The sequence below is a fragment of the Bacillus luti genome, from assembly GCF_001884105.1.
In the GTDB taxonomy this organism is placed as follows: domain Bacteria; phylum Bacillota; class Bacilli; order Bacillales; family Bacillaceae_G; genus Bacillus_A; species Bacillus_A luti.
This window is the reverse complement of the sequence record NZ_MACI01000047.1, coordinates 1-57671: the sequence shown is the minus strand read 5'-3', so window position 1 is coordinate 57671 and position 57671 is coordinate 1. Positions and strand designations below refer to the sequence as shown.

At 36.7% G+C, this 57671-nt stretch carries 54 protein-coding genes, 2 pseudogenes and 1 other annotated feature; of the genes and pseudogenes, 32 read left to right on the top strand and 24 right to left on the bottom strand.

From position 1 onward, the window contains the following. Positions 1-211 precede the first annotated feature (211 nt). Positions 212-2059 carry an asparagine synthase (glutamine-hydrolyzing) gene (asnB, locus tag BAQ48_RS10950; RefSeq protein ID WP_071711092.1) on the top strand — a complete coding sequence of 616 codons (1848 nt, stop codon included), beginning with the start codon at positions 212-214 and terminating at the stop codon, positions 2057-2059. A 38-nt stretch (positions 2060-2097) separates the two neighbouring features. Here asnB and BAQ48_RS10945 read toward each other — a convergent pair whose 3' ends face one another. Then, the gene (locus BAQ48_RS10945; RefSeq protein ID WP_071711091.1) at positions 2098-4656 is read right to left on the bottom strand and encodes an Ig-like domain-containing protein; all 2559 of its coding nucleotides are present in this window, start codon (positions 4654-4656) and stop codon (positions 2098-2100) included. Between the two features lie 320 nt (positions 4657-4976). Between BAQ48_RS10945 and hemH the strand changes: the two genes are divergently transcribed. Further along, on the top strand, positions 4977-5936 hold the full coding sequence (gene hemH, locus BAQ48_RS10940; protein ID WP_071711090.1) for a ferrochelatase: 960 nt from the start codon (positions 4977-4979) through the stop codon (positions 5934-5936). A 59-nt stretch (positions 5937-5995) separates the two neighbouring features. Beyond that, complete coding sequence (gene katB / locus BAQ48_RS10935; RefSeq protein WP_071711089.1) at positions 5996-7462, top strand: catalase KatB; 1467 nt, start codon at positions 5996-5998, stop codon at positions 7460-7462. Positions 7463-7607: 145 nt separating this feature from the next. Here the strand turns inward: katB and BAQ48_RS10930 are convergent, their stop codons facing one another. Together BAQ48_RS10930 and BAQ48_RS10925 are read right to left on the bottom strand one after the other, a co-directional pair. After that, positions 7608-8636: an endonuclease/exonuclease/phosphatase family protein gene (locus BAQ48_RS10930; protein WP_207544837.1), complete on the bottom strand. Its 1029-nt coding sequence runs from the start codon at positions 8634-8636 to the stop codon at positions 7608-7610. A gap of 426 nt (positions 8637-9062) precedes the next feature. Beyond that, complete coding sequence (locus BAQ48_RS10925) at positions 9063-10295, bottom strand: ammonium transporter (RefSeq protein WP_071711088.1); 1233 nt, start codon at positions 10293-10295, stop codon at positions 9063-9065. Positions 10296-10514: 219 nt separating this feature from the next. Between BAQ48_RS10925 and BAQ48_RS10915 the strand changes: the two genes are divergently transcribed. Continuing rightward, complete coding sequence (locus tag BAQ48_RS10915) at positions 10515-11810, top strand: alpha-amylase family glycosyl hydrolase (RefSeq protein WP_242660456.1); 1296 nt, start codon at positions 10515-10517, stop codon at positions 11808-11810. Positions 11811-11861: 51 nt separating this feature from the next. Continuing rightward, a complete protein-coding gene (locus tag BAQ48_RS10910; protein ID WP_001170025.1) occupies positions 11862-12089 on the top strand; it encodes a hypothetical protein in 228 nt (75 codons plus the stop codon). Positions 12090-12124: 35 nt separating this feature from the next. On the opposite strand, the gene BAQ48_RS10905 is transcribed toward BAQ48_RS10910, so the two are convergent. Continuing rightward, complete coding sequence (locus BAQ48_RS10905; RefSeq protein WP_001040146.1) at positions 12125-12616, bottom strand: YajQ family cyclic di-GMP-binding protein; 492 nt, start codon at positions 12614-12616, stop codon at positions 12125-12127. Positions 12617-12861: 245 nt separating this feature from the next. Here BAQ48_RS10905 and BAQ48_RS10900 point away from each other — a divergent pair, with 245 nt between their 5' ends. Next, a complete protein-coding gene (locus BAQ48_RS10900) occupies positions 12862-13716 on the top strand; it encodes a CvfB family protein (RefSeq protein WP_071711085.1) in 855 nt (284 codons plus the stop codon). A gap of 51 nt (positions 13717-13767) precedes the next feature. Here BAQ48_RS10900 and prsA read toward each other — a convergent pair whose 3' ends face one another. Together prsA and BAQ48_RS10890 are read right to left on the bottom strand one after the other, a co-directional pair. Next, on the bottom strand, positions 13768-14625 hold the full coding sequence (gene prsA / locus BAQ48_RS10895) for a peptidylprolyl isomerase PrsA (protein WP_071711084.1): 858 nt from the start codon (positions 14623-14625) through the stop codon (positions 13768-13770). A gap of 129 nt (positions 14626-14754) precedes the next feature. Further along, positions 14755-14886 (bottom strand): DUF3941 domain-containing protein, encoded by a 132-nt coding sequence (locus tag BAQ48_RS10890; protein ID WP_001120848.1) that lies wholly within the window; start codon positions 14884-14886, stop codon positions 14755-14757. A 100-nt stretch (positions 14887-14986) separates the two neighbouring features. Here BAQ48_RS10890 and BAQ48_RS10885 point away from each other — a divergent pair, with 100 nt between their 5' ends. Further along, the gene (locus BAQ48_RS10885; protein ID WP_071711083.1) at positions 14987-15844 is read left to right on the top strand and encodes a YitT family protein; all 858 of its coding nucleotides are present in this window, start codon (positions 14987-14989) and stop codon (positions 15842-15844) included. A gap of 25 nt (positions 15845-15869) precedes the next feature. Here BAQ48_RS10885 and BAQ48_RS10880 read toward each other — a convergent pair whose 3' ends face one another. From BAQ48_RS10880 to BAQ48_RS10870, 3 genes are all read right to left on the bottom strand, one after another. Further along, a complete protein-coding gene (locus tag BAQ48_RS10880) occupies positions 15870-16067 on the bottom strand; it encodes a DUF3813 domain-containing protein (protein WP_071711082.1) in 198 nt (65 codons plus the stop codon). Next, positions 16068-16208, bottom strand: coding sequence for a hypothetical protein (locus BAQ48_RS10875; protein ID WP_000516818.1), 141 nt, complete (start codon positions 16206-16208; stop codon positions 16068-16070). 105 nt (positions 16209-16313) lie between these two features. Beyond that, positions 16314-17123, bottom strand: a complete 810-nt coding sequence (locus BAQ48_RS10870; protein ID WP_001041234.1) for a Cof-type HAD-IIB family hydrolase — start codon at positions 17121-17123, stop codon at positions 16314-16316. 495 nt (positions 17124-17618) lie between these two features. Between BAQ48_RS10870 and BAQ48_RS10865 the strand changes: the two genes are divergently transcribed. Together BAQ48_RS10865 and clpB are read left to right on the top strand one after the other, a co-directional pair. Next, positions 17619-17798, top strand: coding sequence for a YjzC family protein (locus tag BAQ48_RS10865; RefSeq protein WP_000531421.1), 180 nt, complete (start codon positions 17619-17621; stop codon positions 17796-17798). 210 nt (positions 17799-18008) lie between these two features. Then, the gene (gene clpB / locus BAQ48_RS10860) at positions 18009-20609 is read left to right on the top strand and encodes an ATP-dependent chaperone ClpB (protein ID WP_071711081.1); all 2601 of its coding nucleotides are present in this window, start codon (positions 18009-18011) and stop codon (positions 20607-20609) included. Between the two features lie 37 nt (positions 20610-20646). On the opposite strand, the gene BAQ48_RS10855 is transcribed toward clpB, so the two are convergent. Beyond that, positions 20647-20829, bottom strand: a complete 183-nt coding sequence (locus tag BAQ48_RS10855) for a YjzD family protein (protein WP_001211116.1) — start codon at positions 20827-20829, stop codon at positions 20647-20649. A gap of 156 nt (positions 20830-20985) precedes the next feature. On the opposite strand from BAQ48_RS10855, the gene BAQ48_RS10850 reads away from it, so the two are divergent. From BAQ48_RS10850 to BAQ48_RS10820, 7 genes are all read left to right on the top strand, one after another. Beyond that, positions 20986-21720 (top strand): lipase family protein, encoded by a 735-nt coding sequence (locus BAQ48_RS10850; protein WP_071711080.1) that lies wholly within the window; start codon positions 20986-20988, stop codon positions 21718-21720. 29 nt (positions 21721-21749) lie between these two features. After that, positions 21750-22622: an NAD-dependent epimerase/dehydratase family protein gene (locus BAQ48_RS10845; RefSeq protein ID WP_071711079.1), complete on the top strand. Its 873-nt coding sequence runs from the start codon at positions 21750-21752 to the stop codon at positions 22620-22622. A gap of 54 nt (positions 22623-22676) precedes the next feature. Further along, the gene (locus BAQ48_RS10840; protein WP_001003337.1) at positions 22677-22853 is read left to right on the top strand and encodes a ComZ family protein; all 177 of its coding nucleotides are present in this window, start codon (positions 22677-22679) and stop codon (positions 22851-22853) included. A 238-nt stretch (positions 22854-23091) separates the two neighbouring features. Then, positions 23092-24024 carry a beta-ketoacyl-ACP synthase III gene (gene fabH, locus BAQ48_RS10835; RefSeq protein WP_071711078.1) on the top strand — a complete coding sequence of 311 codons (933 nt, stop codon included), beginning with the start codon at positions 23092-23094 and terminating at the stop codon, positions 24022-24024. 31 nt (positions 24025-24055) lie between these two features. Then, the gene (gene fabF, locus BAQ48_RS10830) at positions 24056-25294 is read left to right on the top strand and encodes a beta-ketoacyl-ACP synthase II (RefSeq protein ID WP_000412657.1); all 1239 of its coding nucleotides are present in this window, start codon (positions 24056-24058) and stop codon (positions 25292-25294) included. Positions 25295-25400: 106 nt separating this feature from the next. Beyond that, positions 25401-26189: a DUF2268 domain-containing putative Zn-dependent protease gene (locus BAQ48_RS10825; protein ID WP_071711077.1), complete on the top strand. Its 789-nt coding sequence runs from the start codon at positions 25401-25403 to the stop codon at positions 26187-26189. Between the two features lie 143 nt (positions 26190-26332). Further along, the gene (locus tag BAQ48_RS10820; protein WP_000966131.1) at positions 26333-27079 is read left to right on the top strand and encodes a YjbA family protein; all 747 of its coding nucleotides are present in this window, start codon (positions 26333-26335) and stop codon (positions 27077-27079) included. 279 nt (positions 27080-27358) lie between these two features. On the opposite strand, the gene trpS is transcribed toward BAQ48_RS10820, so the two are convergent. After that, entirely contained in the window at positions 27359-28348 is a 990-nt protein-coding gene (gene trpS / locus BAQ48_RS10815; protein WP_029442135.1) for a tryptophan--tRNA ligase, read from the bottom strand. A gap of 74 nt (positions 28349-28422) precedes the next feature. Then, positions 28423-28639 (bottom strand) — a binding site (T-box leader). Positions 28640-28744: 105 nt separating this feature from the next. Next, on the bottom strand, positions 28745-29125 hold the full coding sequence (locus BAQ48_RS10810) for a DUF3899 domain-containing protein (RefSeq protein WP_001044986.1): 381 nt from the start codon (positions 29123-29125) through the stop codon (positions 28745-28747). Between the two features lie 319 nt (positions 29126-29444). Between BAQ48_RS10810 and BAQ48_RS10800 the strand changes: the two genes are divergently transcribed. From BAQ48_RS10800 to BAQ48_RS10775, 6 genes are all read left to right on the top strand, one after another. After that, positions 29445-31100, top strand: coding sequence for a peptide ABC transporter substrate-binding protein (locus BAQ48_RS10800; protein WP_071711076.1), 1656 nt, complete (start codon positions 29445-29447; stop codon positions 31098-31100). Positions 31101-31227: 127 nt separating this feature from the next. Beyond that, positions 31228-32157 carry an oligopeptide ABC transporter permease gene (opp3b, locus tag BAQ48_RS10795; RefSeq protein WP_000534169.1) on the top strand — a complete coding sequence of 310 codons (930 nt, stop codon included), beginning with the start codon at positions 31228-31230 and terminating at the stop codon, positions 32155-32157. Beyond that, a complete protein-coding gene (gene opp3C / locus BAQ48_RS10790) occupies positions 32154-33170 on the top strand; it encodes an oligopeptide ABC transporter permease (RefSeq protein ID WP_000974108.1) in 1017 nt (338 codons plus the stop codon). Before opp3b ends, opp3C begins: the two co-directional genes overlap by 4 nt. Positions 33171-33190: 20 nt before the next feature. Next, the gene (locus BAQ48_RS10785) at positions 33191-34234 is read left to right on the top strand and encodes an ABC transporter ATP-binding protein (RefSeq protein ID WP_000854340.1); all 1044 of its coding nucleotides are present in this window, start codon (positions 33191-33193) and stop codon (positions 34232-34234) included. Beyond that, positions 34227-35162: an ABC transporter ATP-binding protein gene (locus BAQ48_RS10780; protein WP_000166356.1), complete on the top strand. Its 936-nt coding sequence runs from the start codon at positions 34227-34229 to the stop codon at positions 35160-35162. The genes BAQ48_RS10785 and BAQ48_RS10780 overlap by 8 nt, the downstream gene beginning before the upstream one ends. 55 nt (positions 35163-35217) lie before the next feature. Next, positions 35218-35355: a hypothetical protein gene (locus BAQ48_RS10775; RefSeq protein ID WP_242660455.1), complete on the top strand. Its 138-nt coding sequence runs from the start codon at positions 35218-35220 to the stop codon at positions 35353-35355. Positions 35356-35459: 104 nt separating this feature from the next. Here BAQ48_RS10775 and BAQ48_RS10770 read toward each other — a convergent pair whose 3' ends face one another. Next, the gene (locus BAQ48_RS10770; protein ID WP_071711075.1) at positions 35460-36905 is read right to left on the bottom strand and encodes an MATE family efflux transporter; all 1446 of its coding nucleotides are present in this window, start codon (positions 36903-36905) and stop codon (positions 35460-35462) included. Positions 36906-37257: 352 nt separating this feature from the next. Here BAQ48_RS10770 and BAQ48_RS10765 point away from each other — a divergent pair, with 352 nt between their 5' ends. Beyond that, the gene (locus tag BAQ48_RS10765) at positions 37258-38904 is read left to right on the top strand and encodes a peptide ABC transporter substrate-binding protein (RefSeq protein ID WP_071711074.1); all 1647 of its coding nucleotides are present in this window, start codon (positions 37258-37260) and stop codon (positions 38902-38904) included. Between the two features lie 30 nt (positions 38905-38934). On the opposite strand, the gene BAQ48_RS10760 is transcribed toward BAQ48_RS10765, so the two are convergent. Continuing rightward, complete coding sequence (locus BAQ48_RS10760) at positions 38935-39138, bottom strand: hypothetical protein (RefSeq protein WP_071711073.1); 204 nt, start codon at positions 39136-39138, stop codon at positions 38935-38937. A 591-nt stretch (positions 39139-39729) separates the two neighbouring features. On the opposite strand from BAQ48_RS10760, the gene spx reads away from it, so the two are divergent. Further along, positions 39730-40125 carry a transcriptional regulator Spx gene (gene spx / locus BAQ48_RS10755; protein WP_000258267.1) on the top strand — a complete coding sequence of 132 codons (396 nt, stop codon included), beginning with the start codon at positions 39730-39732 and terminating at the stop codon, positions 40123-40125. Positions 40126-40174: 49 nt separating this feature from the next. Here spx and BAQ48_RS10750 read toward each other — a convergent pair whose 3' ends face one another. Beyond that, the gene (locus tag BAQ48_RS10750) at positions 40175-40849 is read right to left on the bottom strand and encodes a TerC family protein (RefSeq protein WP_071711072.1); all 675 of its coding nucleotides are present in this window, start codon (positions 40847-40849) and stop codon (positions 40175-40177) included. Positions 40850-41206: 357 nt separating this feature from the next. Here BAQ48_RS10750 and mecA point away from each other — a divergent pair, with 357 nt between their 5' ends. The 4 genes from mecA to pepF all read left to right on the top strand — a co-directional run bounded on the left by mecA (position 41207) and on the right by pepF (position 46709). Then, complete coding sequence (gene mecA, locus BAQ48_RS10745) at positions 41207-41890, top strand: adaptor protein MecA (RefSeq protein ID WP_000402129.1); 684 nt, start codon at positions 41207-41209, stop codon at positions 41888-41890. Positions 41891-41962: 72 nt separating this feature from the next. After that, complete coding sequence (locus tag BAQ48_RS10740; RefSeq protein WP_071711071.1) at positions 41963-43507, top strand: cardiolipin synthase; 1545 nt, start codon at positions 41963-41965, stop codon at positions 43505-43507. Positions 43508-43586: 79 nt separating this feature from the next. Next, entirely contained in the window at positions 43587-44831 is a 1245-nt protein-coding gene (locus tag BAQ48_RS10735; protein ID WP_071711070.1) for a competence protein CoiA, read from the top strand. Positions 44832-44882: 51 nt separating this feature from the next. Next, positions 44883-46709, top strand: coding sequence for an oligoendopeptidase F (gene pepF, locus BAQ48_RS10730; protein WP_071711069.1), 1827 nt, complete (start codon positions 44883-44885; stop codon positions 46707-46709). 532 nt (positions 46710-47241) lie between these two features. Here pepF and BAQ48_RS10720 read toward each other — a convergent pair. The 3 genes from BAQ48_RS10720 to BAQ48_RS10710 all read right to left on the bottom strand — a co-directional run bounded on the left by BAQ48_RS10720 (position 47242) and on the right by BAQ48_RS10710 (position 49293). Continuing rightward, a complete protein-coding gene (locus BAQ48_RS10720; RefSeq protein ID WP_000360661.1) occupies positions 47242-48135 on the bottom strand; it encodes a ClpXP adapter SpxH family protein in 894 nt (297 codons plus the stop codon). Beyond that, a complete protein-coding gene (locus BAQ48_RS10715; RefSeq protein WP_000043382.1) occupies positions 48135-48533 on the bottom strand; it encodes a globin domain-containing protein in 399 nt (132 codons plus the stop codon). Before BAQ48_RS10715 ends, BAQ48_RS10720 begins: the two co-directional genes overlap by 1 nt. A gap of 181 nt (positions 48534-48714) precedes the next feature. Beyond that, positions 48715-49293, bottom strand: a complete 579-nt coding sequence (locus tag BAQ48_RS10710; protein ID WP_071711067.1) for a CYTH domain-containing protein — start codon at positions 49291-49293, stop codon at positions 48715-48717. Positions 49294-49437: 144 nt separating this feature from the next. Between BAQ48_RS10710 and BAQ48_RS10705 the strand changes: the two genes are divergently transcribed. Genes BAQ48_RS10705 through BAQ48_RS10690 form a run of 4 tightly spaced genes read left to right on the top strand, consistent with a single transcriptional unit; the run spans position 49438 to position 52203 of the window. Then, positions 49438-49809, top strand: a complete 372-nt coding sequence (locus tag BAQ48_RS10705) for a UPF0738 family protein (RefSeq protein ID WP_001180011.1) — start codon at positions 49438-49440, stop codon at positions 49807-49809. 30 nt (positions 49810-49839) lie between these two features. Further along, positions 49840-50478, top strand: a complete 639-nt coding sequence (gene yjbM, locus BAQ48_RS10700) for a GTP diphosphokinase (protein ID WP_071711066.1) — start codon at positions 49840-49842, stop codon at positions 50476-50478. 18 nt (positions 50479-50496) lie between these two features. Then, positions 50497-51294: an NAD kinase gene (locus BAQ48_RS10695; RefSeq protein ID WP_000673190.1), complete on the top strand. Its 798-nt coding sequence runs from the start codon at positions 50497-50499 to the stop codon at positions 51292-51294. A gap of 15 nt (positions 51295-51309) precedes the next feature. Then, entirely contained in the window at positions 51310-52203 is an 894-nt protein-coding gene (locus tag BAQ48_RS10690; RefSeq protein WP_071711065.1) for an RluA family pseudouridine synthase, read from the top strand. A gap of 48 nt (positions 52204-52251) precedes the next feature. Here the strand turns inward: BAQ48_RS10690 and BAQ48_RS10685 are convergent, their stop codons facing one another. The 6 genes and pseudogenes from BAQ48_RS10685 to BAQ48_RS10660 all read right to left on the bottom strand — a co-directional run. Then, positions 52252-53640, bottom strand: coding sequence for a peptidase G2 autoproteolytic cleavage domain-containing protein (locus BAQ48_RS10685; protein ID WP_071711064.1), 1389 nt, complete (start codon positions 53638-53640; stop codon positions 52252-52254). A 153-nt stretch (positions 53641-53793) separates the two neighbouring features. Further along, entirely contained in the window at positions 53794-54534 is a 741-nt protein-coding gene (prpE, locus tag BAQ48_RS10680; protein WP_071711063.1) for a bis(5'-nucleosyl)-tetraphosphatase PrpE, read from the bottom strand. Positions 54535-54610: 76 nt separating this feature from the next. After that, positions 54611-55771 (bottom strand): FtsW/RodA/SpoVE family cell cycle protein, encoded by a 1161-nt coding sequence (locus tag BAQ48_RS10675; protein WP_071711062.1) that lies wholly within the window; start codon positions 55769-55771, stop codon positions 54611-54613. 146 nt (positions 55772-55917) lie between these two features. Next, positions 55918-56536: pseudogene (locus BAQ48_RS10670) on the bottom strand (glycosyltransferase family 2 protein); the annotation flags it as partial. Between the two features lie 90 nt (positions 56537-56626). After that, positions 56627-57065, bottom strand: a pseudogene (locus BAQ48_RS10665) (TylF/MycF/NovP-related O-methyltransferase). 122 nt (positions 57066-57187) lie between these two features. Next, the coding region (locus tag BAQ48_RS10660; protein WP_423219973.1) for a BclA C-terminal domain-containing protein at positions 57188-57671 on the bottom strand (484 nt) is incomplete at its 5' end.

The following is a 57671-nucleotide window of genomic DNA, read 5'->3' as shown; positions in this document are numbered from 1 at the left end:
TATTCTTGTTATAGACAGTTCCTGCATTCTTTATAACTAGACACATCTAGACATAGGTGGGCATACAATAAAACACGTTTTACTGAGTGAGAATGCTATTCCATATGTGGATAGTAGGTTATCGTCAAGTTTGTCATTTTTTTGATCCGCACTCACAGGGTGGGGATTGCTGCTCGTTTAGGAAAAGAAATAAGATGGAAGGATGATTCATATGTGCGGGATTACAGGATGGGTGGATTATAAACGCTCATTAGAAGGAGAAAGAGACGTCGTTACAAAGATGGCTGAAACGTTAGCGAAGCGGGGTCCGGATGATAATAAAGTTTGGATTAAAGGAAATGTTGCATTTGGGCATAAGCGGTTAATCGTTGTGGACCCTGAGGGCGGTAAACAGCCGATGACTTGTTTAAAAGATGAAACGAATTATGCTATTTGCTACAACGGCGAATTATATAATACAGAAGACATTCGAAAGGAATTGTTAAGAAGAGGATATACGTTCAAAGGTCACTCTGATACGGAAGTACTATTAGCTTCTTATATTGAATGGAAAGAAGAATGTGTCGATCATTTAAACGGTATATATGCCTTTGCAGTATGGGATGAGCAGAAAGAGCAAGTGTTTATTGCAAGAGATCGTTTAGGCGTAAAACCGCTATTTTATAAATATGATAGCGGACGATTATTATTTGGATCTGAGCTAAAAGCGATATTGGCGCATCCAGATGTAAAAGCGGAAGTAACGCTAGAAGGATTATCAGAAATATTTGGTCTCGGACCATCTAGAACACCTGGTCACGGTATTTATGCTGGTATAAAAGAATTACGTCCAGGTCATGCGATGACATTTTCAAAGAATGGTTTATGTATATGGAGATATTGGAATGTTGAAAGTAAAAAACATGAAGATTCTTTTGAAGAAACGGTAGAGAAAACGCGTTTTTTATTGCAAGATGCCATTACAAGACAGCTCGTTTCTGACGTACCGTTATGCACTTTTTTATCGGGTGGCGTAGATTCGAGTGCGATTACAGCAATTGCTGCAAGAGAATACGAAAGATCAGGAAAAGGACAATTACACACGTATTCTATTGATTACGAAGATAATGACAAGTATTTTAAAGCAAATGCATTTCAGCCGAATTCAGATGCACCATTTATTAATTTAATGACGGAGACATTTGAAACAATTCATCATCGTTGCGTCATTTCGAATGAACAACTAGCAGAGTATTTAACGGAAGCAGTACTCGTTCGTGATTTGCCTGGTATGGCAGATATCGATTCTTCATTGTTATGGTTTTGCCGCGAAATTAAACAAGATTTTGTCGTCGGTTTATCTGGGGAATGTGCAGATGAAATATTTGGTGGTTATCCGTGGTTTTATAGAGAAGATGATTTACAATCGAGTGCATTTCCGTGGATGCGTTCTACAGAAGCACGTGAACAATTGCTAAAGAAAGAATGGAGAAATAAATTAAATTTACAACAATATGTACAGCAGCGCTATGAAGAATCCATTCAAGAAGTTCCGATTTTAGAGGGAGAAAGCCCAATTGAAGCAAAGAGACGACAATTATTTTATTTAAATATGGTATGGTTTATGACAACGTTATTAGATAGAAAAGACCGTATGAGTATGGGCGCAAGCTTAGAAGTACGTGTTCCATTTGCGGATCACCGACTTGTCGAATATGCGTGGAATATTCCTTGGGAAATGAAAATGTATAAAAACCGCGAAAAAGGTCTATTGCGTAAAGCGCTAGAAGGATTACTTCCAAATGATATATTGTATAGAAAGAAAAGTCCGTATCCGAAAACGCATAATCCACACTATACAAAAGCAGTAACAGTATGGTTACAAGGTTTATTAACGGATAAAGGCTCAATTTTACACGAACTATTTGATAAAGAACAGCTGAGTGGATTGATCGAGTCTGGTGGTATTGCATTTCAAAAACCTTGGTTTGGTCAATTAATGACTGGGCCTCAGCTTTTAGCTCATTTAGCGCAACTTCATGTGTGGTTTAAAGAGTATGGAGTGAATATTAAAGAATAATAAGAGGCGGCTTGCATGTTGTGTAAGCCGCCTTTTTTCTATTTTACTTGAATATAAACATATCTATTGTACTTTCCATCATCTGTTGTTGCAGTTAAGACAACGCGTCCTGGTTTTAAAGCTTTTGCATGAGTCGTATCATTTTGTTTTTCTAGGGCAATGATACTCACGTCACTACTTTTCCAAACTATCTTTTTATTTGTTGCATTTTCAGGAAGAACAGAGGCGGACACAAGTTTTTCATCCCCTTGCTTAAGCTCAAAGAATCGTTCATCTACTTTGATACCTGTAACAGGCACGTGATTTGGTTCAACAGTTACTTGACAGGTTGCTACATATTCGCCAGTAGCAGTTGTTGCTGTGATAGTTGTAGTACCAGTTTGTACAGCATGGATAATTGCCTTTTCGTCCGCTGTTTGTATTGTTGCTACGCTTGGATTATCGCTTTTCCAAATTAACTTTTTATTTGTAACGTTTGGGGTGATCTTGGCAACAAGTTCAAAGGTTTCTCTTTCTTTTAAAGAGTGTTTTGATTTATTAAGTGTAAGGCTAGTAGGGAACGTTTCAAGTAATTTCTCAGGTGTTTTTGCATCCCAAGTCATAGGTTTATTCGAGCGTAGTGCCTGTGCTACAACTGCCGCTGTATCCATATTTGTCATAGGAGTTGTAATAGATGATTTTGCGAGAATTCCAGGGCCACTTGCTGCCCAGAAAATTGTCTTTTCTTCAGGAGATTCTCCGCCATGTCCGTAGCCTTTTCCTCCATGGTCCGTTGTCATAATAATGAGGCTATCTTCCAATAAACCAGCGTCACGAATTGCATCTAATACAATCCCTACATTTTTATCTGTTTTTTCAATTTGTTGCATATATGCGGGGCTGCCGTAGCCTTTAGAATGACCAGCTCCATCAATATCATCAAAATGAATGAATGTGATCGCAGTATCTTTTCCTTCTGTTTTGATGTAATTTGAGATCTTTGGTGCTAATTGGTCATCCGGAACAGACTCTAAGTGAGCGCCTACAGATTGTTCGATAATCCCCTTGTTAATTGGACTCCATCCAGCGAATGAGGCCGTTTTTGCGTATGGTCGTTCTTGTTTTAGTACTTTCATAAAGGATGGGTAAGGCGAGATTTCAGGGAATACTACTGACCCTGCGATTGTATTATCAAGCTTTGTTTTATCAGGTGTTACACCGTGTATGATTCCACCCCAGTTTTGAGCGCTAATCGTTGGTGAAAGAGCTTGCGCATTATAAGTGCTGGCACCATTAGCGATAAAATTTTTAATATTAGGGGCAGTAGCATCTTTAACAGCGATACCGGCTCCATCTAACCCGATAATAAAGACATGTTTGTATGGGTAGTTTGTAGATTGTTTTAGCCGCTCTTGAAGAGGAAGCATGTCCTTTTCGTCAATTTTTCCATCTTCATTTAAATCTGCATGCTTAATTTCATCCCAGTTTTGACTATTTATATTTGATCCGGTGTATTGTTTTATAAAGTTTAAATCGTCTTGTTGAAGTAAACCATCACGTGTTATATCTAATGAATTTCCAACAGTTAGTTCTGTAGTAGCGGCTTTTTTTCCATCTTCAGAAATGGCTTGAATTGTCGTTTTCCCAATGTCTTTTCCAATTACTTTGACTCTTCCATCTGTCGCTTCAATATCTGCGATGTTTTTATCACTACTTGTCCAAGTTACTTTTTTATTTGTTGCATCAGAAGGTTGGACGTTGGCTTGTAAATAGGTGTAACCATCAATATTTAAATGCAGGGTTGGTTGATCAATGGAAATGTCAGTAACAGCGATTGGTGGAGCGGATTGATACATCTTTTGAACATCTGCAGCTGTTACTGCTGTTTTTAGGATAGTTACTTCATCTAGTGCTGCATCAAAGTTGTTTCCAAATAAAGTTCCTTTACCATCAACTCCAATTTTTGTTGTGTAATTTGTATCGATTGTACCTTTCATTTTACTAATATCAATTTGTTGTTCTAGCTTTCCGTCTTTATAAATAGTTGCATATCCATCGCGGTCATGAGAAATCGTAATATGATGCCAAACGTTATCAGCGATATTTGGAATAGAGGCATCTATACGAGAGCTACCAGAAGTTTTGAAATTCCAAAGGAGAGCCTTGTCCTTTAACCCGATAAACCACCCTAAGTTTCCACCGCTATTCCAATCTTTATTTGAAATGATAGCTGGATCAGCATTTACCCCGGAAGATTTTACCCAAAAGGCTATTGTGAAATCTGTACTTGCTCCAAATTTTAATTGCGAAGTATCGCCTAAGTCGATATAAGAAGCGGTTTTCTGTGAGGTTGATTTAAACTTGAGAGCTTTATTTATGCGTCCGTCTGTAAATGAAGGATTACCATTTTTATACGAAATGATGTGATTGGACGCAGAACTATCATCTAGATTTTCCTCGAACGAAAGTTTCATAATCTCGTCAGTGAGGCTTTCTTGTTGCGTTTGTATTGTTGGAGTGGTTGCTGCTAAAACGTTAAATGGAAGTGCTGTAGATAGGATCGTACTCATGGAAAGTGTAGAAATTAATGCTGCTTTTTTAATAAAGGGTTGTTTCATTTTAAATCCTCCTTATAGGCTTTTTTAATTAGAATTCGACGGAATTCTGTTTCTTTTTCCAAGATAAATAGTAAAGTGCAAACTTTGAGGAATGATAACCGGAATATTGAGATTTTTTTAAGGTGTTGTGAAGTTCCACAATTATATAAGAAGACAAGAGACAAATAATATTAAATAAATTGTCAAATAAAATTCAAAATCATCTTATAAATAATATTTAATTAGAATTATTATTTTGACGTACTCATTATTGCTTGTTATAATTGGAAACAAATGTTCTTGAAAAAGATTCTCATTTATGAAATTGAGGTGTTATATAGATGGCAAAGAAAAAAATAGGTTTACTCGTAATGGCGTATGGAACACCAGAGTCATTAGATGATGTAGAGGCGTATTATACGCATATTCGTCATGGTCGTAAACCATCTGAAGAAGCGCTCCAAGATTTAGTCGGGCGTTATAAAGCGATTGGAGGAATTTCGCCGCTTGCAAAAATTACGAAAGAGCAAGCGCATAAATTAACAGATTCAATGAATAACATATTTAAAGGGTATGAATTTACGTGTTATTTAGGTTTAAAACATATTGCTCCATTTATAGAAGATGCAGTAGAAGAAATGAAGAGAGATGGGATTGAGCAGGCAATTAGTATAGTATTGGCGCCGCATTATTCAACTTTTAGCATTAAAGCGTATAATGACCGTGCAATTCGTCTTTCGGAGGAAATAGGTGGGCCTGCTATTGAACCGATTGAACAATGGTACGACGAACCGAAGTTTATTTCATATTGGGCAGACCAAATAAAAGAAACATTTACAAAAATTGAAGATAAAGAGAAAGCGGTCGTAATTTTTTCAGCGCATAGTTTACCAGAAAAAATTATTGCAGCAGGTGATCCTTATGTCGAGCAATTACAGCATACAGCGGATTTAATTGCAGAGGCTGCAAATATCCAAAACTATACAATCGGTTGGCAAAGTGCTGGGAATACGCCTGATCCGTGGATTGGACCTGATGTGCAAGATTTAACGAAAGATTTATATGAAGAGCATGGCTATGAATCTTTCATATATTGTCCAGTTGGTTTTGTTGCGGAGCATTTAGAAGTTTTATATGACAACGATTATGAATGCAAGGTTGTAACGGATGAAATAAATGCAGCGTATTTTAGACCGAATATGCCGAATGCACAACCTACATTTATTGATTGCTTAGCTGCAATTGTTTCCAAAAAAATGAAGGAAATAGTTGACAAAGATTTAGTTTTGAATAATAATTAATTTATAATAATTTTAAATAAATAATAATTACTATGAAAGAAAGAGGAGGCTCCCCCTAGATGAATCCAAATAATCGCTTAACAACAAACCAAGGTGCTCCAGTTGGAGACAACCAAAATTCTCGTACAGCTGGTCGCCGTGGACCGGTATTGCTAGAAGACTATCATTTAGTAGAAAAACTTGCACACTTTGATCGCGAACGTATTCCAGAGCGCGTGGTGCATGCACGTGGCGCAGGTGCTCACGGTGTATTCGTAACGAAAAACAGCATGAAGCAATATACGAAAGCAGCATTTTTACAAGATGAAGGAACTGAAACGCCTGTATTTGTTCGTTTTTCAACGGTTATTCATGGTCAAGGTTCTCCAGAAACAGCGCGTGATCCACGTGGGTTCGCTGTTAAATTTTATACAGAAGAAGGAAACTATGATATCGTAGGTAATCATTTACCAGTTTTCTTCATACGTGATGCAATTAAATTCCCGGACATGGTGCATTCTTTAAAACCAGCGCCTGATACAAATGTGCAAACGCCAGATCGTTACTGGGATTTCATGACGTTAACGCCAGAGTCTACACATATGATGACGTGGGTATTTTCTGATTACGGTACACCAGCAAATTATCGCGAAATGGAAGGTTTCGGTGTCCATTCATTCAAATGGATTAATGCAGAAGGTAAAATTGTTTACATTAAATATCACTGGAAACCACAGCAAGGCGTACGTAATTTAAATGCAAAAGAAGTGCAAGAAGTACAAGGGAAAGACTTCAACCACGCAACTCGTGACTTATTCGATGCGATTGAAAAAGGGAACTATCCAAAATGGGATTTACACGTACAAGTGATGCAGTTAGATGAAACGGATTCTTTAGATTTTGATCCGTTAGATCCAACGAAAGTGTGGCCAGAAGATCGCTTCCCGTTAATTGAAGTAGGAACAATGACGTTAAATCGTAACCCGAAAAACTTCTTCGCAGAAGTAGAGCAAGCGGCGTTTACGCCAAGTGCAACTGTAAATGGTATTGAACCATCTGAAGATAAATTATTACAGGGTCGTTTATTCTCTTACCCAGATACACAGCGTTACCGTCTTGGTGCAAACTATTTACAAATTCCTGTAAACTGCCCGTATGCAGCTGTTCGTAACCAACAGCGTGATGGGGCAATGCAAATCGATCAAAACCCATCTACAATTAACTACGAACCGAGCCGTCATACGGAAAATCCGGTTGAAGACAAAGCTTACCGTGATTCAACTATGAAAGTAGAAGGCTACGTATCTCGTGAAAAAATTGAGAAACCAAATGACTTCAAACAAGCGGGTGAGCGTTACCGTTCATTCTCTAAAGAAGAGCAAGATAACTTAATTGCAAACTTAACAAATGACCTAAAAGACGTAAATGAGCGCACGAAATTATTAGCTGTTTGTAACTTCTTCCGTGCAGATCAAGAGTACGGTATGCGTTTAGCGCAATCATTAAATGTTGATATTACGCAATATGTAGGAAATGCTCCGAAATAAATAGAAAAAGACGACCGGTCTTCGGTCGTCTTTTTGTGTGTAAAATAAGTTTTGCATATAAGGGTTGTATGGAATGGGTATTGCTATTTTTTCATTTCGGTACAAATGTTAACTACGGCTTTTGTTATTGTTTGTGCTGATGATTCTATAAATGTAAACTTGCAAATACTCCTGCGTGATCAGATGGCCAAAGTCCTGTGTTTGTTCTGTTTTTCTGCGATTCTCCAACTAATTCTGCTTCAATTGGTTCCCAGCCGTTTTTAAATAAAATATAGTCGATTCTTTGATTCAACAAAGAAACCGCATTTAATAGATCGGGACCCTGTTCAGCGGTAAGCCCTAATCCTTTACCTACTGTATTCCATGCATCTTTAAATCCTGCAGTAATAAAAAGATTATTAGTACTGCTATTAGGAGGGGAATTCAAATCTCCCGTAATAATTACTGGTAAAGGTGTGTTTGCAGGTCCTTGAAGAATTTCAAGTGCTTGGGCATTCCGTATGGCTTCAACAGAGGGATCCAAACGTGTATTTATCATCCTGAAGATTTGCCCGTCAATCTTAACATCTATAGAAGACCATCCTCGGAGTATTGTGAAAGGTTGTCCTGCTAAGGGGATAGTTAGATTTGTTTGGAAGTTAGCTTCCTGTTTTCCTGTTATGTCTAATTTATGATTTTTATGAATTAAGATTGCGTCCCTTTCTAGAAATTGAACTAAATTTCCATTGCTATCTGGAAGTTCTCCCTTTGCATTATTATTAAGAGCTGCAACTTCATATTTTAAACCTTGTTCTTCTAATGCTTCTAATAATATATTTATAAAGTCATAGGTTATGGTTCCGAAAGTTGGAATAACTAGCTTTATCAGCACGGCTTCTTGTAGGCCGAGAAGATCGGGTTTTTCCGAAGCGATAGCTTTAGCGATTGCCTTGGCACGAACGGGGAAGTTGGTCGCAAGAAATTGTCTAAAGACTTGTGTTACGACTTCGGGAATTAGTTTTGGAGGTGCAGCGAATAATGGTGTAACATTAAAACCTTGATAAATATTCCATGTCAGAAACGTACTATTTGAGTTTGATTCTGGTGAGAAGGAGATGCAATGCTTAAACATATGTTCATACTTTTCTATCTGATTTTGAAATCGATATGGGTTGTCACATTGTTTGTGAGACATAATTCATCAATCACTTCCTTTAGCTTGTTTACTATAAGATATGTATGTGTATCTCTTTAGTTTGGGGGGATGCCATGTTTAGAAGAGTATATCTTATTAATGTGAAGTTGATAGAAATTGTCATTATACGTAGTAAATACAAAGGCTAATTCTATATCCGGAAAGGATTAAATTTTTCTTTCTTTTGCAAGTTTTATGCGAATATACATACTTACTTTATTACGTATGTTTTACCTAAATTGTTCTTATTCCCTGTATCAAAATTGCATAGCTATTATCTATCATTTAGTCTCAAATATTTTTTGTTGATGAACAGTCGATATATCAAAAAATAGCTAATATATTCATATGTATACCAACTGGAGTGTGGTAATAAGTGCGATAAAAAGAGATGCAATCTACTAACGATAGATTGCATCTCTTTTTTTAGTTCACTCGCTCAGTATACTCGTAAGCTTTCTCGCCGTGCATTGAAATATCAAGTCCCATATGTTCTTCGTGCTCATCTACCCGGACAGGGAGGAAGAAGTTAATGGCTTTAATAATGGCGTACGTCATGATGATGGTAAATGCATATGTTGCTCCGATTGCTACAAGTTGTTTAAACAGTAAAGCGGTATTTCCGTAAAACAATCCGTTCGCACCATCGCCGTTTACAGTAGTAGTTGCGAATAGTCCTGTTGCAATCCCGCCCCAAGTTCCGCCGATGCCGTGGCATCCGAAAGCATCGAGTGTATCGTCATATCCGAATTTTGTTTTTAAGAAGAAAACAGCGCCGAAACATAATACGCCGCCAATTGCCCCGATAAGAAGAGCGGAAAAGGGTGTAACAAATCCACAAGCTGGCGTAATAGCAACTAGACCCGAAACAACTCCGCAAGCAGCTCCCATCGCAGTTGGCTTTGATTGGAAGAACCATTCAGATAGCATCCAAGTTAGGGCAGAGGCAGCAGCGGCTATATTTGTATTAATAAATGCGGTTAAAGCTACGTCGTTTAAGGATAATGCACTCCCGACGTTAAAGCCGAACCAGCCGAACCAAAGTAGCCCAGCGCCTAGCATTGTAAATGGTAAATGGTGAGGTGAAGTACCATTTATGTTTTTTCGTTTTCCAAGGAATATAGCTAATACAAGGCCGGCAACACCAGAAGTGATATGAACGACGTTACCACCAGCGAAATCTAGCGCGCCGAGTTCTCTTAGCCATCCGCCAACGCCCCATACCCAATGAGCGACAGGATTGTAAACGAGTGTTGTCCATAGAAGGATAAAAATAAGAAAGGCAGAAAATCGCATTCTTTCGGCGAATGCACCTGAAATTAGAGCGGGAGTTAAAATGGCGAACATAAGTTGAAACATCATAAATAAATTGTGAGGAATAGTAGATGAGTAGTCTGGATTTGGTGCGTAGGTAACTCCGTTTAAACCGAACCAATCGAGATTGCCGATAAGGCCATGCCAATCTGGTCCGAATGATAAAGAATAACCGATTACAACCCATTGAATCGAAACGATAGCCATTGCGCTATAACTATGCATTGTTGTGCTCAGTACATTTTTACTACGAACCATGCCTCCGTAAAAAAGTGCTAATCCTGGTGTCATCAACATGACCATTACGGTCGTCACAAACATAAAAACCGTATCTCCTGTATTCATTTTCTCTCCTCCTGTGATGTTAGAAAAAATAACATCGATTTGTTATGTTTCATATCATATTCGAAATAAAAAGAAAAATCAACTAAAAATTCAGAAAACTTTATTCTTCATGTTAGATTTTCTAACATGAAGAATTTTCGGAGTAATGAAATCAACGTATGCGCTTCGTCTAGATAATTGGTATAATATTCTTACAATTAAAAAACTTGGGGGATGCGTGTGGGAAAAATATGGACTAGGAAACTATTCATTTGCTTTTGTTTAGCTGTCGTTTTATTTGTACCAATACATACTTTCGCAGAAGAAAAAAGAGAATGGCGAGATGAAGTCATATATTCCATTACGATCGATCGTTTTAATAATGGAGAGCCGAAAAATGACAAACGGTTAGACGTTGGTAATTTAGAAGGATATCAGGGTGGAGATATAAGAGGAATTATAAAAAGACTAGATTACATAAAAGAAATGGGATTTACCACTGTTATGCTTTCTCCGCTATTTGAAAGTGGAAAGTACGATGGATTAGACGTACGAAATTTTCAAATAGTAAATGAACATTACGGAACGGAAAATGATGTGAAAGAGCTTGTAACAAAAGCTCATGAAAAAGGAATGAAAGTTGTATTTCAATTTCCGTTTGGAGAAAATGAACAACAAGTAATTGATTCGATGAAATGGTGGATAAAAGAAGTTGATTTAGATGGAAGTTATGTGATACATAGTGAGAAAAAGCCGCATTCCTTTTGGGTTGACGTGCAGAAAGATATGCAAGCGATAAAGAAAGATTTTCGTATTATGACAAAGGAAGATAATGAATATAACAAAAAAATAGTAGAATCGTTTTCCAAGGCGGATGTATCGGTAAAATCGTTATATGCAGTGAGCAAAAAAGAAGGAGAATTTGTTACATTTTTAGATAATCAAGAAACAAAAAGATTTGCACGTATTGCAAAAGAAAATATGTATTACCCGCCGTCTCGTTTAAAACTAGCGCTCACGTACTTATTCACATCGCCAGGGATACCGAATTTTTATTATGGGACTGAAATCGCATTAGATGGAGGGGATGTTCCGGATAATAGAAGGTTAATGGATTTTAAATCAGATGAAAAGTTTATGCAGCACATAACAAAGCTGGGTGAACTTAGGCAAATGAGACCATCTTTACGCCGTGGCACGTTTGAACTTCTATACGATAAAGGTGGAATGAGCATATTTAAACGAAAGTATAAAGATGAGGTAACGTTAGTAGCGATTAACAATACGAAAGAGACGCAAAAAGTTCCTCTTCATGCAAATTTGATTGGAGAAAAAAAGGAATTACGTGGCCTATTGGAAGATGAAATTATAAGGGAAGAAAACGGACAATTTTATCTCGTTTTAAAGCGAGAAGAATCAAATGTATATAAAGTTAGTGGAGAAACAGGTGTGAATTGGTTATTTATTTCCTTAATCGTCGGTGTAAACATAGTATTCATTGCATTTTTAATTGCGGTTAAAAGGAAACGGAAATGAGTAACTCTTTTCTTTAGTAGTTCGTCTGCAGTTTAAGAAGAGGTGAGATATTTGCAGAAAAAGAAGTGGTTCGCTCTATGGTTTTGTCTTCTTATCGCATTCGTAAGTTTGTATTTGTGGGACAACGGCGGCGAAGGGGAATTTGTTCGATGGGGTGATAGTGTTCATTCTGTTGATACGGCAGTCCTTAAGAGAAATAATATTCAATACAAAATCGAAAACGATAAAGTGTATATTCCGGAAAAATCATTTGATAAAGCAATATATTGCTGCTCATAAAAAGAAAACTCCTCTAATTAAGAGGAGTTTTCTTTTTATCGGTAGTTAATGAACTGTACGTCGATTGGTAAATCAGCACTACGAACAGCTGCGATTACTGCTTGTAAGTCATCACGGCTTTTCGCTGTTACACGTACTTGATCATCTTGTACTTGTGTTTTTACTTTTAATTTCATTTCTTTAATGATGTTGTTAATTTTTTTCGCGTTATCTTTATCGATACCTTGTTGAAGTGTTGCGCGTTGACGAACAGTGTTACCAGTCGCAGCTTCAACTTTTCCGTAATCTAAGTTCTTAATTGGAACGTTACGTTTTACAAGTTTAGAAATTAGAACGTCTTTTACTTGGTCTAATTTGAACTCGTCGTCAGAAGTTAAAACGAGTACTTCTTTTTCTAATTTAATATCACTTTTACTTCCTTTAAAGTCATAGCGATTTTGGATTTCCTTTAATGCGATGTTAATTGCGTTTGTTACTTCAGGTAATTCTACTTTCGAAACGATGTCAAAAGAACTATCTTTTGCCATAGTTAGCACCTCCAAATAAATTTCTAATCTTTTTATGTACTGTACATACTAAAGTATAGCTGAAAACGAGCCTAGACTTAAGTGTTTTCATACTTATATTTATGTAACCTCATTTTATTATAGTGAATTTTGGGCAGTTGGACAAATAAAGGAAAAATCGTGTTATAATTAACTTTTGTTTGGAATGATAAAAAGATAAAAAGTTAAAAGTTAATTTTATATATAGAGAAGGGAATTAAAAAAATATGTATTTACAATTAGGATCGATTGAACAGGTAACTGTTTTACGCGAAACGGAAATCGGATATATGGTTGGGAATGAAGAAGAAGAAATCTTCCTACATAAAAACGAATTAGCTGGAGAAATTGAAGAAGGCGATACGATTGATGTATTCTTATATCTGGATCATCAAAATCGTATTTCAGCGACAATGAAGGAGCCAATCATTACAACGTATGATTGGAACTGGGTAAAGGTTGTAGAAGTTATTCCTAGTTTAGGTGTGTTTGTTGATATTGGTGTATCAAAAGATATACTAATTCCAGCTGATGAGTTTCCGATTTATATGCCAGTATGGCCAGAAGTAGGAGACGAATTATATTGTACGTTAAAATTAACGAATCGTGATCGTCTTATCGCTCTTCCGGCAAGAGACAGCGATATGCAAGAAATTATCGTAGATGCGACGCCATCTATGCGTAATAAAAACGTAAATGGACGTGTTTATCGTTCACTTCAAGTTGGTTCATTCATACTAACTGATGAGCATTTCCGTGCTTTCTTACACCATACTGAAAGAAAAGAACAAGTCCGTATCGGTGAGCGTGTAACGGGCCGTATTATTGACGTGAAAGATGACGGTACAATTAATATTTCACTTCTTCCTCGTAAAGAAGAAGGAATGGAAGATGATGCAGCAGTAATTTATGAATATATGGAAGAACGAGGCGGAGCAATGCCGTTTTGGGATAAGAGTTACCCAGAAGACATTAAAGAACGTTTCAATATGAGTAAAGCTGCATTTAAGCGTGCGCTTGGTAAGTTGATGAAAGAAGAAAAGGTTTACCAAGAAGAAGGCTGGACATACTTCAAGAAGTAAATTGAATAAAAAGCACCGCCTTACTTTTTGTAAAAATAAGGCGGTGCTTTTTTAGTTCTCTGGCTCTGATACAAGTGTAAATGTATCTTTTAAGTCGCTATCATTTATTTTAATATTTGCCTTTTTCAATTCATCTTGTAACAATTTTTGACTGAATGTAGGGTCAGCAATGCGCTCTTCTTCTAAGTTTTTGCGAATAGAGTCTTTTACTTCATTGTAAGGCTTTAAATCTTTTTTATCAGTTAATTTTATAATGTGATAACCGTTCGAAGATTTAACTGGATTGCTAATTTGTCCGACCTTTAGTTTGTAGGCAGCTGTTTCGAATTCAGGTGTCATTGTGCCTGATGCGAAGTATCCGAGGTCTCCGCCTTTCTCTTTTGATAGTAGATCTTGTGATTCTTGTTTTGCTAATTCTTCAAATGAAGCACCAGCGTCTAGTTTTTTCTTTATTTCTTTCGCTTCATTTTCGTCACTTACTAAAATGTGACTCGCTTTAATATCTGGCTTATAGTGGTCTTTCACATCTTTTTCTGTGACGCTTTTCTTAACCGCTTCATTCATAGCAAGTTTGAACTTAATTTGATTTTTGAAATCAGCTTCATCTTTTAAACGGTTGTTTTCTAGTACTGTTTTGAACTGATCTCCATATTGATTTTTCACTTTGTTTACTTCTTTATCTACATCATCGTCAGATACTTTATATTTTTTGGTGATAACGTCTTGTGCCATCATTTCATATAGCATGTCTTTTCCATAACGATCTTTTAATTGCTTTTCGAAGTCGCTCTTCGTGATGGTTGAGTCTGTTGCTGAAGCGACTGTAGCCGAGCCATTTTTTTGTCCACAAGCAGATAGCATTAATATACTTATTAGTGCAGTAATAATGAAAATATGTTTCCCTCTCATGCTAACACCTCATCCGAATATGTTATCGCTATTGTAGAATATAGAAGTGAACATGAAGTGAATTTTTAATGTTTTTCCCCTGTAAAATGTAAAAAAGTACATCAACAATTATGTTGATGTACAATGGGATCAAAGGTGATCGGTCTTTTTAGAATAAGTACGCTTACCTTGCTGAATATTTTTTTGTTCTTGTTCATTTTTTTGTGCGCGCTTTGCATTATTATCGCGTGCTTTTTTGTCGTTATCACTCGTATGTGGCATATGTATCAACTCCATTTCTAAACGTTGTACGTTTATCATTTCCTTTTTCGTAAAGACTATGTATAGCGGTGCATTCATGAATAATAAAGGTGGATTGGAAATGGATTTGAAGTTAAATTATACCGAACTTATAAAGAAGTTAATCGTTGTAATCGTCGCAGGTTTATTAAATGCAATTGGGATGAATTTATTTTTAACACCAGCGAAAGTGTACGCGAGTGGCTTTGCTGGATTGTCTCAATTATTATCGCAAATATTAGGTGACTTTTTATCTATTCATATATCTACAGGCGTGTTGTTTAGTTTATTTAATATTCCTGTCGTTATTTTAGCGTGGAAAAAGGTTGGGAAGGCTTTTACGTTTTTTAGTTTTCTTTGCGTAATATTTATGACATTATTTCTAGAAATTATCCCAGTTCGAGCGGTCTCAAATGATATCATCTTGAATGCGATTTTTGGCGGGATTATTTCAGCGATTGGGGTAGGGATTGCTTTAAAGTGGGGTGCTTCTACAGGTGGTTTAGATATTATCGCCATGATTTTATCAAAAATAAAAGATAAACCTGTTGGCACATATTTTTTCTTTTTTAATGCAATTATCATTATCGCTGCTGGCTATGTGTATGGATGGGAAAAAGCGTTATATACTTTGTTGACTTTGTATGTGTCAACGAGAATTATTGATGGGATTCATACGCGTCATGTGAAAATTACAGCGTTAATTGTTACGAAGAATGGTGCAGATGTACGAAAGGCGATTCATTCACGCTTGGTGAGAGGGATTACAACGATACCTGCAACAGGCGCTTATACAAATGAAAATAAAGAAATGTTAATGATTGTTATTACTCGTTATGAGTTATATGAATTAGAGAGAGTTATTAAACAAGTGGACCCAGGTGCATTTACAAATGTACTGCAAACGGTCGGGGTGTTTGGATTGTTTCGAAAAGATTAAAGAGGACCAAAGCTGGTCCTCTTTTTTAGTGCAAGTTCGTAATGTTTTGCAATTGCTCTTGCATTTCGCGTAGCTGAGCCTTTTCAGCAGTGGAAGAGTTTGCATAAGCGGATTGCAAAGCGTTTTTTGCTCTATATACGAGATCTTGTTGTTCAGTGCCGCTTGAACAAGAAACGGCGCTTACAACAGCGTCTCTAGCTTGTTGGAATAGTAAGTTACCCATTTAAACCCCTCCAAAAGAAGAGTTGCTTCTCGCTTTTTCTGCCTCAGCTAATGTACCTCTGTACGGGAATCTGGCATCGTGCTTCATAATAGAATCGGCTCCTTGTTGGATAAAACGTTTTGATTTGTTCTTTTTACCCATTCGAAAAACCCCCTTTATTTAGCTGAAAACAATCGACGCGCTGATTTGTGCGTCTAATAATAGTATGAACATTTGGCGAGAAACTATAAGCAGGGAATTTTTAGATTACAGCCCAAGAACCTCTTCTAAATATAGCGCAATCCCATCTTCTTCGTTCGTTAACGTCGTATGATTAGCGAGTGTTTTTAATTCAGGGATGGCATTTCCCATTGCAATGCCGTGACCAGCAAATTCAATCATTTCAAAGTCGTTATCTTCGTCACCGAAAGCGATAATTCGCTCTTTTGGGATGTTGTAATGAGTGGAAATCTTTTGTAATCCGACCGCCTTATTTAATCCGCTTTTCACAATCTCAATAATTGGCCAAGGTGCGCCCCATTTTCTATGGTCGATTACTTCAGCATGCATATCAGTTAAATGTTGACGAATTGCAGTGGAATGCTCGTCATGTGCGTCAATTAACAAGCAAGTTGGATGATCATTTAAAGTATTTAATAAGTCTCCTGTGAAAATCTTTGGAGAACCGAATTCGAAAATATGTTTTTTATCTTCATCAATTTCACGAACATACACATCATCCATTACTTCAGCGTATATATTTTTCACGCCAAAATCAAAGCAAGCTCGGACAATTTCTTGCGCCGTTGCTAATTCAAGAGGAGAGTGATGTGTTCCCCAGTTTGCATCAAGGGGATGGTGTACGTAAGCGCCGTTAAAGTTTACGATAGGTGTGTTCAGGCCAAGTTCTTTATAGTAATCATAACTAGCGCGGAATGGACGCCCTGTTGAAATAACAACGATATGTCCTTGTTCCTTTGCTTTTGCAATTGTATGTTTCGTTCGAGTCGAAATTATTTTGTTGTCTGTTAATAAAGTACCGTCTAAGTCTAAAGCGATTAAATGTTGTTTGTTCATAATTTCACCTCTTATAATAATTTTTTTGTTTTTATCTGTATTTCCGTTTTTAATATGCAGAAATAAGAGGTTAGACTGGGTGAGACCACCATAGATGGAAATTTCACTATATATCCATCTTACGTCTCAAGGTGCTGTGGTGTCTACTATTTATCGTTGGAAATTAAGAAAAGTCAACATCTTTTTGGAAAGTTCAAACAATGTTTCTTTCATTATGGACAAATTGTGAAAAGGGTTACATTACTCGTATGATGAAGCTTATAATGAACATGTAATCTTCTCGTATATGTTTGACTCTCCTTTGAAACTAGCCTAGAGTAGGTTGGTTTCTTTTTTTTTTCTACAAAGTAGGAAAGAAATCCCTGCTTCCATTTGTGTCATTCATATATATGTACAAGAATGAGATGTAGTACTTGTTTCCTAAACATGACAGAAAAGCTTTCTTTTAAAATGGATATACTAATGAGGCAAAGACGTCATGGAAGGAGAATGAAAATGGGACAAAATCGTAGGTTTCGTTCTGGACAAAAAGCGCCAAATGATGGCATTTACGTAGAAATTGGTGAAACAGGAAGTATGGTGAAAGATCCGCAAATGGTGAAACTAACTGCCGGTGAAAAATTCCCAGATAACACGAATCATAACCGTCAGTGGACATATAAAAGAAAACCGTAACAGAAGCCGCAATCATTATTGCGGCTTTTTTTCGTTACACATTATAATTTCATTTACCGAACCATTTTGAACAATATAATGAATGTTCCTGTTTTCTTTTTCAGATAATAAGTTTGAAAATACATAAGCAAATTTATTGTATAAAAAAGTCAGTTGGCGTATAATCAAATCAAAGGTCAAAGAAAGTCAAACTTTTGGAGGGCTGTAAAGATGGACTTAAATCAAATGACAACAAAAACACAAGAGGCGATTATGAGTGCCCAATCTTTAGCGGTATCTCATCATCACCAAGAGGTGGATACTGTTCATCTATTACTTGCATTATTAGAGGAGCAAGATGGATTAGCAGTACGTATATTTCAAAAAATGAATGTTGATATAGAAGCATTAAAGCAAGGAATAGAAAGCTTAATTAAAAAGAAACCTTCTGTAACGGGAAGCGGAGCAGAAGCTGGGAAATTGTATATAACAAGCACTCTGCAACAACTGCTTGTAAGAGCGGAGAAGGAAGCAGAAAAACTGCAAGATGATTACATTTCAGTCGAACATGTATTGCTTGCTTTTGCTGAAGAAAAAGGCGATATCAATCAATTATTTACAAGATTTCATATTACGAAAGATAATTTATTACAGTCTTTAATGACAGTTCGGGGGAATCAAAGAGTGACTAGTCAAAATCCAGAGGCAACTTATGAAGCGTTAGAAAAATATGGCCGTGATTTAGTGGCAGAAGTAAGAGCGGGGAAAATTGATCCTGTAATCGGCCGGGATAGTGAAATTCGCCGTGTTATCCGCATTCTTTCACGTAAAACGAAAAACAATCCTGTTTTAATTGGTGAACCAGGTGTTGGTAAAACAGCAATCGTTGAAGGGTTAGCGCAGCGTATTGTGAAAAAGGATGTACCAGAAGGATTAAAAGATAGAACGATTTTTGCATTAGATATGAGCGCGCTCGTAGCTGGTGCGAAATTCCGTGGTGAGTTTGAAGAGCGTCTGCAAGCTGTATTGAATGAAATTAAAAAGAGTGAAGGGCGCATTTTACTATTCATCGATGAACTTCATACAATCGTTGGCGCTGGTAAAACAGAAGGAGCGATGGATGCAGGGAATATGTTAAAACCGATGCTTGCGCGTGGTGAACTGCATTGTATCGGGGCAACGACGCTCGATGAATATCGTAAATATATTGAGAAAGATCCAGCCCTAGAAAGACGTTTCCAACAAGTATTAGCAGAAGAACCAACTGTTGAAGATACCATTTCAATTTTACGTGGATTAAAAGAGCGTTTTGAAATTTATCACGGTGTAAATATTCATGACCGCGCGATTGTAGCAGCATCCGTTTTATCAGATCGATATATTTCAGATCGATTCTTACCAGATAAAGCGATTGACCTTGTTGATGAAGCGTGCGCAACAATTCGTACGGAAATTGATTCTATGCCAACAGAATTAGATGAAGTAACGCGCCGCATTATGCAGTTAGAAATTGAGGAAGCAGCTCTTGGAAAAGAAACAGACCGTGGTAGCCAAGAACGTCTAAAAACGTTGCAACGTGAATTATCGGATTTAAAAGAAGTTGCAAGTGGCATGAGAGCGAAATGGGAGAAAGAAAAAGAAGATATTCACAAAGTTCGTGACTTACGCGAACATTTAGAGCGCCTGCGCCGAGAGTTAGAAGAAGCAGAAGGGAATTACGATTTAAATAAAGCAGCTGAACTTCGTCACGGGAAAATTCCTGCGATTGAAAAAGAGTTGAAAGAAGCAGAAGAAATGGGCGCACATAATAAACAAGAAAATCGTTTATTACGTGAGGAAGTAAGTGAAGAAGAGATTGCAGATATTGTTTCACGCTGGACGGGTATTCCTGTCGCAAAACTTGTTGAAGGTGAACGTGAGAAATTATTACGCCTAGAGCAAATTTTATCAGAGCGTGTCATCGGACAAGAAGAAGCGGTAAGCCTAGTATCAGACGCAGTTCTTCGTGCTCGCGCTGGTATTAAAGATCCGAACCGTCCGATTGGTTCTTTCATCTTCTTAGGACCAACAGGTGTTGGTAAAACAGAGCTTGCGAAAACGTTAGCGCAGTCTTTATTTGATAGTGAAGAGCAAATGATTCGTATCGATATGTCCGAGTACATGGAGAAACATGCCGTGTCCCGCTTAATTGGTGCACCTCCTGGATATGTAGGATATGAAGAAGGTGGTCAATTAACAGAAGCAGTAAGACGTAAACCATATTCCGTTATTTTGTTAGATGAAATTGAAAAAGCACATCCAGAAGTATTCAACATTTTATTACAAATGTTAGACGATGGCCGCATTACAGATTCACAGGGCCGTACAGTAGACTTTAAAAACACAGTTATTATTATGACTTCAAATATTGGATCTGCTCACTTATTAGAAGGTTTAGAAGAAGATGGTTCGATTAAAGAAGAATCAAGAGAGCTTGTAATGGGACAATTAAGAGGACATTTCCGACCAGAATTTTTAAACCGTGTCGATGAAATTATTTTATTCAAACCTCTTACAGCGAATGAAATTAAAGGTATTGTTGATAAAATTGTAAAAGAATTACAAGGTCGTTTAGCCGACCGTCACATTACAGTAGAATTAACAGATTCCGCGAAAGAATTCGTTGTAGAAGCTGGATTTGATCCGATGTACGGAGCTCGTCCATTAAAACGATATGTACAACGTCAAGTGGAAACGAAACTAGCACGAGAATTAATTGCAGGAACGATTACTGACAATAGTCACGTAGTTGTTGATGTTGAAAATAACGAGTTAGTCGTTCATGTGAAATAAAAATAAAAAAGAGTTCGGATAAAATCCGGACTCTTTTTTAGTGTTGTTCTACTGGCTCGTTTGGAATTGCAGCTGAAATCGCTAGTACTAATACCGCAAGAACAACTGAGAAAATAGACGCTTGGTTAAAATCGTATGTACCGCCAGTCATAGAGCCGATTACATAGCTCATCATATGTACAAGCAAGAACGACCAAATTAATGCCCAAATGAAACGCATATTTTACACCTCTATTCGTTCAATCTGTCCTTATTGTAACACAATTGAAAAAAGAATATAGAAAAATATTTGTAGATTTTTCAACGCAAATTTGCATTCTGTTCATACAGTATAAAAGAGTGGTTTTATACGTTTAGAAAATAAGGCGGGGGAAAAATGAGTATTACGGAACGTTTTTTTTACTTAGAAAAAGAACCATGTGTCATTTATTTGCCGGAGAAGCCAAATGGATTTTCTGTTATGCTTCTTGGTGATTACAACTACTTTATTGAGAATGGTACAAGTTTATGGACACAGCATGCGGGAAGATCTTACTTTTTACATGGTCTTATTGAAGAAGGCTACACGGTATTTTCCTCTAATTTATATGGAAGGCATTGGGGAAACGATCAATCTGTTCGTCTCGCAAAACGCTTGTATGATGTTGTGTTGAGAAAAGAGACATTGAATGCGAAAATGCATATTATGGCCGATGGGATGGGTGCGCTTGTAGCCCTTGAGATGATGAATAAATATCCTGAGTGTATACGCTCTGTCGTTATGTTAAATCCGTGTCTAGATTTACCAGAATATGTGGGGTTTGAGAAAGAGCATAAGTTTTTTTACAAAAGATTAGTGAAAGAATTAAGTTTGGCGTATGATTCCAAAGAAGAAGAATTAGAATCAAAAATAAATAAGAAATCATTTACGCTTCTTCCGTCTTGTGTACCTGTTAAAATTTTCGTATCAACACAAGAGAAGAGAGGAAGAAAACAATTGTTACGTAAATATGAGAAAATGAGACAATTTAATCAATGCGATACTTCTGTCTTATTCCATCTGCAAGATGTGAAATATAAAATGGTTAGGCAAACAACTGATTTCTTTAAAAAATATGAAGAAGAACTGTGAAGCTCCCATATACATAAATGAGGAGCTATTTGTTTCAAGGGGAAAGGGTTGGTGGTATGGAACGCGTGCTTATTGTAGGTGCACTTACGTTTGTAGGTTATCACCTTGTGAATAAAATGATCGCAGAAGAAGTAGAAGTGTATGGTCTTGATTTTGATGAATTCGATAGTATGACAAAAATTAATGAAGAGAAGTTATTGTTAATTGGGCGAAATGCGTTATTGACGTACTATTCCATAAGAGATGAGGATGGATGGAGATCAGTAGAGGGAGAGAATTTCGACACCGTATACTTTTGCTTGTACGAACCGAATCAGCAAAGCGGATTTCGGAATGAAAGGGTCATATTACAATATTTAAAGCGAATTATAAAAATGTGTGATGAGCAGAAAGTAAAGTTAAATTTAATTTCTTCTATTGAAGTAGGAAGCCAAGAGGAATCCGAAAATAAACGTCTATTTTCGAAAGTGGAAGAAGGATTGAAAAAAGGAAATTTACAATATAGTGTATTTCGAGTTCCTACATTATATGGACCGTGGCAACCATCTTTTATGATGTATCATCAGCTCATTTTATCGGAGCTGGATGAGAAAGAGTGCCATTGTACGAGTGAGGAAAAAGGGAGCGATCTACTTTACGTTGAAGATGTATGTGAATACTTATGGGAAAATGGAGCAAACGGGGAGCATGTTGGTATATACAATTTACTTAGTGGAAAAAAGTCGTTATGGGAAAAAGGTATGAGCCTTTTACGTGCAGATGATAAAGTGAATAAAAATAGTAAGGGAGAAAGAGATGAAGCGGCCGAGGATATTTCAATTAAAAGAAATACCCCGTTAGAATACGGTTTAAATAAGCAATTGGCCCACATGAAAAAATATAAAGAGTTATACGAAGGGTAGCGCGCATGTTACACTATTGTATGTGAAAGTTTTATTGGAGAGGAAGAATAGAATATGAACGAAAAAAGCATGCAATTTTTACAAATCGCAATGAAGCATTTACCAGAAGCAAAGGCAATTTTAGATTCTAATGGAATTGCGCTTGATATGGAGAAAGCACAACCAGTGTTAGAGTTATTGATGAAAGTAATGAACGAAGCATATGAGCTTGGAAAAGCGGATAAAGAATAAAGAATAAAATCCTTCTTTTGGATGGGAGAGAGGCTCGGACCGTGAGTAGAAGCGGTTCGGGTTTTTTATATTTTAAGCGAAATAGGGAGAGGTATGTTTCTGTTTCTTTTACTGAAGAATAAAGAGAATAATACGCTACCTTTATGTTTTGGCTGAAATATATTCTAGACAAAAATACATTTATGTTTTAAAATTAGTACCAAGTCATAATAATTGATATAAAACGGAGGGCTGCGATGTGAACGTGGGCATTTTAGGGATCGGAAGATATGTGCCAGAAAAAGTAGTCACAAATCACGATTTAGAGAAAATAATGGAAACATCCGATGAATGGATTCGTACGAGAACGGGAATTGCAGAAAGACGCATTGCCGATGATACAATAGATACTTCATATATGGCGGTAGAGGCTTCTAAGAAAGCACTTGAAGACGCTGGGGTTAGTGGAGAGGATATCGATCTTATTTTAGTAGCGACAGTAACGCCAGATCGTGCTTTTCCAGCAGTGGCTTGTGTGATTCAAGAAGCAATTGGAGCAAAACATGCAGCTGCAATGGATTTAAGTGCAGCATGTGCTGGTTTTATGTACGGAATGATTACAGCGCAGCAATTTATTCAAACGGGAACTTATAAAAATGTATTAGTAGTTGGTAGTGATAAGCTATCTAAAATTGTAGACTGGAATGATCGAAATACAGCAGTACTATTTGGAGATGGAGCCGGTGCTATCGTAATGGGAGCTGTTTCAGAAGGAAGAGGCGTTCTATCTTTCGAATTAGGAGCAGACGGAAGTGGCGGTAAGCATCTTTATCAAGATGAGTATGTTATGATGAATGGCAGAGAAGTCTTTAAATTTGCCGTTCGTCAACTTGGTGATTCTTGTCTTCGCGTTTTAGATAAAGCTGGTCTTACGAAAGAAGATGTGGATTTCTTAGTACCGCATCAAGCGAACATTCGTATTATGGAATCTGCAAGAGAGAGATTAAATTTACCACAAGAAAAAATGAGTATGACAATTGAGAAGTTCGGTAATACATCAGCTTCTTCAATTCCGATTGCAATGGTAGAGGAATTGCAAAACGGACGTATTCAAGACGGTGATTTAATTATACTTGTTGGTTTTGGCGGCGGATTAACATGGGGAGCAGTCGCTCTTCGTTGGGGTAAATAAGGACTGAGAGAAAAAAAGGAGTGTATTTTGTATGGAAAAAAAGAGGGTCGTAATTACAGGACTAGGAGCTGTTACACCGGTCGGTACAGATGTTGAAACAGCATGGGAAAACATTAAAAAGGGTGTATCTGGAATCGGACGACTTACAAGAATTGATCCGGAACTATTTCCAGCAAAAGTAGCAGCAGAAATTAACGACTTTGAAGTCGAGAAATATATTGATAAAAAAGAAGCGCGCCGTATGGATCGCTTTACACAATATGCAGTAGCAGCAGCGAAAATGGCAGTTGCAGATGCAAAGCTTGAGATTACAGAAGAAAACGGACCTCGAATTGGTGTATGGATTGGTTCTGGTATTGGCGGTATGGAAACATACGAAGAACAATTTAAGATTTTTACTGAGAAAGGCCCGCGCCGCGTGAGCCCATTCTTCGTACCGATGATGATTCCAGATATGGCAGCAGGTCAAGTATCGATCGCAACAGGGGCGAAGGGAATCAATACTTGTTCTGTAACAGCTTGTGCATCTGGCGCAAACTCAATTGGTGATGCATTTAAAGCGATTCAGCGCGGTGATGCTGACGCAATGATTACAGGCGGAGCAGAGGCGCCGTTAACAAGTATGGCATTCGCAGGATTCAGTTCAGCGAAAGCTTTAACATTTAATGAAGATCCAGCAACAGCTTGCCGTCCATTCGATAAAAACCGTAGTGGTTTCGTAATGGGTGAAGGTTCAGGTATTTTAATTCTTGAAGAATTAGAGCACGCATTAGCTCGAGGCGCTCGCATTTACGCGGAAATCGCTGGCTACGGTGCAACTGGTGATGCATTCCATATTACAATGCCTGCCCCTGGCGGTGAAGGCGGAGTACGTGCGATGCGTCAAGCTTTGGCAGATGCAGGTCTACAGCCAGAAGATATTGACTACATTAATGCGCACGGTACAAGTACAGATGCGAATGAAAAGTATGAAACGATGGCAATTAAAGAAACGTTCGGTGAGCACGCGTATAAAGTAGCAATCAGCTCAACGAAATCAATGACAGGTCACTTATTAGGAGCAGCTGGTGCTGTTGAAGCGATCTTCTCTATTAAATCAATTACAGACGGAGTAATTCCTCCAACGATTAACTATGAAACACCAGATCCAGAATGTGACTTAGATTACGTACCGAATAATGCGAGACATCAAGAAGTAAACGCAGTATTAAGTAACTCATTAGGATTCGGCGGTCATAATGCAGTATTAGTATTTAAATCGTATAAATAATAGATGAAATAAGGTGTTTTTTCGTAACAAACTACGAAAAAACACCTTATTTATTTTTACGTCTTTTTCCCTTTTTGCATATACATAAGAAAAAGGAGGGATAAAGATGGGGGTTGTTGAAACAGCTGAGTGGCTACATCTATATTACGGACGACCAGAAAAACTATGTGAAAAATTTACGAAGTATATCCCGTTACCGAAAGAAAGATTGTATCGCTTTTTAATTTCCAAAGGTATGTATCGCCCGGTCATGCGAGGAGAACGAGAAATTAAAGAGTTAGAGAAAAAGGAAATCTGGAAAGAGTTAAGTATGGAGTATGATAAATTAAAAAAATGGTTAAACGGTCCAGATATCCCTATCTTTATTTTATTATCAGATTCCTATAACCGAACTGTACAAGAAGAATATAACGGGAAAGCGGGGCTTTCTATGCGCCACGTTATTTTCTTGTTCGTATGTGGGCGGAATTCTTTAGAAGAGTTAAAAGCGTTATTGGCACATGAATATCACCATATATGCAGGTTACATCAAATTGAAAAGAAAGAAACAGAGTATACATTACTTGATACGATGATTATGGAAGGGTTAGCTGAGCAGGCAGTAACGGAAAGGTATACAGAAAAAAATAATGCACCGTGGACGACGTACCTTTCAAAAGAAGAAGCACTTTATTATTGGAGGAACGTTGTACACGAAAGAATAACGATAAAACGAGGAACAAGGGAGCATGATATCTTATTAAATGGTCTTCATTCTTATCCGAAAATGCTTGGTTATGCGCTTGGCTTTCATATTGTAAAAGATTGTGTAGCATTGGAAGAAGATACACTATCTTTATTATCTATAGATGCGAAAGAAATATTGGGTAAAGCAAATACGTTTCATGTTCCATAAAAAACAGGGGCTATATCTCCTGTTTTTTTTTAATATTATAGAAGAAAAAATAATAACTAGAATATATTTCCTTAAGTGGAATAAAGTTAAGCAAAAATGAACATAATGATTGGTACAAACAGTAGTGAAGTGAGGGGTAGAGAATGTTATATCTACATGATGTATGGGTAAATTGGTTTGAAGGTGAAGAAAATGGGTATAACGTTTGTCATTTTTACGAATGGCGGAAAGATGATACGATTGAACTATTAGATCAAGTGCCATTATTAAAAGTAGATTCCACATTATATCATTACATCGAGAACGAATTGTTAGAGCTTCCACAAAAGTTATTGGAAGACGTACATCATAAGGCTTATATTCGTAAAAATCACGAACGTTTGCAACAGGAATATTGTTTTGTAGTTACAGATGGAAAAGGAATTATTGCGATTGATTCAATTGGCTACAATGTGCCAATTCGAAAAAGCAGACTTATACCTCGCCAAGAGCAGATGGTATATGAGATGGTAGAAAACGTACAAGCAGAAAAGTATGAGTTCCAAGTAGAAGAAACAGAAAAAGAGCATCATATTTTATCGCCATCTCCTTTTATTATGAATGGTTTGACTCGTAAAGAAAGACAGTTAAAACAATTATTATTTATGGCGTTAGATCAATTACATACAACGAAAAATACAGCTGAAATTCGCTATTGGTACACAGAGTGGGATCCATCAGAATATGGAACAGTTCAACATATGGAATTTGAAGATATTTGGGCTAGATTATATGATGAAGCGAAATCAGGCTGGTCTGAGAAGCATGAACAATTATGCGAGCGCCTTGTAAAAGGACAGCCATTTTTTGAAAAGTTATGGGAAATGGAAAATGAGCAGAAGGTAAATTAAAAAAACCGCCAATTGGCGGTTTTTTTAATTTGTAGAAATCTAGCTCCGGCAGCAAGCTCTTCGTGTCTAAGAACCTTCCGCATAAGAAGACAAAAAGCGTCTTCTATGCGAAAGAACCTTAGTCGTCAGGGCTAAACAGTCGCTTCCGCTTTATATAAAATCTAGCTCCAGCGGCAAGAATGTTCGGTGGCTTCGCGCCTTCCTGCGAGGCAAAAAACGCCTCTACGTCAGGAGCTCCATCCCCCGCACATTCTAAGCGAGCCGCTTCCGCTTTATATGTTACCTACGTTTTCTACTTAATCCCATTGCGTTTTCTACTTTGCGTAGTTGTTTGAATGCGACGCGGTTTGCTTTTTCGGCACCTTTGTCTAGAATTTCGTCTAGTTCTGGTGAGTTGATTAGTTCGTTATATTTGTCTTGGATTGGGCGAATTGCTTCTACGACTACTTGAGCTAAGTCGCCTTTGAAATCACCGTATCCTTTTCCTTCATACATTGTTTCAATTTCTTCAACTGTTTTTCCAGAGAATGAAGAGTAAATTGTTAATAAGTTAGAGATACCAGGTTTGTTTTCTTTATCAAATTTCACGATACCTTCAGAATCAGTTACAGCACTTTTAATTTTCTTTTCGATTGTTTTTGGCTCATCAAGCATGCTAATCATTGATTTTGGATTTGGATCAGATTTACTCATTTTTTTCGTTGGCTCTGTTAATGACATAACGCGAGCTCCTACTTTTGGAATGCGAATTTCAGGCATTGTGAAGATTTCACGGTAACGTTTGTTGAAACGCTCTGCTAAGTCGCGTGTTAATTCAATATGTTGCTTTTGGTCGTCACCAACTGGTACGATTTCTGTGTTATAAAGTAAAATATCAGCAGCCATTAATGGTGGATACGTAAGTAATCCAGCTGGAACTGAATCTCTACCTGATGCTTTATCTTTATATTGCGTCATACGCTCTAATTCTCCAACGTAAGCAACAGATTGCATGATCCAGCCTAGCTGAGCGTGTGCTGGTACTTCTGACTGTACAAATAAAGTAGCTTTTTCAGGATCGATGCCGCATGCTACATAAAGTGCAGCAAGACTGCGGATGTTTTTACGAAGTTGTACGGGATCTTGAGGTACTGTAATAGCATGTTGGTTTACAATACAGAAATAACAGTCGTGTTCGTTTTGAAGCTCTGTAAATTGCTTCATTGCTCCTAAATAGTTTCCAAGTGTAATCGTTCCACTCGGTTGAATACCAGAAAAGATAACTGACATAAGTAATTCCTCCTAAAATTGAATGCGTGATTGGGAAGAGAAGGCAAACAAAAAAGCCCATTCATCCCAAAAATGATAGGGACGAATGGACCGCGGTACCACCCTAATTATTTCACTACTGTGAAATCTCTTTAATCCATAATAACGTTTGGATATAACGCCAAAGCCTACTACTTTCGGTTCGGTTTGGTGCTCAAAAGCCCATTCCACATTGTACAATTACTTGTTCACACCAACCACAAGCTCTCTGAAATTGCCTCAATATGTACTCTTCTTTATCATCGCATACATATAAATTTATTTATTGTTACTTGAGCTCTTTTAATATGAAAGAACTAAAGTTTTATAACAAAATGTTTTGCTGATAATTATATCATATGGGATAGTGTTTGCAAACTACATCAAAATAGTAAAGCTAATGAGAGTCGAGAACACCCCAAGTACGATACCTGTGATACATATAGGATACGTCCATTTGAATGAATATGTTTTATAAATACGTTCTTTCTTATTAACAGGTTCCTCTGCTTCCTCAATTAAAGAGTCTATTTTTTTGTTCGTACCAAATACTTTTTGGAAGGCGTAAAGAGTTACATTAAAAAATCCATTTTGAAATATGTATAAAAAACCACCAACCAGAATAAAAAATAGTGCGATATAAAACGAGATATTGACAAAGTTCAACAAAAATTGAGATGAAATGAGGAATGCGCCAATACTAGAAGCAATTATCGCTATAAAAATTAGTATACAAGTATGAAAAAAAACTTTATTCAAAATATTCCCCTCCGTCAAAATATTACTAGAATTATTATACTATAAAAGCTATAATAAGTACTAGAATTAATTTTTTGAAAATTATACGCAATTAAAGGTCTGATTTCAAGATGATGGTAGCAATGTTAACGTATACCTTTACAGAAAAATAAAAATATAAACATTTTATTAAAAATTTTAACAAAAAAACAAAAAACTATATTCACAATCGTCGTATTATATGTATAATGAAAATTGTAGAAACTTGGAGATTATTCTTTCAATTCTACTTTTTAACAAGTGAGGGTACAGGAAGTGCAATTAGGGGAGGCAACACAACATGAAGAAAAAGATACCGTTATTACTTGCATCAACTTTAACTGCAAGTATGTTGCTTGGCGCGTGTAGCTACCAAAAAGATGACGCAAAAGCAAAAGGGAAAGAGAACGCTACTAGTAGTAGTAACGGAAAACAGATTCTTAATTTAACAGAGTTATCTGAAATTCCGTCAATGGATGCATCATTAGCATCTGATTCTTCATCTTCTACAGCTTTAAATAATACGATGGAAGGTTTGTATCGTACGGGCAAAGATCAAAAGAGAATGCCTGGAGTTGCTGAAGATGTTGAAAAGCTAGATGATGGGAAGAAATACATATTTAAGTTAAGAAAAGATGCGAAATGGTCGAATGGGGAACCTGTAACAGCTAAAGACTTTGTGTATTCATGGAAAAGAGCAGTAAATCCAGAGACAAAAGCGACGTATTCGTACATTATGTTTGATATTAAAAATGCAGAGAAGATTCATAAAAAAGAATTACCTGCTGACCAATTAGGTGTAAAAGCGATTGATGATTATACATTAGAAGTGGAATTAGACAACCCTGTTCCTTACTTTATTGATTTAACAGTTTATCCAGTGTTTTACCCACTAAATGAAAACTTTGTAAAAGCACAAGGTGATAAGTTCGGTTTAGAGGCAAATACAACACTATATAACGGGCCATTCGTAATGAGTGATTGGAAACATGAACAAAGTTTCCAATTCAAGAAGAACCCTTCGTATTGGGATAATAAAACGGTTAAAATCGAAGAGATCAATTTTAATATTGTAAAAAATACAGCAACTGATGTAAATTTATATGAGACAAACGCGATTGATCGTGCGGCTTTAACGTCGGAATTTGTTGATAAATTTAGACAGAGTCCAGAGTTCCAAACAAGAAAAGAAGCAGGGGTTGCTTACTTAAGATTTAATCAAAGTAATCAGTACTTAAGTAATAAAAACTTAAGAAAAGCAATTTCAATGTCATTTGACCGTGATAACATTGCAAAAGTTATTTTAAATAACGGTGCAATTGGAGCTTACGGATTTGTTGGAAAAGATTTCGCTGAAGGCCCGAATAAAAAAGATTTCCGAGCTGAAAATGGAAAGTTAGTTGAAACAAATCCAAAAGAAGCGAAGAAGCTTTGGGAAACAGCGAAGAAAGAGCTTGGCACTGATAAAATTGAACTAGAATTCTTAAACTTTGATAATGAAGATGCTAAAAAAGTTGGTGAATTCTTAAAAGGTGAGATGGAAAAGAACTTACCTGGTTTAACGATTAAAATGAAACAGCAGCCATTCGCACAAAAAAATAAATTAGAAGATTCTCAGCAATATGATATTGCGTTTGGTATTTGGGGACCAGATTTCCCAGATCCAATCTCATATTTAGATATGTTTGTTACGAATGGTTCTCAAAATAAAACAGGATATGCTAATCCGAAATATGATGAGTTAATTCTGAAAGCTAAAACAGATACAAAAGATTTACAAGCTCGCTGGAACAACCTTTTAGAAGTAGAGAAAATGCTAATTAAAGAGGATGCGGTTATCGCTCCGATCTTCCAAAAAGGTTCAGCGTATGTAGTAAAAGGTGCTGTAAAAGATATTATCCCAATCAACTATGGTGGTAAATTAACTTACAAATGGGCATCTGTTGAACAAAAATAATCTTTTTTTCCATCGTTTACAGGGGTATATGCCTATGATGGGCATATGCTCTTATTTTAAAAAAATAAAAGTAAGAATATTTTAAACTATCTTATTGCTTTTGAGAAAAACGGGGAGGTGCTTGACTATGGGACGTTATGTATTAAAACGTTTCGTGTACATGGCTTTGACATTATTTTTAATTACTACACTGACTTTCTTTTTGATGAAATTACTTCCGGGTTCTCCGCTTAAAAACCAGGAGAAGCTATCACCGGCACAAAAAGAAATCATTCTTGAAAAATACGGATTGAATGATCCAGTACCAGTTCAATATGCACGTTACTTAGGTAACTTAGCACAAGGTGATTTAGGGGTATCATTCCAATATGATAACCGTCCAGTAACAGACATGATTGTGGATCGTATTGGACCATCCGCACAACTTGGTTTACAAGCGATTATATTAGGAACATTTATCGGATTAATTTTAGGTATTGTTGCTGCACTTCGTAATAATACGTGGGTGGATTATAGTGCCACAGTTATTTCGGTACTCGGAATGTCAGTACCATCATTCGTATTCGCCGCATTACTGCAGTATTTCGTAGGGGTAAAACTTGGTTGGTTCCCAGTAGCCTTCTGGAAAGGACCAGAGTTTACTGTAATGCCTACAATTGCATTATCAATGGGAGTTATCGCAACAATCGCACGTTTCTCTCGTGCAGAATTAATTGAAGTTATGCAGTCTGACTATATTTTAACAGCGAAAGCAAAAGGGATTAGCCAAGGCGTTATCATTGTAAAACACGCACTTCGTAACGCGTTAATTCCAGTTGTAACAATTTTAGGACCGATGGTTGCTGCGTTAATTACAGGGACACTTGTTATCGAGCAAATTTATGCTGTACCTGGACTTGGGGAACAATTCGTTAAATCGATTACTTTAAATGACTATACAGTTATTATGGGAACTACGATTTTCTATAGTGCAATCTTCATTTTAGTTATTTTCATTGTCGATATTTTATACGGAATTATTGATCCTCGTATTCGTTTAGCGGGAGGGAAAAAATGATGAAAGATGTACAAAAATTATCTCCAGATCTATTTCAACAAGCAAATCAAAATAATGTTGATAATGAAGTCATTGCCCGTCCAAGCTTAACGTTTTGGCAAGATGTAAGAAGACGTTTGTTCCAACATAAAGGTGCGATGCTTGGTCTTGTATTACTAGTTATCATCACACTATTAGCGATTTTCGGACCTGTGGTAAGTAAACACTCGTATAAAGAGCAAGATTTAGGTCGTGCGAAATTACCACCGAAAATTCCAGTTATTGAAAATGTTCATTGGTTACCATTTGACGGTACAGATCAATATGGTGTTGACCAATATGCAAAACGTGATATTAAAGAGTACTTCTGGTTTGGTACAGATGACCTTGGCCGTGACTTATGGACAAGAACATGGGAAGGTACACGCGTATCATTATATATCGCTCTTTTAGCAGCAGCAATTGACTTAGTAATTGGGGTTGCATACGGAGGAGTTTCAGCATTCTATGGCGGTAGAGTAGATAATATTATGCAACGTATTATGGAGATTATTAACGGTATTCCATACTTAATCATCGTAATTTTAATGGTAATCATTATGGGATCTGGTATTTGGTCGATTACACTCGCAATGGCGATTACAGGTTGGATAGGGATGTCGCGGATTGTTCGTGGACAAATCTTAAAGTTAAAAAACCAAGAGTATGTATTAGCGTCTCGTACATTAGGTGCAACAAATACACAATTAATTGTGAAACACTTAATTCCAAACGTTATGGGACCAATTATCGTAATGACAATGTTTACAATTCCATCAGCGGTGTTTGGTGAGGCATTCTTAAGCTTCATCGGTTTAGGAATTCAGCCACCATTCGCATCACTTGGTTCTCTTGTAAACGATGGATATAAGTCAATTCAAACGTATCCACACATGATGTTCATCCCTGCGGTTGTCATCAGTATGTTAATTCTAGCATTTAACTTAATGGCAGATGGATTACGCGATGCGTTAGATCCAAAAATGCGTAAGTAAACAAGGAGGGAGAAGTAAAAATGAAAACATTGTTAGAGGTAAAAGATTTACAAGTCTCCTTTGATACACATGCAGGTGAAGTACAAGCAGTGCGCGGAGTTACTTTTGATTTGAAAAAAGGGGAAACATTAGCGATTGTAGGAGAGTCTGGTTCTGGGAAATCAGTTACTTCTAAAGCGCTAATGGGATTAATCCCAAATCCTCCAGGACGTATTAAAAATGGAGAGATTGTATTTGATGGTCGTGATTTAACGAAATTAACGGAAAAAGAAATGCAGCAAGTACGCGGTAAAGATATCGCAATGATTTTCCAAGATCCTATGACATCATTAAATCCAACAATGACAATTGGGAATCAAATTATGGAAGGTCTTATTAAACACCAAGGGATGAGTAGAGCAGACGCACGTAAAGTTGCGTTAGAATTAATCGACCTTGTAGGTATTCCAAATCCAGAAGCACGTTTAAAACAATATCCTCACCAATTCTCAGGTGGTATGAGACAGCGTGTAGTTATTGCGATGGCGTTAGCTTGTAACCCGAAATTATTAATTGCCGATGAGCCGACAACGGCGCTAGACGTTACGATTCAGGCGCAAATTTTAGAGCTTATGAAAGACATTCAGCAAAAGACAGAAGCAGCAATCATTTTCATTACGCATGACTTAGGTGTAGTAGCAAACGTTGCTGACCGAGTTGCAGTTATGTACGCTGGTAAAGTTGTTGAAATTGGAACTGTAGATGAAATTTTCTATAATCCGAAACATCCATACACTTGGGGCTTAATTGCATCTATGCCAAGCTTAGATGGATCAGAGGAAGAATTATACGCAATCCCTGGAACGCCTCCAGACTTATTAAAACCGCCAAAGGGAGATGCTTTTGCACCACGTAACCCACAGGCGCTGAAAATTGATTTTGAAATGGAACCACCGTTATTTAAAGTAAGTGATACACACTATGCGGCAACTTGGTTACTTCATGAGCAAGCTCCAGAAGTGAAACCGCCGGCGGTCGTTGAAAAACGCATTCTTCAAATGAAAGCAGGTGAACAACATGACTAAACAACGTGAGAAATTAATTGAAGTGAAAAATGTACAACAACACTTTGACGTGAGTGGTGGTGTTGTCAAAGCGGTTAATGATATTTCATTTGACATTTATCGCGGTGAAACATTTGGACTTGTAGGAGAATCTGGTTGTGGTAAATCAACAACTGGAAGAACGATCATTCGTTTATATGATGCAACTGCTGGTGAAGTGTTGTTCGATGGTGAAAATGTACATGGTAAAAAATCACGTGCAGAACTGAAGAAATTCAACCGTAAAATGCAAATGATTTTCCAAGATCCATATGCATCATTAAACCCTCGTATGACAGTAGGGGACATTATTGCAGAAGGTATTGATATTCACGGACTAGCAAAAAGCAAAAAAGAGCGTATGGATCGTGTTCATGAACTGTTAAACACAGTTGGTTTAAATAAAGAACACGCAAACCGTTTCCCGCATGAGTTCTCGGGTGGACAACGTCAACGTATCGGTATTGCTCGAGCACTTGCTGTAGAACCTGAGTTTATCATTGCCGATGAGCCAATCTCAGCACTTGACGTATCGATTCAGGCGCAAGTTGTAAACTTACTGAAACAGTTACAAAAAGAAAAAGGTTTAACATACTTATTCATTGCCCATGATTTATCGATGGTAAAATACATTAGTGACCGCATCGGTGTAATGTACCGTGGTCAAATCGTTGAGTTAACAACAAGTGATGAGTTATATGCGAATCCAATTCATCCATATACAAAATCACTACTATCAGCAATTCCGCTTCCAGATCCAGATTATGAGCGCAATCGTAAACGTATCGTATACGATCCATCTCAACATGATTATGGTAGTGAAGCACCAACAATGCGCGAAATTCGCCCAGGACATTTCGTATTATGTTCTGAAGCGGAGTACAAGAAATATAAAGAAATCTATCAATAAGAAAAAGAGCCATTCTTCTGTTATGGAAGAATGGCTCTTTTTTTGTTAGAAAGAGATGAAGAGAGTAAGTGTCAAAAAGAAACAAGATAACCTAACATATATTTTAAAAAATCAAGTGGATCATAAAATATCGGATATGATTTCTAATAAGAACATTGACGAATTGAAGATAGAAATTGAAAAGTATAATTAAATAAAAGCTGTTTCAACAATTTGTTGGAACAGCTTTTTCTATTATTTAAAGAATCTACAATATAAATTTCATTTACAAATGAATGCATCTCGATCAAAGGAGTGCTACTGCGCATGAACAGAAACACTCTCATCTTGCTCTTCTGGTTTCACAAGCGCATAACTTTCCCACGCTCTACTTCTCCAGCGGAAGAACATAATAATGGCGCGGGTCCATTCATCGATAGCAATCGCTAGCCAAATACCAACTAGCCCCATGTCTAAATAGAAGACGAAGAAATATCCGAGCGGTAAACTCATTAATACCATAGAGAATGCACCGATTAAAACAGGATATTTTGCATCACCAGCTGCACGAAGTGAGTTAATGATGACGATGTTCATTGTACGTCCTGTTTCCAGTAGTACACTTAGTAAAAGAACTGACGCACCTAATGAAATAATGTGCGGGTTATCTGTAAACAGTCCCATTAATTGTGTGCGGAATGTAATCACGAGGATGACCATACATAAAGTTACGCCAATTGCCCATCTTACGCTTTTCCATACGCGTTCATATGCTTCATCTTTTTCGCCGCCACCAACAAGGCGGCCGATAATAATTGCAGTTCCCATACCGATCGCAATTGCGAATAAATAAGTGAACATCGAGATGTTAGTAGCGTATTGTCTAGCTGCTAATGATTCCGTTCCTAAATATGTTGCATAATATAGGAAGACAATTTGGCAAGCTTGATACATAACTTGTTCGAATGCCGATGGAATGCCGATTTTTAAAATTTTCCCGACGTATTCTTTTGATAAGGTGAAGTAATATTGTAATTTCACACGGTATTCCATAACGCGGTACAGTAACCAGAAGAAAACAATAAGTGCGATAAGTCGGCTGACAGCAGAAGAAATGGCTGCCCCTTGCACACCGAGCTCTGGGAAACCGAATTTCCCGAAAATGAGTACGTAGTTTCCGGCAATATGAATAATATTCATCCCAAGTGAAATAAACATCGCTTGCTTTGTGAAACCGTGTACGCGGATAATTGCAGCTAATGAGTTAATAATAGCTTGAAGGAAGATAGCTCCCCCGACGATAGATAAATAGTTTTGTGCATACGTTAATACGTCGCCTTGTAAGTTCATTGCCATCATCATATGTTTCGAAAATAAAAGAAAACCAGCGCTTATAACGAGCCCGACTACTAAATTTAATGTAACGGCTAATGCTGATATTTTAGATGCTTCCATAAAGCGTTTGGAACCGAGGTATTGAGATACAACGATAGCTGCGCCGTTCCCGATGACTTCTAGTACCAAAATAGCGATATGGAGATATTGATTTGCTGCACCAACCCCAGATACAGCATCGTCTGATAATGCACTTAACATGAAAGTATCAGCGATCCCCATCAACATAAAAAGAAAAACTTCTAGAAAAATAGGCCATGTTAATAAGAATAAACTTAATTTCTCTGCCGGCCTGTTTTTGGAGTGAGTTGCTGTCATGTCCGTCCCCTCTTTACCGATATCTATTTTTAGCAAAGTGTATCGTAACATACTTTCTTATCCTTTGCACTCATTTTAACCTACATATTTTTAATATGAAGGGAGCGCTATTTTATGTTAAAAAGTGAAGGATAATTATACAGAAAATATAATAGGATATAAAATTCGTTTTTCTCTGATAATTTAGAAAAATATAAAAATAGTTATTTTTTGCACTTTAGTATGGATAAACGGCAGTATGAAACGTTTACAAAGAGTTATTTTTTAACAGAAAATTTTAATAAAATAGAAATATAAATATACAAAAAATATATTTGTGTGTATAATATGAATTGTTAGAACATATATATATTTCTTTTTGTTTGAAAATGAAAGGGCTAACATTTTTGTGGAGGGTGGAAATATGAAAAAAAAGATGCCGGTTTTTGTATTATCAACGGTAGCAATGAGCATGATTTTAGGGGCATGTAGTTATGACAAGGAAGAGCCGCAAGCGAACGCAAAAGGGGATAGCGGGAAGAGCGGTACAAAGCAAGTTATAAACTTAATTGAGACACAAGAAATTCCAACGATGGATCCAGCTTTATCAGCTGATGCGGTTTCTTCGAAAGTAATGAACAATACAATGGAAGGTTTATATCGTCTTGGAAAAGATGATAAGTTAGTTCCAGGTGTAGCGAAAGAATTCCAAAAATCCGAAGATGGTAAAAAATATACATTTAAATTACGTGAAGATGCAAAATGGTCAAATGGTGAACCTGTAACTGCGAAAGATTTCGTGTATGCATGGCAAAGAGCAATTAATCCAGATACAGCAGCGAAATCAGCATACATTATGTATGACATAAAAAATGCAGAGAAAATTAACAAAAAAGAGATGAGTCCAGATCAATTAGGCGTAAAAGCAATTGATGATCATACATTAGAAGTGGAATTAGACAACTCGATTCCGTATTTTGTAGATTTAATGGTCTATCCAATCTTCTATCCTGTGAATGAAAAGTTTGTGAAAGAGCAAGGTACGAAGTTTGCTTTAGAAGCAAATACAACGCTTTATAATGGACCATTTACATTAAGTGAGTGGCAACATGAACGAAGCTTTAAAATGACAAAGAGTTCATCCTATTGGGACAATAAAGAAGTGAAACTTGAAGAAGTAAACTTTAATATTGTAAAAGATACTGCTACGCCAATTAACTTATATGAAACAAATGCAATCGACCGAGCGACGTTATTAGCGGAATTCATCGATAAATATAAAGGCAAACCTGATTTCAAAACAGTAGAAGATACATCTGTATTCTTCCTTCGTTTAAATCAGAAAGATCCAGCTTTAGCAAATAAAAATATTCGTAAAGCGATTTCACTTGCTTTTGACCGTAAACCATTCGTTGATACACTATTAAATAACGGTTCTAAGCCAGCAACGGGATTAATTCCTGATAACTTTATTAAAGGACCAGATAAAAAAGATTTCCGTGCTGAAAATGGGGATATTGTAAAACCAAATGTGAAAGAAGCGAAGAAATATTGGGAAGCTGGTTTAAAAGAGCTTGGCAAAAATGAAATTGAATTAGAGTTATTAAATGAAGATGTTGAATTATCGAAGAAAACTGGTGAATATTTAAAAGGTGAGCTAGAAAAGAATTTACCAGGTTTAACAGTGAAAATTAAACAACAACCATTCGCACAAAAACTAAAATTAGAAGATGCGGGCGATTATGTAATGTCATTCTCTGGATGGAGTGCAGACTTCCCAGATCCAATTACATATCTTGATATGTTTGTAACTGATGGATCACAAAATAAAATGAAGTACTCTAATCCGAAATATGATGAAATTATCATGAAAGCGAAAAAAGATGGTAGCGATGTAAATGCTCGTTGGAAAAACCTACTTGAAGCAGAGAAAATGTTACTTGATGACGCTGCAATTGTTCCAGTATATCAACGTGGTAGAGCGTATTTACAAAGAGAAACAATTAAAGATATGTACAACCATAAATATGGTGGCGATGTAAGTTTCAAATGGGCATCAGTAGGAAAATAACAAAAAAGCAGGTGATTACCTGCTTTTTTTTTAATACGTGCGTTTTTTATAGATACCTTTTCCACCAACTTGGTTCCAGCCAGATTGTACATCCAAACTTTTGTTAACAAACTTCATTTTTTCTTTTCCGCCAAAGAGTTTTTCTCCGATGCTATTTGTAATGACTCCAATCAATGCTGTTATTCCGATGATGAGGGCAGCGACGGTGGCAAAATCAATAAAAAAAGCAATCATTTTCAAATTCCCCCTTGCCTGTCTGTATTTTTATTGTATGAGATAAGGGGAGAAAAAGAAAGAAATGTCAGAAAAATATTTAAATTGCTTTAGAAATCATCTAGACAGGGGGAAGAATATTTGTTAAAATAAGAACAAATGTTCCTTTTGTTTTTACCTGTATGTCTTACATTTTTTAATTGAATTATCAGGAAAAAGTAAGAAAACGTTCTCTTTTTCATAGGAAAGAGTATGGGGATATAACTATATATCATATGAACAATCTATGGAAAGCGAGTGTTAAAAAGGGTTGAATGTCCTTGTTAAAGGACAGTTTAAGTGAGTGTAATCATGTTACATAGCAGTGAAATACACGGAAGAGTTTTCTCAACTAACAGGAAATTTACTGTATATTTCTTGTAAAATCTATTGTATAATGATTATAGAAGTTACTTATTAAAAGTAATTGTTGTTTATTAAAAGTTGTTGCTTACATGAAATGCGATTTTTGCACTTTTCAATAAGACAAGTTATCGCGAAAAATTGCTGAAATTAGAAATTTAAACTGTAATTAGTACAGAATTTGTACTCTTTAAGGAGAGTGAGCTTTGTATGGTAACATTATATAGTTCTCCAAGCTGTACGTCTTGTAGAAAGGCGAAATTATGGCTAGAGGAAAATCATATTCCTTATACAGAACGTAATATTTTCTCAGATCCATTAACGATTGAGGAAATTAAAGAGATTTTACGTATGACAGAAAGCGGAACGGATGAGATTATTTCTACTCGTTCGAAAGTTTTCCAAGAATTAAATGTAAACTTAGAGTCTTTACCACTTCAAGATTTATATAAGATGATTCGTGACTATCCAGGGATTTTACGTCGTCCAATTATGATCGACGAAAAACGCCTTCAAGTAGGTTACAATGAAGACGAAATCCGCCGTTTCTTACCACGTACAGTAAGAACGTTCCAATTACGTGAAGCACAGCGTCTTGTAAATTAATTATAATAATATGAAAACCTTCTACCTATTATATAGTAGAAGGTTTTTTTTAATGTTTCACATTCCGTAATCGAACTTGTTGAACGATAATACCGATGCATAGAACAGTGAAAATGAATAGGTAAGGAATGCTCGTGGTGAAACCTGGATTGTTATGAAAGAAAGTTGCAAGTCTATCTTCGTGTGTAACCATTTTTCCTGCTGTATAGGAAAGAATTGCTGCGCCGCAATAAATGAGGAATGGAAAGCGTTCCATAAGTATTAAAATAAGTTTGCTGCCCCAAATGATAATCGGTATAGAAATGAACAAGCCGATTATGACGAGTAAAAACCTCCCGTGAGCTGCACCTGCAATGGCGATAACATTATCAAACCCCATAACGATATCTGCGAATACAATTGTACGCACAGCTTGGAATAAAGTTGTTTTTCCTTGAATAGAAGAAAGGTCGTTGCTATTATCAGTTAATAAATTGACTGCAATTAATGTAAGTAAAATCCCGCCAGTAAGCTGTAGAAATGGAATGTCAAGTAAGTAGACAGCTAGTATGGTAAGGAGAATTCGTAGTACAATTGCTAAAATAGTACCGATCAAAATGGCTTTATTTCGTTTAGGTTCAGGTAAATTTCGGCTAGCTAATGCGATGACAATTGCGTTATCGCCACCTAATACAACATCGATACCGACAATCATTAGTACAGATGTTAAAAACTCTAAGTCCATTCGTCTGCCTCCATTTATGATGTTTTAATAAGCGAACTATATGTATGTGATGAAGAAGGTTTCCTGTATCTTGGGGACTAAAAAATCTTCTGTAAAGGAAGTTTCACTTTATTACAGTGTACGGGGGAATGTGGAAATGTATGTCCAAATTTTTTGTGAGTAAGAAATCGCTATAATGATATATTCGTGTAGATGATCGAATGAAGATAGGCATATAACTATTTTTGTAAAATAAATCGATTTTATTTCCATTCTGGAGAATCTTATCATAAAATGAGAGTACAAGAATCTATTGATTTGTCATATGAGTGGGGAATCCCTTCATAACAATTCTAAGCAGGAAGGGAGAGTTGTATTTTGGAAATTGAAAGAATTAATGACCATACGATGAAATTTTTTATTACGTACGTTGATATAGAGGACAGAGGGTTTAATCGTGAAGAAATTTGGTACGACCGCGAACGAAGTGAAGAGCTCTTTTGGGAGATGATGGACGAAGCTCGTGATCATGACGATTTCTTTATTGATGGACCGCTATGGATTCAAGTGCAAGCAGTCGATAAAGGGATTGAAGTACTTGTAACGAAAGCAGAGCTGTCAAAGGATGGGCAAAAGCTGGAGCTGCCAATAGGGGTAGATAAAATTATAGACATTCCTCTAGATGAAGGGATCGAATCATTATTCCAGCAAGAATTAGTGGAAGAGGTAGAGGAACAAACAGGAACAAACTTTAATGAAGATGGTACGTTTGGCTTTTTAATTAAGTTTAATGATTTTGAAGATGTTATTTCATTAAGCCACCGTCTTATCTTTGAGGATATAAAAGATGAGCTGTATTCGTTTGAGGACCGCTATTATGTATATGTGGAATTCGATGAAGTGCTACATGATGAAGAGGAAATTGATCGTATTCTAAGTATTATTTTAGAATATGGAGAAGAATCTACTTTAACAATTCATCGTGTAGGTGAGTATGGGAAACAAATTGTGAAAGAGCATGCGCTTGAAACAATTCGCAATAATTTTCCTGCTAAAACGTAGGCCGATTTCTGTAGTATGAAATCGGCTTTTTATATGAAGAATAGGAAAGCTTTCTTCGTAAGGAGGTAAGAGATGAAAAATACGTTAAAGTTGATTTTCTTTGTTCTACTATTGTTCGCGTTATTTGTTTCGTTGCGTATGTTTATTGATGTAGCATTTTATTCGGATGTAATTGGGATAAAAGATGTTTCGATTTTAGGTATTATTAGTATTTTATTTACGGTATCTGCATTTTTAATTGGCTGCGTTATTTTCTTAGAGAACCGTCACCCATCTAAAACACTTACATGGCTCATTGTGTTAGGTATTTTTCCGGTATTTGGATTCTTCGCTTATTTATTATTTGGACAGAACTTTCGGAGAAAAAGAATGTTCCAGAAGAAGGCCTTACTCGATGAACAGGCGTTTTTACAATATAAGGGACATGAAGATTATGAAGAGCGAATTTTGCGTGATCATAAGCATCAGGAGTTGTTATTTCGTTTAGCGGATCGATTAGGTGCTTTAAATATTTCATTCCAAACTGAAACGAGAACATTAACAAATGGAGATGAAACGTTTCAGGCTATTTTAGACGGATTGAAACGAGCGAAACATCATATTCATATGGAATATTACATTGTACGTGATGATAAGCTAGGAACAGAAATTAAAGATATTTTAATACAGAAATCAAAAGAAGGCGTTGTCGTGCGTTTTTTATATGATGCGGTTGGCAGTTTTAAGTTATCGAAATCGTATATTGAAGAATTAAACGATGCAGGTGTAGAAATGATTCCGTTCTTCCCTGTGCGCTTTCCGATTTTAAACGATAAAATTAATTATCGAAACCACCGGAAAATCGTTATTATTGATGGGAATGAAGGGTTTGTAGGTGGACTAAATATTGGTGATGAATATTTAGGGAAGGATAAATATTTCGGTTTTTGGCGAGATACACATTTATATTTACGTGGTGAAGCTGTTCAAAGCTTGCAACTTATTTTCCTTCAAGATTGGTTTTATATGACTGGTGAGGCTGTGTTAGCCCCTGAATATTTACAAGCGACAGCAGTAGAAGGAGAAAATTGGGGAGGAGTGCAACTCGTTGCAGGTGGACCAGATAATAAATGGGAAACGATTAAACATTTGTATTTTGCAATGATTGCTTCTGCTCGGAAATCCATTTGGATTGCAACGCCGTATTTCATTCCGGATGATGATATTTTATCAGCACTAAAGGTAGCGGCACTTGCTGGTATTGATGTTCGTTTACTCATGCCGAGTAAACCTGATAAGCGCACTGTCTTTTATGCATCAAGATCATATTTCCCAGAGCTTTTAGATGCAGGAGTAAAGATATATGAATATGAAAAAGGTTTTCTTCATAGTAAAGTGGTCATCGTCGATTCTGATTTAGCTTCGATTGGAACAGCAAATATGGATATGAGAAGTTTTCATTTGAATTTTGAGGTGAATGCCTTTTTATATGATACAGATAGCATTCGAAAACTCGTTCAAGACTTTAAAGAAGATATAGAAGAATCAAGTGAAATTCATGTCGATCGTTTTCATAAAAGACGTCTCCATAGAAGGATTGTGGAATCGACGTACCGGTTATTATCACCGTTGTTATAGAAAGAGATGTCCGAAATTTGGACATCTCTTTTTTAAAGGAATTTGTAACAAATTGTAGAATATAAGGAGCTGAAAGGGTGTGATTCAAATGTTTATCGCTAAAAGAGAAAATGGGGAGAAAATTCATCTACTCTATAATCGTGATGAAGAGCTTTTACAACGTATGCGCAAAATGGAACGCTTCTTTTGCATAGCTTGCGGAAAGGAAGTGCGAATGAAATTAGGGACACAAAAAAGTTGGCATTTTGCCCATAAGAAAGTTGATTCGTGCCTTGCCTTTTATGAAGTAGAATCTATATATCATATGAATGGTAAAGAATTGTTATATAGATGGTTGAAACGTCAAAAGTTTCATGTGAATATAGAGCATTACCTTCCAGAAATTCAGCAAAGGCCAGATGTTTTCGTAGAGAGAGCAGGTAGAAAAGTTGCGATTGAATATCAATGTGCGAATCTTTCCGTAGAGCAGCTTTCGAAACGAACATACTCGTATTGGCAAGCTGGCATCCAGGTCATCTGGATTATTGGTGGAAATCAATTAAAAAAGCAATCTGCATATTTGATGAAATTCTCCTCACTTCTGGCTTTCTCCTTACAATCTTATCCTCAGCCACTTCTTATTTTCTTCTGTCCGAAGCAAAAATCATTTATGAAATGCGCATTTATCACTCCGTTTTCTACAAATGTCTCTTTCTCGCATACTATTTATTTACCAAGCGATACGACTACTATTGACATGCTTTTTTCCTCTGTTCCTTTCGAAAAAGAAAAATTAGAGCAAGAGTGGAAGAAAAGGAAGAGCTATTTTCGGCAAAATGCTCTGCCAATTTGGACTTATAATTATAAGTCATTACTACACCTCTTATATCAATTAAAATGCCCTCCAGCGAGCTTTCCTTCTGAAATTGGTGTTCCGCTTCCGTCTGCATTTGCTTTTCAAACGAATCCATTTATATGGCAAGCTGTTCTATATATGAAGTGTATAGGGCAACTTGTAGTAGGGGATTGTATTTCCCTGGGGTATGTGTGTAGTTATGTGAAGAAGTATTCGAAAAGACGCCTACTTCCCTATTTTTCGCGGCACATATGGAAAGAGGCAGTTACCGAATATATGACCTTTTTATGTTATGTAGGTGTCTTGCATAAAGTGGGAACTTATACGTACGAGAAAACAAGGGATGTAGTTACGTTGCACACAGAGGAAGATATTAGGAAGCATGATGAAATATGTTTAGCGTATGCCCTATCTTTATTTGAGGCAAAGTTCAACATGAGAGATGGAAAAGGGGATATAATAAAGGGGGATTGTGAAGGAATTACATAGCAAAAAAACGAATTGTACTTAAGTAGAGATATTTAAAGGAGGGCTTTAAGAATGTCTGAACAAAACAAAGCAAAAACATTACCAGATCGCAATGAGATTGAAGAAGCAAATACGTGGCGATTAGAAGATATTTTCCAAACAGATGCAGAATGGGAAAAGGAATTCCAAGCTATTAAAGAGTTATTACCGAAGTTAACTGAATTTAAAGGTAAGCTTGGTGACTCTGCGGACAACTTACTTGAGGCACTGCAATATGAAGATGAGATTTCAATGCGATTAGGTAAGCTATATACATATGCTCATATGCGTTACGATCAAGATACGACAAACTCTGTATATCAAGCATTAAATGATCGTGCGACAAATTTATACTCACAAGTATCTAGTAGTACAGCTTATATCGTGCCTGAAATTTTAACGATTTCAGAAGATACACTGCAAACATTCTTGAAAGAAAATAGAGATTTAAGTGTATATGAACATGCATTAGAAGAAATTACACGTCAACGCCCGCACGTATTATCTGAAGCGGAAGAAGCTTTACTAGCGGAAGCGTCTGAAGTGATGAGTGCATCAAGTAATACATTCGGTATGTTGAATAATGCGGATTTAAAATTCCCATCTATTAAAGGTGAGGATGGAGAAGAAATAGAAATTACGCATGGCCGTTACATTCAGTTTTTAGAAAGTGATGATCGTCGTGTCCGTGAAGATGCATTCAAAGCTGTTTATGAAACGTACGGGAAATTTAAGAACACATTCTCAAGTACGTTAAGCGGTGCAGTGAAACGTAATAATTTCAATGCACGCGTTCGTAAATATGATTCTGCTCGCCAAGCTGCATTAAGTAATAATAATATTCCGGAAGCAGTATACGATCAACTCGTTGAAACAGTAAATGACAACTTACATCTATTACATCGTTACATTGATATTCGTAAACGAGCATTAGGACTTGATGAGCTCCATATGTACGATTTATATACACCGCTCGTACCAGAAGTGAAAATGAACGTGAAATATGAAGAAGCGCAAAACCTGTTATTAAAATCTTTAAACGTACTTGGTGATGAGTATGTTGAAATTTTGAAAGAAGCATATGAAAATCGTTGGGTAGATGTGTACGAGAATAAAGGAAAGCGAAGCGGAGCATATTCATCTGGTGCATACGGGACAAATCCGTATATTTTAATGAACTGGCATGATAATGTAAATAATTTATTTACACTTGCTCATGAGTTTGGTCATTCTGTGCATAGTTACTATACAAGAAAGACACAGCCGCACGTATATGGGGATTATTCAATCTTCGTTGCAGAGGTAGCATCAACTTGTAATGAAGCGCTTCTAAATGATTATTTATTAAAAACGACAGAAGATAAGAAAGAGCGTCTATACTTATTAAATCATTACTTAGAAGGATTCCGTGGTACTGTATTCCGTCAAACGATGTTCGCAGAGTTTGAGCATATTATTCATAAGAAAGTACAAGAAGGACATGCTGTTACGCCAGACATGTTAACGGAAATCTACTACGATTTAAATAAGAAATACTTCGGTGACGCGTTAGTAATCGATGAAGAAATTGGCTTAGAGTGGTCTCGTATTCCGCACTTCTACTACAACTATTACGTATATCAATACGCAACAGGATTTAGTGCGGCAACAGCTTTATCGAAACAAATTTTAGAAGAAGGGCAACCAGCAGTAGAACGTTACATTAACGAGTTCTTAAAGGCAGGAAGCTCGGATTACCCAATTGAAGTGCTGAAAAGAGCAGGAGTAGATATGGCGTCTCCAGAACCTGTAAAAGAAGCACTACAAGTATTCGAAGAAAAATTAAATGAATTAGAAGCGTTATTATTTGAAGAGAAGTAATAGAAAAGACGAGGGATTTATCCTCGTCTTTTTATTTGGAAAACAATTTGTCGATATTTGTCGAAAGAATAAGGTGAATTTCCTTGTTTTTTCTAAATTAGAGGACAGCTTTACAGTTGATTTTTGAAATTAAAACCCTTTAAATCGTTTTCTATGATTGAAATAGGAAAGAGCGATGACGATGATTCCAAATAAAAGAGGCAAAGCAATAATTTTAGGAAAAGCTTGTAGTAGAGAGAGAATATACAAGAAAAAAGAAACGAGGACACATAAAAAAATGAGTAACATATAGGATTTTTTAATGAAAAACACCTCCTAAAGAGCTTTTATATAGCTTATTCAAAAATGAAAACGTTTAGAATGTGACAAAAGTGTGAAATTCGACAAAAGGGGTTGTCATCTGACGTCGAATCTTGTAATATAATAAGCGTGAACGAATTCACATACAAACATATACCCCTTTGTTTGAACGTGAAAATTTCTCCCATCCCCTTTAATATTTTTATAAGCCGTAAAGAAAAAGACCTGGTGTTTACACCAGGTCTTTTTCTATTGCTATCCATTTCCAATACCGTTCGCATTTTACCTCAATCATTTGTACTTTTCGTTTCAGTTGCAATTTTTTTAGTTCGCGCTCGATTTCTTGCTGCGGGCAGTCATATATAAATGCTACTTCTTTTGAAGAGATAAATTGTGTTGCTTCTAATAATACTTCTAGAGGTGGTAACGGTTCTGGTTCAATTTCACATTTTACGAGCTCTTTCAATAATTGTACGTATACGTCATAGGAATAAGTTCCAGCAATTTTAATACCTTCTTCATCTGAATTCGCATGAAAAAAGACGAGGGAAGGTATTTCTGTAATATGCATTTCATTCGTGAATTTTAAATCACACTGGAAAGCTTTTTTTGCGCTAGCAGAATGTAGGTCTTTTTTAAATTCTTCTACATCAATGTCGCTATCTTTCGCACATGCAAGTAATAATTCGCAGTCAGGGTTTGATACATTTTTAAGGAAAATGTATTCTTGGAGTTTTCGCAAAAACTTCGAACCTGCTTTTCGGCCCTGTAACTCGGCTGCCTTAATTGCCATCGAAACTAAATATGGTGTTGATGATGCTTCTTGCATATGTACCTTTCCATCACATGAAAAACCTTGTAAACTTGTTGTCTTTTCCCACACAAATCGAATATTAGCAGGTTTATTCCATTTGTGTGAGGAAGCGTTCGTTCCATCCACTTTTCCTGTTACGATATGACGAATAGAGAAGTATTTCCCGTATTCAAGCCATAGTTTAATAATAAAGGGCTCAATTTCCCAGCAATCTTTACAAAGTGGATCAATAAATAAATATGCTTCTACAGACTTATGCTCACATGCGGAAGGAGATGGCATATTTATATGCTTTGCTTCCTGCTTATCCATTACACTTCACCTGTTTCGTTTGGAGTATTAACCATATGCTGAGCAGTTAATGCTAAACGTTCAAAAACAAACTCTCTTATATGACCGTGCACTCCTGTATCATCCATTGCTTGCTCCATACATGATAGCCAAGCCTCTGCTCGTTTTGGAGTAATCTCAAACGGAAGATGGCGTGCTCTTAACATAGGATGACCGTGTTCTTCAGTGTACAAATTAGGACCACCTAAATATTGTGTTAAAAATTGTTTTTGCTTCCTAGCGGTTTCTGTTAAATCATCTGGGAAGATGGGAGATAAGTCAGGGTGTTTACTGACATAGGAATAAAATGTGTCTACTAATATTGCAATGCATTGTTCACCGCCAATTGCTTCAAATGGTGTCATCGGTTGCTTGCTCATCCTTTATAAACTCCTTTTTCCATGAAATGTATATCTATTGTAGCAATGGAATGTTAGGGAGGGCAAATAAATAGCCTACTAAACATTCGTTGCGTATTCTCCATGTTGCTAATCAATCATGTTCTTTTTGTAAGTGAGAGGAATCCACTAGTAGAACGTATTCACTAGTGGAATTTTCACTTTAGCGTGCTTTGTTTTGTTTGGCAAGGAAAAAGCGTTTTACTTTGTTATTTGTATGACGGATTGGTATGTTATGTTGCGTTAATAAACGAATAAATGCAGCTTTTCCTGTTTCTTCATCTTGCACTTCAAATTCAATTTCATAATCATCGTGATTGTAATAGAAACTATGATCAAAGACAAGTGTTCCGCCTTCAAATAATGTTTCAGCTCTTTCTGTTGTTAAACTACCCATATAAGTTAAAGCAGAAACAGGAATTTGTAATTTGTGTAGTTGATCTACTACAGCGCCTTGAATAATTGTATTTGTTTCCATCATCAATCTTGCTTCATCTGCTGTTACGACTTGATGCGTTTCTAACAAGCCGACTTCTGCAGGTTGTTTCAACGTTAATGTATAAGTTTCCCCTTTATGACGAATACGAAGTGCAGAGCCAGCTTCTTTTAATGAGAAGCCCGGTGTTTCAAAGTAGTGATTCACTTGTTTTGTAAATACCTCAATAGAGAATAATTTACATAATGTATCGAATTCTTCTTCTGTAACAATATTTTTAAATTCAATTTCAATTTCTTGTGTCATTGTATATGCTCCTTTTGAAAAATAATTCTTTACACATTATCGCTTTTTCGCAAATTTGGTTCAATGTTTTATTTGTTTGCGTTCATGTTATGATACAATAATACTGTTAAGTAAGACAGGAAGTTGAGATGGAGGAGTTAGAGCATGCAAAATAAAATCCAAGTTAAGAGCGTAGAAAAGAGAGAGAATGCTCTTATTTTTTGTGCGGAAAATACTGAAATAGAGGTAAAGGAGTTAAGTGCACGTAATCACGTACTTGTAGACTCAGACAATTTATCATTTTTATATATCTTAGAAAACGAATCATCGTTCATTTATGTAAGTATTCCGCATACATGCTGGGAAGCGCTGCATGAAGCGATGAATAAAGATACAGCAATGTTTATTCAAGTGAATGGTGTTGAAATGGAATTAGAAGCATTAAAAGAAGAAGTAGAATATTTAGTTGAAAATATTGAAGGTAATGCAAATTACGGAGAAGAATTAGTAACTGCTGTAGAAAAAGTATTTCTATAAGCAAATGGATTGATTTTGGTGGTGGTTGAAGTGAATCGAAATTGGGAAGAATTTTTAGCACCTTACCATCAAGCGGTGGCAGAGCTGAAAGTGAAACTAAAAGGAATGCGTACACAGTTTGCGATGTTGACGGAGCATTCCCCAATTGAGTTTGTAACTGGACGAGTGAAATCAGTTGCGAGTATTATCGATAAAGCGGAAAAAAGAAATGTACCGTTAGATCGGTTGAGAGAAGATATGCAGGATATTGCTGGTCTTAGAATGATGTGTCAATTCGTGGATGAGATTAAGCCTGTTGTAGAATATCTTAGAAAACGAAATGACTTTGAAATCGTGGAAGAACGTGATTATGTCACGCAAAAGAAAGATAGCGGTTATCGCTCTTATCACGTTGTCATTAGTTACCCTGTTCAAACGATACAGGGGGAACAAAAAGTATTGGTAGAAATCCAAATACGCACGCTAGCAATGAACTTTTGGGCAACAATTGAGCATTCTTTAAATTATAAATATAGTGGGCGTTTTCCTGAAGATATTAAAATACGCTTACAACGTGCAGCAGAAGCAGCGTTTTTATTAGATGAAGAAATGTCTTCTATTCGTCTTGAAATTCAAGAAGCACAGAAGATTTTTTCAAGAAAGCAAGAAGCGAAAGATTCCGAATCATAAACTAAAGGGTGTTGGGCGATGAAATTTACAATTATGTCAAAGGGAGATCAATCATCAGATACATTAGCAAGTACGATGAAAGAGTATTTGCTAGATTTTGGATTTATAATGGATGAAAAGGAACCCGATATTGTAATTTCTGTTGGGGGGGATGGAACGCTTTTATATGCGTTTCATCGCTATTATAATCGATTGGATGAAACAGCATTTGTTGGTGTACATACAGGGCATTTAGGTTTCTATGCAGATTGGTTACCGACAGAAGTAGAGAAATTAGTAATTGCAATTGCGAAAACACCATTCCAAGTGGTGGAATATCCACTTTTAGAAGTGATTATTCGCTATGTGAATGGTAGTAAAGAGTCACAGTATTTGGCGATGAATGAAGCGACTGTAAAAAGTGCGGAAGGTACATTAGTAACAGAAGTAGAAATACGCGGAGAGTATTTTGAAACGTTCCGCGGCGATGGTCTTTGTATTTCTACTCCTTCAGGAAGTACCGCCTATAATAAAGCGCTTGGCGGAGCAATTATTCACCCTTCTATTGAAGCGATTCAAATTGCAGAAATGGCATCTATTAACAACCGTGTGTTTCGTACTGTAGGCTCGCCACTCGTATTGCCGAAGCATCATACATGTGTGTTGAAACCGGCTGCAGGAATGAACTTACAAATTACGGTGGATCATTTAACGATGGTTCATCAAGATGTGAAATCAATCCAGTATCGCGTTGCAAACGAGAAAGTGCGGTTTGTTCGTTTTCGTCCGTTCCCGTTCTGGAAACGAGTTCGTGACTCGTTTGTTGCAGATAAATAGAAAGGGTTTATATATTTGAACAGATTTACGTTGAAATGGGATATAGGGCCGGCTGAAGAAGGAATTTTAGTTAGGGAATTTTTAAAAACGAAAGAGATTTCTAAAGCCGCTTTAACGGATATAAAGTTTCATGGCGGAGCAATTGAAGTAAATGGTCAACATACGAGCGTTCGTCATCAGTTACAAGCTGGTGAAGAGTTGCGTGTCTTTTTTCCAGTGGAGGAAAGAAGCGAAGGGATGATTGCAGAAGATATCCCGTTAAGCATTGTATATGAAGACGAAGCAGTTCTTGTCATTAATAAAGAGGCGAACATGTCAACGATTCCGTCTAGAGAACATCCGACAGGAAGTGTTGCCAATGCGCTTTTATCTCATTATGATAAGCAGCATGTTGCAAGTACGGTGCACATCGTAACAAGATTAGATCGTGATACTTCAGGGCTTATGCTTATTGCAAAAAATCGTTTTGTGCATCATCTTTTATCGAAACAGCATCAACAAAAAGCTGTGAGACGAACGTATGAAGCAGTCGTTCATGGAGAAATGATAGAACGAGCAGGAACGATTGATGCACCGATTGGACGAAAATCGGATAGCATTATTGAGCGAACAGTTTGTGAGAATGGACAGAGGGCAGTTACTCACTTTAGAGTGATTGATAGCGCCTACCATAAGACGCATGTATCGCTTGAACTTGAAACAGGAAGAACGCATCAAATTCGTGTACATATGGCGTATATGGGACATCCATTACTTGGCGATAGCTTATATGGAGGAAGAAGGGATGAAATGAAACGACAAGCACTTCACAGTACATCGTTGACGTTTTATCATCCTATTTTAGAAAAGGAAATGTCGTTTACTACGACGATTCCACTCGATATGAAAGAGCTATTAAAACATATTTAAAAAGGGAACAAAAATTCTTATGCAATGAAGAATTTTGTTCCCTTTTTCTTAACGGAATAATATTAAAATTTGATTATCACCCGTACGCTTTATAACGAAAAAACCACTTTCGGCTTTTGTAGCGATGCCATCATCATTTGGACGACAAAATCCATGAGTGTCGCAAGTCCCATCATCACGTACTAACATTTGTCCAATTAATCCGACAGGAATCCACTCGGCACGATCCTTTCTTGCTATATATTTGCAAGCTGGGTCCCAGTTTGTATTTAAGAGTGGCTGTATTTCTTGTGTTGCCGTCTTTGTATATTTCCGTCTTCCGAAGTTATCCGTTTCGTAGCGTTTTTTCCAGTTTAAAGCACCGCTATTTCCGATGATAGCGGGCGTAGCGCTAGATACGCCTAGTAGGAATGAATCGTTTGAAGTAGCGATCCGAATTTTTTCTTCGTTACTAAATGTAACGAAATAACCAACATCAATTGGCTTGTTGTCCTCTGTTTCAAACATTTGTGCAAAATCTGTTCCGCTTGCGTTGTAAGAAGCGCCTTCAATGTACATTTCTCCATTATGAGCAAGCCATTTTGCACCTATATTATGGTCAGTGTCGTTTGTGCCATTTGCAATGAACCAAGAATAAGATTCTTCTGCCGCGCCGAAGCGCCCCATAATATGGCTACCTGCAAATTGAGCTGTTGATGTATGCATACCTTCCGCATGAGAAGAGAATCCGTTAGCGATAGTTGCGGTTCCTTCTGCATGTGCTGCTTCGCCTAAAGCAATCGTATGTTTACCTTCTGCGTGAGAGTAAGAACCACCTGCCGTCGTTTCACTTCCTTCACTATGCGAACTATGTCCAGTTGCTTTTGTTTTTGATCCTTCTGCATGAGAAAAAGGACCTATTGTGTGTGTAAGAAGTCCTTCTGCATGTGAAGCTGTACCCTCTGCATGAGAGTGAAGCCCCTCTGCATGTGCATACCTGCTCCCTTTTTTTACTTTTGTATTTTCAGGTGCAGGGGCTTGAATGATGATCGTTTTTTCCGTTTGTACATTATTTTGGGGGGCTAATGCTTCTTTTATTTTTTTCACTTGATTTATAATAGCTGCTGGAATTTCTGGTTCCGCTTTTTTATTTATTGCTACGGGGATATTTTCCTCCGTATTTTTCTCTGTTTGCTCAGCATGTATTACCTGTTCATCATGAGTAGAGAGAGAATTATTTTTTTGCTGCATCTTCGTTTTTCTATTATCGATTATGCGGCCCATTACAGCGTTTTCTAAAGAGACATATTTTGTTCTTGCTTTGCTTTTTTTTGATGACTTTTTTTCTTCGAGTTCTTCTAAAGCTGCAGCTCGAATGCTGCACCAGTTGTTAATTCCATACATGGGCAGATATAAAGGTGGGCATTTTCTTTTTTGTTTAGAAGATTTTTTCTTCATTCTGTCACCTCCTGCGACATTATATGTAGGATAATTAAAAAAAGATGCACTTTATTGCATCTTTTTTTAATTACTTTATTTAGTTTTTAGATGAGATACACTTCAAAATACGGTAATCCGCCGTAATTTATGGATTGTACGAAGTAAGGAGAGTTATGAAATTGGACGGAATTTCTCAGCGACAAAAGGCAAGGTAGAAGGAACGGAAACAGTCTCCATTTCGGGATAACGTAGTCCAGTGAGCTGACCACCAAATACAACGCCAGTATCGATATTGACTGTATGATTTACAAAACGAGGTTCTTTTACTGGTGTATGTCCATATATAATCCAAGTTTGTCCTTTATATTCTTGCGCCCAATCGCGACGGACAGGTGAGCCGTCAGCATGCTTTTCTCCAGTAATATCGCCATATAATACAAATGTTTGTACTTTTTTATCTTGTCGTCCTATGTAATCTTGCCGAATCCCAGCGTGACATACGATTACTCTTTTTTCATCTAATATGTGGTAGAAAGGCGATTGTTCATAAAGAGTGATGAACTTTTCTTTTATAATGTTTTGCTTATGAGAAGGTAATGCTTCATATTCAGCAACAGTTGTTTCGAGCCCATGAGCGATTGTTACATTACGCCCAAGAAAGAAACGGTATAGTTTATTGCAGTGATTGCCAGGAGCGTAATAAGCCTCTTTTTGATTTATGACAAGTTCCCATACAATTTCAATCATACGTAATGAATGGGGACCACGGTCTGTAATATCACCAACGAATGCAAGCTGACGTTGATCAGGGTGAACCGGCAGGCCGCTATTCCAGTTATATCCTAGTTTCGTTGTTAAATTTTGAAACTCTTGGAAGCAGCCGTGAATATCACCTATAATGTCATATTTCATATTTAAACCTCCAGCCTATTTTTCATTAGTATAACTAAAAAGGGATAGAGATAAAAATATACCGTTTTTGTGTGATTCATTTAAACATAAAGATTTTCGTTCTTGAGCGAACATTTAAAATAAATCCAATGGCAATCATGTATGTAAGTAGCGAACTTCCTCCGTAGCTCATAAGAGGTAATGTGATTCCTGTAATAGGGAGTAATCCAATTGTCATTCCGATGTTTTGGAAGACTTGGAAAGTAAACATGCCGATTGTACCAGCGCAAATGTAACTACCGAAAGGGTCATTGCTTTCTATAGCGATATGAATCATTCGGAAAATGAGTAAGAAAAAAAGTGAAATAATGACACTTGCGCCTAAAAAGCCAAATTGTTCAGCGACATTCGTGAAAATAAAATCTGTGTGTGGTTCTGGAAAATATACTTGTCCATTTTCCCAACCTTTTCCTTGCATTTCTCCTGATCCAGCAGCTAAAAATGCTTGTCTTAATTGATAGCCTTGCGCATCATATTCGTAAGGAGCTAACCAGCCGTAGAATCGGTTTAATTGATATTCTTGTAGGATATGTTCTTTGAAGAATTCCGTATGAGCAAAATAAATATATGTTAGGGCAGAACCAGCAGCACAACTCACAGATGTTAATCCGAAAATGAAACGCCATCGTATACCAGACACTAATATCATTGCTGCGAGCATCGCTGAAATGACCATCGTATTTCCTAAATCAGGTTCTTTTGCAATAAGGAGTAGTGGTGGCAAACTCGTTGCAAATATTTTTCCAAGCAATATAAAATCTTCGCGTGTTGTTCGGAAAAAATATTTTTCATTATGATCCGCTATAATTCGTCCAATGACGATAATTAAAAACAATTTCATAATCTCAGACGGCTGTAAATTTCCGATGCCTGGAAGCCTGTACCAAGCGGTAGCGCCTTTAATTGTAACAGCACCTGGGACTTGAAGTTCTAGCCCAATTAGCAGTACCATTGCAAAGCTATACAAATACCAAGCAATTTTTTGATAACGATCGAAATCGATAATCATAATAACACCAATGGCTATAAATCCAATGAAGTACCATTGGATTTGCTTTAGTACAAAATTTACGTTTTGTAAAAATGGTGGTAAAGAGGTTTGCGCACTTGCAATAGCAAAACAACTAACAGTCCCAATGGCAAATAAAATGAGTAGTAATACGTAGTCTATTTGATATTGAGAATTTGAATCTTTCAATGTATGTATTCCTTTCTATCGCCTAGTAAGTATATGGATGAAGTCATCATAAAAATAATATGCAAGCAGACTGTTCATACATTTATTCCACTATTTGTGGGAAGTCATACATCACGAGAAAGGAATACATCCTTCTTCATGATGTGCTATCTTGTATGCAGTTCTTTTGTAATTATATTTAAACAATGGGAAAGGCGTATATGTGTATTGGCAGTTGAAATGAGGTTTGGATAGAGTGTATAAAATTTGACCGCATCTTCATACCATTTGTAAGCTTTTAACAGACTCGTTCTATAATGACTGCTATCTTGTAAGAAACCATATTTTTTGGAAGTTAAAACGAGATGTGAAAAATCTTCACAACCTTCAAGGGATTTGTGATGTACTTGCTGTCCGGTATGAAGGCAGAATGAACTTAAAGGTTCAGTGATATAAATTGCGTGGCCTTTTGAAAGTAAACTTATCCAAGAGGCCATATCAACACTACAACTTGTAATTTATACCATTTAAAGTACCAAAGGATTCTTTTAATAGGCGTTTTCGAAAGAGTAAAGTCGTAGGTTCGCCGATAATGTTGTGTCCCAGTATAAGCATATGGTTTCCAAAATCTTTACCATTTAGTAGAGTATCTTCATCATGTAATCTTTTCATGGAGAGATGTTGTTCTATTATCTCTCCATTATCATTAATCCAAGTGCGATATGATGTGATAAGTGCGAGATTTTGATCTAAGTCTTGGTGGAAATAAAACATCATTTTTTTGATTGTATGTAAGGGGATTCCTAAAATGCCTGCTGTTATGAGTGAGAGTGAATAATAGGTAGGAATAGAATCTCCTGCAGTTTAAAATCCCTCTTATCCTTTTCTCCAATACACACCAAATACATCGATTTTTGTAATAGGAGCTGTTAAGTTTTGTTGATTTCTAAAATCCGTCACGGCCTCTGCGCAAGGTGGTAGACCGTAATCATCGATGATATCACGAACAACGGTTTCTATTGCCTCGTGTAATTGATTCATACGTTCTCGACCCATATCATACTGTGTGCAGCTCGTGGCCAGTCTATGCCATCTTGACGCTTACGTTTTAGAATATTTGGTTTGCAATTTTTAAGTTATGGTTTTCAGCATATTGTTTAATGAATAAAGGGGGGACTGTAACTGGTGCATATGGAAGTTCTTTAGAAATGTGTAACGAGGCGGGTAAATATGGCTCATACTATAACCATACTTCAAATAAAATTGTCTTCTTTAGCAATTTGAAATAAATCTGAACAGCAGATTTATTTTCCACATTTGTGCCTCCCGCGAAATGTCATACAACAATATGATTATGTAGGTAGTGAAAGTTTCATGATTGAATTCATAATTGAAAAAGCAGTAAAATTGATATCAATTTTACTGCTAAGTAAAAAGTTAAGCGATTTTTTCAATAATAATGGATGCACTTGTACCAGGAGCTAATAATAACCCAATTCCCGTAACAACCGCTTCAACTAGTGATGGCGTTGTGGTAATTTGTGTGATGGCTTGGATAACGATAGGCGCTCCAAGTGAAATTAAGCTTGTGCCTGCACCTGGTACATTAGAGCCGTTCACTTGAATTGCAAGGCTACCTAATACACTTACTGCTGCAGTATATGCAATAACAGTAATTTTATAGAATCCCGTTTCACTAATTACGAAAGTATCGGGATCCATTTGAGAAATTGCTGTACCAAACTGTGATCCCACCGTGTTAAACGGTACGAGTTGATTAATTCCAATAGCTAAAGAAACTGTAGCAGAATTAAATGCATACAATCCTGCTGGTAAACCTAATCCAGAAGGTCCAGTTGTCCCGGTAGCTCCAGTATCGCCAGTCGGTCCAGTTGTCCCGGTAGCTCCAGTATCGCCAGTC

What these genes read in the sequence shown, in the direction of transcription:
- asnB (WP_071711092.1), top strand. Translation starts at nt 212, where the DNA reads ATGTGCGGGATTACAGGATGGGTGGATTATAAACGCTCATTAGAAGGA.
- BAQ48_RS10945 (WP_071711091.1), bottom strand. Translation starts at nt 4,656, where the DNA reads ATGAAACAACCCTTTATTAAAAAAGCAGCATTAATTTCTACACTTTCC.
- hemH (WP_071711090.1), top strand. Translation starts at nt 4,977, where the DNA reads ATGGCAAAGAAAAAAATAGGTTTACTCGTAATGGCGTATGGAACACCA.
- katB (WP_071711089.1), top strand. Translation starts at nt 5,996, where the DNA reads ATGAATCCAAATAATCGCTTAACAACAAACCAAGGTGCTCCAGTTGGA.
- BAQ48_RS10930 (WP_207544837.1), bottom strand. Translation starts at nt 8,636, where the DNA reads ATGTCTCACAAACAATGTGACAACCCATATCGATTTCAAAATCAGATA.
- BAQ48_RS10925 (WP_071711088.1), bottom strand. Translation starts at nt 10,295, where the DNA reads ATGAATACAGGAGATACGGTTTTTATGTTTGTGACGACCGTAATGGTC.
- BAQ48_RS10905 (WP_001040146.1), bottom strand. Translation starts at nt 12,616, where the DNA reads ATGGCAAAAGATAGTTCTTTTGACATCGTTTCGAAAGTAGAATTACCT.
- BAQ48_RS10900 (WP_071711085.1), top strand. Translation starts at nt 12,862, where the DNA reads ATGTATTTACAATTAGGATCGATTGAACAGGTAACTGTTTTACGCGAA.
- prsA (WP_071711084.1), bottom strand. Translation starts at nt 14,625, where the DNA reads ATGAGAGGGAAACATATTTTCATTATTACTGCACTAATAAGTATATTA.
- BAQ48_RS10890 (WP_001120848.1), bottom strand. Translation starts at nt 14,886, where the DNA reads ATGCCACATACGAGTGATAACGACAAAAAAGCACGCGATAATAATGCA.
- BAQ48_RS10885 (WP_071711083.1), top strand. Translation starts at nt 14,987, where the DNA reads ATGGATTTGAAGTTAAATTATACCGAACTTATAAAGAAGTTAATCGTT.
- BAQ48_RS10880 (WP_071711082.1), bottom strand. Translation starts at nt 16,067, where the DNA reads ATGGGTAACTTACTATTCCAACAAGCTAGAGACGCTGTTGTAAGCGCC.
- BAQ48_RS10875 (WP_000516818.1), bottom strand. Translation starts at nt 16,208, where the DNA reads ATGGGTAAAAAGAACAAATCAAAACGTTTTATCCAACAAGGAGCCGAT.
- BAQ48_RS10870 (WP_001041234.1), bottom strand. Translation starts at nt 17,123, where the DNA reads ATGAACAAACAACATTTAATCGCTTTAGACTTAGACGGTACTTTATTA.
- BAQ48_RS10865 (WP_000531421.1), top strand. Translation starts at nt 17,619, where the DNA reads ATGGGACAAAATCGTAGGTTTCGTTCTGGACAAAAAGCGCCAAATGAT.
- clpB (WP_071711081.1), top strand. Translation starts at nt 18,009, where the DNA reads ATGGACTTAAATCAAATGACAACAAAAACACAAGAGGCGATTATGAGT.
- BAQ48_RS10855 (WP_001211116.1), bottom strand. Translation starts at nt 20,829, where the DNA reads ATGCGTTTCATTTGGGCATTAATTTGGTCGTTCTTGCTTGTACATATG.
- BAQ48_RS10850 (WP_071711080.1), top strand. Translation starts at nt 20,986, where the DNA reads ATGAGTATTACGGAACGTTTTTTTTACTTAGAAAAAGAACCATGTGTC.
- BAQ48_RS10840 (WP_001003337.1), top strand. Translation starts at nt 22,677, where the DNA reads ATGAACGAAAAAAGCATGCAATTTTTACAAATCGCAATGAAGCATTTA.
- fabF (WP_000412657.1), top strand. Translation starts at nt 24,056, where the DNA reads ATGGAAAAAAAGAGGGTCGTAATTACAGGACTAGGAGCTGTTACACCG.
- BAQ48_RS10825 (WP_071711077.1), top strand. Translation starts at nt 25,401, where the DNA reads ATGGGGGTTGTTGAAACAGCTGAGTGGCTACATCTATATTACGGACGA.
- BAQ48_RS10820 (WP_000966131.1), top strand. Translation starts at nt 26,333, where the DNA reads ATGTTATATCTACATGATGTATGGGTAAATTGGTTTGAAGGTGAAGAA.
- trpS (WP_029442135.1), bottom strand. Translation starts at nt 28,348, where the DNA reads ATGTCAGTTATCTTTTCTGGTATTCAACCGAGTGGAACGATTACACTT.
- BAQ48_RS10800 (WP_071711076.1), top strand. Translation starts at nt 29,445, where the DNA reads ATGAAGAAAAAGATACCGTTATTACTTGCATCAACTTTAACTGCAAGT.
- opp3b (WP_000534169.1), top strand. Translation starts at nt 31,228, where the DNA reads ATGGGACGTTATGTATTAAAACGTTTCGTGTACATGGCTTTGACATTA.
- opp3C (WP_000974108.1), top strand. Translation starts at nt 32,154, where the DNA reads ATGATGAAAGATGTACAAAAATTATCTCCAGATCTATTTCAACAAGCA.
- BAQ48_RS10785 (WP_000854340.1), top strand. Translation starts at nt 33,191, where the DNA reads ATGAAAACATTGTTAGAGGTAAAAGATTTACAAGTCTCCTTTGATACA.
- BAQ48_RS10780 (WP_000166356.1), top strand. Translation starts at nt 34,227, where the DNA reads ATGACTAAACAACGTGAGAAATTAATTGAAGTGAAAAATGTACAACAA.
- BAQ48_RS10775 (WP_242660455.1), top strand. Translation starts at nt 35,218, where the DNA reads ATGAAGAGAGTAAGTGTCAAAAAGAAACAAGATAACCTAACATATATT.
- BAQ48_RS10770 (WP_071711075.1), bottom strand. Translation starts at nt 36,905, where the DNA reads ATGTTACGATACACTTTGCTAAAAATAGATATCGGTAAAGAGGGGACG.
- BAQ48_RS10765 (WP_071711074.1), top strand. Translation starts at nt 37,258, where the DNA reads ATGAAAAAAAAGATGCCGGTTTTTGTATTATCAACGGTAGCAATGAGC.
- BAQ48_RS10760 (WP_071711073.1), bottom strand. Translation starts at nt 39,138, where the DNA reads ATGATTGCTTTTTTTATTGATTTTGCCACCGTCGCTGCCCTCATCATC.
- spx (WP_000258267.1), top strand. Translation starts at nt 39,730, where the DNA reads ATGGTAACATTATATAGTTCTCCAAGCTGTACGTCTTGTAGAAAGGCG.
- BAQ48_RS10750 (WP_071711072.1), bottom strand. Translation starts at nt 40,849, where the DNA reads ATGGACTTAGAGTTTTTAACATCTGTACTAATGATTGTCGGTATCGAT.
- BAQ48_RS10740 (WP_071711071.1), top strand. Translation starts at nt 41,963, where the DNA reads ATGAAAAATACGTTAAAGTTGATTTTCTTTGTTCTACTATTGTTCGCG.
- pepF (WP_071711069.1), top strand. Translation starts at nt 44,883, where the DNA reads ATGTCTGAACAAAACAAAGCAAAAACATTACCAGATCGCAATGAGATT.
- BAQ48_RS10720 (WP_000360661.1), bottom strand. Translation starts at nt 48,135, where the DNA reads ATGGATAAGCAGGAAGCAAAGCATATAAATATGCCATCTCCTTCCGCA.
- BAQ48_RS10715 (WP_000043382.1), bottom strand. Translation starts at nt 48,533, where the DNA reads ATGAGCAAGCAACCGATGACACCATTTGAAGCAATTGGCGGTGAACAA.
- BAQ48_RS10710 (WP_071711067.1), bottom strand. Translation starts at nt 49,293, where the DNA reads ATGACACAAGAAATTGAAATTGAATTTAAAAATATTGTTACAGAAGAA.
- BAQ48_RS10705 (WP_001180011.1), top strand. Translation starts at nt 49,438, where the DNA reads ATGCAAAATAAAATCCAAGTTAAGAGCGTAGAAAAGAGAGAGAATGCT.
- BAQ48_RS10695 (WP_000673190.1), top strand. Translation starts at nt 50,497, where the DNA reads ATGAAATTTACAATTATGTCAAAGGGAGATCAATCATCAGATACATTA.
- BAQ48_RS10685 (WP_071711064.1), bottom strand. Translation starts at nt 53,640, where the DNA reads ATGAAGAAAAAATCTTCTAAACAAAAAAGAAAATGCCCACCTTTATAT.
- prpE (WP_071711063.1), bottom strand. Translation starts at nt 54,534, where the DNA reads ATGAAATATGACATTATAGGTGATATTCACGGCTGCTTCCAAGAGTTT.